Origin of the sequence: Peribacillus frigoritolerans (assembly GCF_004358755.1) — a bacterium.
GTDB lineage: Bacteria > Bacillota > Bacilli > Bacillales > Bacillaceae > Bacillus_P.
This window is the reverse complement of sequence record NZ_SMZY01000006.1, coordinates 1-57671: the sequence shown is the minus strand read 5'-3', so window position 1 is coordinate 57671 and position 57671 is coordinate 1. Positions and strand designations below refer to the sequence as shown.

Below are 57671 nucleotides of genomic sequence, written 5' to 3'. Positions count from 1 at the left end.
AGGTTGAATGTCACCCCAAGTGAATATCGAAAAAAAAAGACTGCGCTGTAATTTTGGAGAGGGCATGGATGGAAGGCTGTCAATTGTATTCTTGTCGTAAATAGGAAAATCAGAAGAAGTTGTCACCAATTTAAAGGAATGCCTCCTCTCGCATGCCGATGATGATGGGAAGAAAAAAGTGAAGTAGCGTAGATGGTTAAAATAAGATTTCACCAATAGGACCTTTAAGAGGTCCTTTTTTTTTCTGAGGTTAAGTATGTGAAACAATGTACTAATTGAAGAGAAATTTAAACCTTAATAAGAGTAATGCCACCTATTGAATGCGTTTACAATCCTTTAATATGAAACTATGAAAACGCTTTATACGAATTGAGGGGGAAAAAAATGAAAAAAAATCTATTGGTTTTGAGCACTGCGGCCATGCTGGCTGTTGGATCGTTAGCGGCTTGCAGCAACAAGGAGTCAAGTGGTTCCGCCGATGGCGAAACGAAGTTGACACTCTGGCATCCTGAGGGTGATAAGTCTGTAGCATACGATGAAATCATCAAAGATTTCAATAAGGAACATGATGGAGAAATTGAAGCGAAAATTGAATACATTCCTCGAGGTAATAAATATGCGTACGAGGATAAAGTCTCGGCAGCTGCCACCAGCAACACTTTGCCCGACTTGTTGGCGATGGATGGACCGAACGTGGCTAATTACGCAGATGCCGGCATTATTCAGCCAATTGACGATCTTATAAAAGAGAAGGACAAATTTGTTGATTCGGCTATTAAGCAGGGAACGTTCAAAGATAAATTATACGCGATAGGGGCGACTGAATCGACTGTAGCACTCTTCTACAATAAGAAAATGCTTGCTGATGCTGGCATCACTCCTCCAACAAAGTTGGAAGACGCATGGACTTGGGATGAGTTTTATGAGGCAGCGAAAAAGTTGACCAGCAAAGAAAAAGGCATTTACGGAGTTAACTGGACACTTGACTACGGTGAATGGATCATCTACTTCACAGGACCAGCGGTCTGGAGCAACGGCGGAAGTTTTATAGCGGAAGACGGTTCCACAGCTGAAGGCTATATGAATGGTCCAAAAACCGTGGAAGCTCTGAAATTTTTACAGAAATTCACCAAGGAAGGGCTCGTGAATCTTCAGCCGACTCCTACAGAATTTGAAGATGGAAAAGCAGCCATGATGCTCATGGGTTCATGGGAATGGACGAAACTGCAAGACTATCCTGATACAGAGTGGGGCATCACCTACTATCCGAAGAGCCCGAATGGCGAGCAGGTTTCTCCATCAGGGGACTGGACATGGGGAATTTCCACAAGTACAAAAGACAAGGAAGCAGCCGCTGAACTATTGAACTTCATGAATACAAAAGAAAATGTATCTAAGATTGCAGCAGTTGAAAACACCCCGCCATCTCGTTCGGATTCCATGGAAGAATTAACGGAATGGGACAAAGAACCTCTTAATGTCCTGAAAGACCAAGTCTTAAATACGGCCCATGCGCGTCCTGCGACAACTTCTTATCCGGTATTGTCCACGAAATATGGTCAAGCCGTTCAAAACATCTTCCTTGGAGGCGATGTTCAGAAAGAGCTTGATAAAGTCACTAAAGAAGTGGAGACAGACATAGCTCGTAAATAATAAAATCCTGAACAGGTAATCATCAAACATGATTACCTGTTTTCTAAAAAAAGGTGGTTTGAATGGAATTAGAAACAGTTATTCCTGTCCGAGAAAAAAAATCTTTGACCTATGAAATGCAAAAACGGTTGCTAGGTGTTGTCTTTTCCCTTCCAGCTTTGGTTTTATTGTTTACATTTTTGATTTTGCCAGTAATCTTGGCCTTCGTGTACAGTTTCATGAATTACAACATGCTCAATCCCGATGGGAAAGAGTTCACAGGATTGGATAACTACATCCGTCTTTTCAAGGATGCCATCTTTCTCACAGCCCTAAAAAACACTCTTTATTTTACTGTCCTTGTGGTTCCGATTCAATGTGCGGTTGCCTTGGGACTCGCCCTTCTCGTCAACAAAAAAGTAAAAGTGGCAGGACTGGGCCGTGTGTTCTTCTTCAGTCCGGTTGTCACGTCGATGGTAGTCGTGGCGATACTATGGACATTTTTGTACAACGTGGATAACGGAATCATTAATCATGTTCTCAATTTCTTTGGAATTGAAAATCAACCATTCCTCCTGAGCCCTAACCAGGCCATGAATTCTATCATTTTCATGAGTGTTTGGCAGGCCGCCGGTTTCCAGATGATGATTTTCCTTGCCGGTCTCAAAGATGTGCCTGAAGAGCTGTATGAAGCGGCAGAAATGGACGGAGCGAATGTATGGCAGAAATTCCGAAATGTGACGATGCCCTGCATCTCACATGTGACCGGTTTTGTCCTAATTATCACGACGATTCAAGCATTCCGTCTATTTGTTCAGCCGTTTGTAATGACAAATGGGGGGCCAAGCGATTCGACGAAAACACTGGTTTTTATGCTGTACGAAAACGGATTCCAGTTTCGAGATGTCGGGTATTCCTCCGCAATTGCTGTGGTCTTCTTCATCATCGTTCTGATATCATCCCTGATCTTAAAGAAAGTATTAAAGCAGTAAGGAGGGTCTTCATTGCGCTATCAAACAAAAAGGAAAACTGAAAACTTGATCGTCACATTAGCGATTTTAGTATTGGGCTTTTTATTTATCGCCCCACTTCTCTGGATGATTGTATCCTCCCTGAAACCGGAAACCGGAATCTTTAAGGATATGGGATTTACTTCCTTCATTCCCAAGGAAGTAACCTTTGACAATTATATGGCCATCCTTTTTTCCGACCGGGTGAATTTCTTACATTACATGTGGAACAGTGTACTTACCGTCACACTGATTGTTTTCTTTGGCCTGATTGTCAATTCTATTTGTGCGTATGCACTCGTGAAATTAAAATTCCCAGGTAGCGATATAATACTGCTCGTCATCATTGCCCTATACGTGGTTCCATTCGAAAGCATGTTGATTCCGTTGTATATCGTCGTCAACTCTTTTGGATGGATCAATACGTATCCGGCTTTAATTGTTCCATTTGTGGCTTCCGCCTTTAATATATTCCTGTTTCGTCAATTCTTTCTGGGGTTCCCGAAAGAGCTCGAAGAAGCGGCGATGCTCGACGGTGCAAGCCCATGGCAGACATTCTGGAGAGTGGTTGCCCCGAATTCCAAACCTGTTTTTGCGACAGCTGCGATCCTGACATTCGTCAGCCAATGGAGCGATTTCATGTGGCCGCTCATTGTGGCAACGGATAAACAGATCCAGACCATTCAAGTCGGGATTCAATACCTATTTGCCGACCGGACCATTGAATATGGTCAAATTATGGCAGCTTTGACTCTTACGACCATTCCGGTCATCCTGATTTTTATCTTTTTCCAGCGTTATTATGTGCAAGGCATTACCTCGAGTGGAGTGAAAGGATGATAATAAATGACAAAAAAGACAAGTATGGAAAGATATCGCCCGGCTTTGCACTTTAGCGCGGACAAACATTGGATTAATGACCCAAACGGGTTGGTATTTTATAAAGGGGAATATCATCTGTTTTATCAATACCATCCCCACAGCACTATCTGGGGACCGATGCACTGGGGGCATGCGATTTCTAAGAATCTCGTGACGTGGGAGGAACTTCCGATTGCACTTTATCCAGACGAGCTTGGAGCCATTTTCTCAGGCAGCGCGGTGGTAGACTGGAACAACACCAGCGGATTACAGACTGGAGAAGAAGCTGTCATGGTGGCGATTTTTACCCATCACGGGGAGGACAATGAAAAACAAAGCATTGCTTATTCCAACGACCGGGGCCGAACATGGGTGAAGTATGAAGGGAACCCAGTGGTTTCTAACCCTGATTTGAAAGATTTCCGGGATCCTAAAGTCTTTTGGCACGAGGAAACCTCCAAGTGGATTATGAGCCTTGCTTGTGGTGATCATATCCGCTTTTATAGATCCCATAATTTAAAAGACTGGGAATATCTATCCTCCTTCGGCGAAAAATACGGAAATCATGGCGGTGTATGGGAGTGCCCGGATCTAATCAATTTGGAGGTAGAAGGGGAGCAACTGAAAAAATGGGTTTTGATTGTTTCCGTGAATCCCGGAGGACCTAATGATGGATCAGCAATTCAGTATTTCACAGGTGATTTTGATGGAAGAATGTTCGTTACAGATCAATGTGAGAGCGAAGAAAAGTGGGCGGACTGGGGTCGCGATTTTTATGCCGCGGTCACATGGAGCGGAACAGAACAGCCAATTTGGATTGGATGGATGAACAATTGGCAGTACGCAAACCAGACACCAACCGCCGAGTTCAGAGGATCTATGTCAATCCCAAGGTCACTTTCTCTCGAGAACAAGGAAGGTGTTCATACTCTGATCCAGACACCGATTCTCTCGGACGAAATGAGAAGCAATACGATTTTCGATCGTCAAAATGGAAGTTTTGAAAGTCTGACAGTGAAAGTACCTGAGCAACCTTTTATGGTGGAATTGAAACTAAACAACCTTTCATCCTTCGACATTTTGTTAAAAGGAGAAGGCGGAAATTTGAGGGTTGAGTTCGATGGAGCTTCTCAAGAAGTGAGAGTGGATCGGACCAAAAGTGGACTGGTTGAGTTTTCTGAACATTTCGCAAGCGTAGATGCCATGCCGCTTAAGTCCTTTCAAGATGCTTTACTCCTAGTGGATAAGGCATCGGTTGAATTATTCGTGAACGGTGGACGTTCGGTCATGACGGAATCTTTTTATCCGACTGGTTCCATCAACACTTTGGAATTCAAAAGTTCCCTAAACGAACCAGTGGAATATAAGCAGATTGGAGTACAAAGCTTTTCACTGTAAACAAGAAAGGATGAACGAAATGAAATTTTCGAATGGAAAAAGTGCAGAATGGTTCCGGCAAATAGCTAATTTTATGATTTTAACGGGCTTTTGGATTCTGGGGTGTATGCCGATTATAACCATTGGCCCTTCAACCGCGGCGGCTTTCGCAGTCATCCGAGAGTGGCAGCTCAAACAAAATGATAGTGTGTTTCGGAGCTTTTTCCAGTTTTTCCGGATTCATTTCAAACAAGGGTTTTGGATCGGGAATGGATGGATCCTTGCCGGGTTTATTCTTTCGGCCGATCTGTATGTGGTCCTCCACCTTGAGTCTTCCTGGAAAGTTATGTTCATCTCCCTGATTGGGACTGTCTGCTTGCTGTGGCTTCTAGTGGGAACCGCTTTGTTTCCGTGCCTAATCCATTACAGGAAAACAGGTTGGTCCTTGGTGAAAGCCTCCTTTGTCTTGACATTCAGTGATATCCAAACGTCGATTGGAATAGTGCTGTTTTGGTGTGCGGGACTCTTATTGTATTGGTACTTGCCGATCTTGATGTTGGTCTGCACTATCTTGATTTTTTACGTTACCTTTCGCTTTTCAATGCACTCTTTTGAAAAATTGGAGAGACTCGGACAGCTCACGTTTCTGCAATCGTAAAACACAGGATTGAACCTTGGAGTCATGCGGGGCACATTTGGGGTGGAACTTTCTCAACCATGGAAAAGACCTGTCCATTTAAGTGGAAGGTCTTTTCTTGAATATTTAGAGCCTGAACATTTTTTAGGAGGTAGAATGAATGGGGAAATTATATTGTATTGGGGAAGCACTCATAGACTTCATCGAAAACATTCTTGGTCCGTAGATACACTTGATTGGAGTGGAAAATCAGCGGAAGAAATTTTAACGATTGTGAATAGGGATAAATCACCAGGCGGGATTGTCCTGCAGCACAACTTCCAAAATACCAAATTACAAGGCACAGTCGATGCGCTGCCGCAGATGATTGACCAATTAAGAGCTGAAGGCTATGAATTTGTAACAATTGACAGCTTATTAGCAAAATAATAGATTAAGATTTTTATATTAAATATAAATATGTTGTATGGTTTGCTCCTACGTCTAAAGATGCCCGATAAAAGATGTTCTATGGTAATTCCAACCCTCGTTGACTTGAAATAAAGTCCGAGGGTTTTTCTATTTGTGCATTGTGTAATTTCAAAGAATTAGGATTTGGGTTTGTAATACTTTTTTACCAAAAAATCTCTGTTAAATTAGGAATCTCTACTGCTCAGCTTAAAGAAGCAAACCCGCAAATAAAAGATCCAAATAAAATTAATTCAGGTCAAATTTTAATTGTTCCAGAAAAACCCTATACCGGAATGATTTATATGGGTCCGAGCAGCAAAAAAGTAATCGCCCTTACTTTTGATGACGGTCCAGAGAACATTTATACTCCACAAATTTTAGACATCTTAAAAGCCAAGAATGTCAAGGCAACCTTTTTTGTTATGGGGCAGCAAGTAAAAGCATGCCCTGATTTGCTAAAACAGATTCATTCACAAGGTCATACTATTGGTAACCATACATGGTATCATCCTAATGTGACAACTTTAACGGATTCAAAATTTATTTAAACTGTGCAGTCTACAACTGACGAAATAGAAAAAGTTACGGGTGTGAAGACAAATTTATTCAGGCCTCCATATGGGGCGATTAAAGACAATCAGATTGAAACCCTTAATAAGTTAGGATATCGTTCCATTTCATGGACAATTGATTCATATGATTGGAATGGATCTTCAGCAAATGTAATTTTATCCAGAGTTAACATAAGAGCAGTGCCAGGCGGAATTGTTTTATTGCATAATTTCAAAGATGAACGTAAATTAGATGGAATGATAGAAGCACTTCCTAAAATGATTGACAACCTACGTGCACAGGGATATGAATTTGTTACAATACCTGAGCAATTAGGGAAATAGATATAAAAAGGTGTCTGAAAATTCAGGCGCCTTTTTATCGATTTTTTAGAAGTAATTATTCACGAAAATATCAAGAAATATCGAAATCATTTATTTATAAAATTATTCAACTGGTTTTAATCCAAAAAGCTTGAAGAATCTTCGTATTCACAGATGACAAAATTTCCAAACTAAATTCTCATCCATCATAATTAGATGCTTTTATAGAGTATCTCCCTTTTTTATAATATGAAAGATAAATATGTTTATGTTTTGAAAAATTACCATAATTTGCTCAATATCCACTATCTGATAATTAAAGTATAATTTTCTAGACTATCCAGATAGTACATAGATTGAGAGGAAGAAATTATTATATGTCATCAACGTTTAAGACCTTTTATCGGTATGTTGCAATGCTATTATCAATTTGTCTTATTATTAGTGTAGTAGGACCAAGTTTTACAGAAGCTGCATCAGGTGCGGCAAAAAGGACTCCTAAAAAGGAAAACTTAACAGCAGATATTGGAGAGTTGCCAAATAAACCTCCAAAAGAAAAAATGGAGTTAACGAATAAACGGACTCCATTTTCAAAACGATACTTAAATCCAGATGGAAGCTTCACCGAAGAAATTTTCATGGAACAACAATTTTATCATGATCCATCGGATAAAAAGTGGAAGAAAATCGATAACAAATTAAAGAATAGCTCTAAAAAACCAGGCAAGTTCGAGAACACCGCAAATAATACAAACACCGTGTTTGCGCAGCAATCAGGAAACGTAGAACTTGTATCGGTTGAAAAAGGTGGAAAAAATGTAAGTTTTATACCTATAAAAGCCAATAAAGTACAGGGTGCTTTGAAAGATAATGAAATTACGTATAAAGAAATTTTACATGATGTAGATTACCGTTATAGTGTACATGGCAGTGCTGTAAAAGAAGATATTGTAATTAATCAATATCAAAATCAAAATACATTCAGTTTTGAGCTGAAGATGAAGGGTGTCACACCTCATAAAGAGAAAAATGGCACGATTGTTTTCAAAGATTCAAAGGGAAATAAACTTTGGTTCTTTGAAAACCCTTATATGACCGATGCAAAAGGCAAATATTCTGAAAAAGTTTCGCTGGACCTTCGTGAAGAGAACGGGAAAACGTTTGTTGACGTAGTTGCTGATCAAGCTTTCTTGAAAGATCAGGGGACACAATATCCTGTCACGATTGACCCTACGATCGACAGTTGGGATGTCTTGCGGGATAACTTTGTGGCAAGCAGTTTCCCGGATTCTGTTTATTCTAGCAATACGTATATGCACACCGGGTTCAACAGCTATTTTGGCACTACCCGTTCATTCGTTCAATTTTCTTTACCAAATTTACCAAGTGACAGCAGTATTACCAGCGCTACTTTCAACGCCTATCAGACAAAAGTAGATGCGACCAATTCTTCTATCGATTTATTTAGAATTAACAGCAGTTGGACCTCGACAGCAACATGGGATTCACAACCAACGGTTGGTGCCAGTGCGGAAACAACAACAACCAATAATGCATCAAATGCTTATTGGCAGTGGACGATTACCCAATTGGTCAAAGATTGGTACAACGGTGTTCAGCCTAACTACGGTTTTATGCTGAAGCAACAAAATGAAACCACGTCTCCTTACAGAACTTTTACTTCTGTAAACAATGGAAATAATACACCTCGTTTAACCATTAACTATACGGTTGATTCCATTGGAGTAGAGAAATATTGGGGTTTAACGAAAGACAGCGTGAATCCAGCCAATGGTAACCTTGTTCTACAAGATACAGATCTTTCTATTCCTGGACGAGGTATACCAGTAAGTATTAAACGGACCTACAACAGTCGTAAATCTTTTGCCGGTATGTTTGGATTTGGATGGACCAGTAATTATGAGGCAAGATTAGTGGATGCAGGTAGCGGTCCAATCACTCTAATTGATGAAGATAATACTCGTCACATTTTTGGAGAAAAAGTTGGTGGGGGATATATATCAAATGGAGGTGTATATCTAGCGCTGGTTAAGAATGGGGATGGGACCTATACCATCACTCAAGTAGATGGAACGAAGATTAATTTCAATACCAGTGGAAAAGTCAGCTCCCTGGTAGATATGAATGGAAATACAACAACCCTTACGTATAACACCAATGGGAAGCTAAGCACCATTAAAGATGCAACAACAGCTACACCACGTACAACGACTATCACTTACGGTGCAAATGGTTATGTATCAAGTATAACTGATCCGGCAAACCGGACCATCAGCTATGGATATGATGCTTCTGGCAATCTGACTACAGTAACAGATGCTGAAAACAAGGTTACCACTCTCACATACGATGGAACTCACAATGTAACATCGATTAAAGATGCACGAAACATTACAACAACCATTGCGTACGATGCATCGGATCGTGTGAAAACTATGAGCCTCCCAATAACGATCGATGGTGTTCAGCAAACAAGTGCTACCACTTATTCTTACGATCCGACTAATTTGGTTACTTCTGTTACCGATGGTGAAGGTCGTAAAGTGAATTACACATATAATGCGAATGGTAATATTGTACAAGTAACGGAAAACCCATTAGACTCCGCTAATAAAGCTGTCACTACGTTTACGTATGATAACAACAATAATTTGACTCAGGTAAAGGATGCCAATACCAATAAGGTAAACGGAACAGCAGCATGGGTCTACACTTATGATGCGAATGGTAACATTACTAGTGTGAAGCTTCCGGAAAACCAAACGGCCTCTTACACTTACGATAGTCAAAGCAACTTGATAAAGGAACAGGACTTTAACAGTAACATTAGTACGTCCGATTACGATACGAAAAACAATCAAACGGAATCAACAGACGCGAACGTACAGACTTCTGCGAGTAGATATGCAGCAAATGGAAATGTAGAATATGATACACATCCAATGTCTGCTGCTGATAATCAGATAACAAACTCAAGTATTGAGATTGATAACAATACGGATAACTGGGCGGATAACTGGACACAGGCCATAGAACCTGGAAAAACAGCTACCTTTGATTGGTCGAATACAGCGAAATATGGAACGAAAGCAATCAGTATTTCAAATCCGACAGGATGGGCGATCGCTAAATCAGATAAGTTGGTCCCTTACGTTGCAGGAAATAAATATATTGTCAGCGGATATGTGAAAACAACAAGTACGACCAATACTGCAGTTGTAAAGGTAGAATTTTTAGATTCGACTGGCACATGGATTAGTGAAAAACCGGCTTATCAATTAAAAGGAACTCATGATTGGACTCGTATTCAGGCTGTTGTCGATAATGTACCAGCGAATACGGCTAACATTCGAGTATCTGTTGGTCTTAATGCTGGAACCGGTACTGCTTATTTCGACGGCATCCAGTTAGAAAAAGGCACGGTTCTCAGTGCATACAACCACGTGGAAAATTCTAGCTTTGAACGGAATACCGGGGCTGGTGAAAAGGTTCCTTTCGGCTGGAAAAACAGCGGCAACCTGTCTGCCAACGATGGAATTTATCAAAATGGAACAGGCGAAGATAATGTGTATGTAGGAACATACTCATTTAAACTTACTGGTGAAAAGGCGAAAAACAAGTTTATTAAGCAACGCATTAATCTTTCTGGAGATGCGAACACTCCATTGACAATGTCTGGTTGGTCTAAACAAGCAGGGGCTGACGCTAATGGAGGAAGTTATGTTCTTCAAGTTCAAATTAATTATACCGATGGGACTGTAGGGACTTTTGCTAATGATTTCAGCAAAACATCAGCAGACTGGCAGCATGTGGCTGCACAAGTAAAACCGATCAAAGCTTTCAATTCCGTTGATGCACTTTATCTCTACGATGATCAGCTAGGAACGGCTTGGTTTGATTCCATGCGCTTAGAAATAGGGAGTTCTTTTACTTTTAACACATACGATACTGGTGGAAACTATCTCACGAATGTTGATAGTTCAGCAGGTAGTATTTCTTATACCTATGATGGTGTCGGAAATCAAACAAGTATGACGGATGGTAAAGGAAAGAAAACTTCCTTTGCATACGATGCGTTAAATCGATTAACGAAAGTAACCGACGCGAACCTGGGAAATACTTTCTATGGTTATGACGGAGTAGGGAATCAAACTTCGGTCACGGATGCCAACAATCATGTGACTAACTATACTTATAACGAGTGGAATTTGATTTCTAGTATCAAAAACCCGTTAAATCAAGTCATTCAATTTGGGTATGACAAGAATGGTAATATGACAAAGTTAATCTACCCTAAAGGAGATTCCGTTTCTTATACCTATAATGGATTAAATCTCAAGGATAGCATTTCCTACAATGGAGTGAAGAAATGGGATTTAGGGTATGATGCGAATGGGAATGAAACTTCTGTAACCAATACACCAACTGGAAAGACGACGACCTACACCTATGATAAAAACAACCGCCTCACAAAAGAGGAAGAAGGAACTTCAAACAGCATTAGTTATGGTTACGACGCCAATAGTAACCTGAACTCATTAACAGTAACGACTGGTGCTACCAGCATAACAAATGAGTACAGCTATAACTCGTTGGATCAGGTTACGGCTCTTACTCGAAATGGTGTAAACCAAGCAAAGTTCATTTATGATGAGAGTGGAAATACCATCTCCACTTCGAAGAGTAATGGTACCTATGCTTCATTCGACTATGATGAGGCGAACCGCTTAAAGTCAGTGAAAAATTACAATGCCGCTGGGGCATTACTCGATTCATACACGTACACTTATGATGCAAATGGTAACCATACCAGAGTTGTAACTAGTTCTGGAACGATATCTTATCAATACGATGCGTTGAACCAGCTGACTAATGAAACATTAGCAGATGGAACTACGATTTCTTACGAGTATGATAAAGTGGGTAATCGTACGAAGAAGATTGTAACTCAAGGTGGAACTACAACGACAACCAATTACACTTATGACGCTGCCAACCAACTTACCGCTGTCAACGGTCAAGCGTATACGTATGATATGAATGGAAACTTGAAAGATAACGGAGCCAAAACCTATATCTATGACGTAGAAAACCGTCTGATTGAAGTAAAGAATTCTGCTGGAACATCATTAGCAAGCTTTACCTATGATAAAGATGGCAAACGTTTAAGTATGACTACTGCAAGTGGAACAACCAATTTCCACTACAGTGGGGATAAAGTGATTTATGAGACGGATGCTAATAACAATATTGTAGCTTCCTACACATGGGATGCCCAAGGTAATCCGGTTAGTATGACCAAAAACGGTAAAACGTATTATTACCATGTAAATGGACATGGTGATGTTACGGCACTAACTGATGCAAATGGTGCAACTGTAGCACAGTACAAATATGATGCTTGGGGAAACATTATTTCTAAAACAGGTACAATGGCGGATTCAAATCCTTACCGCTATGCTGGTTATCGTTTTGATAATGAAACTGGATTGTACTATCTCATGGCTCGATATTACGATTCTAATGTGGGGAGATTTATTACAAGAGATACTTTCCAAGGCTTTGCAAATGATCCACAAAGTTTGAATTTATATGCTTATGTAAATAATAACCCTGTTATAAATGTGGATCCAAGTGGACATTTTAAAGTAATATCTGTATCTTGGGCAGCTACTCTTATCGATGTTTCTCTTGGTGCTCTAGCAGGTGGAGGAGTTGGTGCGATTGCAGCCTATATTAGAAAAAAAGGAAAAAAAGAAGCAGCAAGAATGTTTACTAAAACTATTAAAAGTCGTCTCATTGCATGGGGTGCACCTAAATTAGCTTACGCTGTAGCTGGAGCAGTGGCCATAGCAATGGACAGATTAGAAATAGGTACAGCAGTTGCAAAATATTTAGATAAAAAAGATAAAAAGCCAGGGAATGGATGGTTAGACGTCTAATGAAGAGTTGGTTGAAAAACATAGTTGTATTTTTATGGATGGTACTTTTTATTTACCTTGCCAATTTCTTTGGAATACCCAAAAACAATTACTACTTATTAATAGGTACTCCTTTATTAATTGGAAGTATATTTTTGATTCTTTTTGTTTTTGAAAAATGGGATAAAGATAAAAATAAAAAATGATTTATCTTATTTAAGTATAAAAACAATGAGAATCATAGTAATCAAATTTAATAGTAAAGGTCGTGAAAGTTAGACCAATTTTACTTGTTGTTTTGCTAAATTGCTTCAAATAAAAATAATCAAATAAATGTAGGTAGATTCTCTTCATTTTTATGTGAAAGGAATTTACCTATATAAAAAATGAAGAAAACAATTTAAATACCCGTTCGGAAAAGTACACTTTTTCGAACGGGTTATTTTTTTATTATTTCATTTCTTTTTTTCGTTCGTTTAAGTATAAAATCATTATTTGAACGTTCCTTATTTTACATACACTTTTTCGAACGTATTTGATAGAATTAGAGAAAGAAAAGGGAAGAGGAGTAAAAAAATGGATGTTAGAAAATTTGGATACATACGAGTAAGCAGTAAAGATCAAAATGAAGGACGCCAACTTCAAGCCATGCTAGAAAATGGTCTCAACGAACGCGATATCTTTTTGGATAAACAAAGTGGGAAAAATTTCAATCGAGATCAATATCAGCTGCTAAAAAGAATGATCCGAAAAGGCGATGTTCTTTACATTCATTCTTTAGATCGTTTTGGGCGGAACAAAGAAGAGATTCTTCAGGAATGGAATGACATTACTAAAAATATTCAAGCAGATATTGTAGTGATGGATATGCCGTTACTTGACACTACTCAATATAAAGATAGCCTTGGTACATTTATTGCTGACTTGGTTTTACAGATACTTTCTTGGATGGCTCAGGAAGAACGAGATAGAATTCGCAAACGGCAGCGTGAGGGAATAGACGTAGCTTTAAAGAATGGTGTAACGTTTGGACGACCCAAAATACAGGCTACAGAAGACTTTAATGAAATCTATACCAGATGGAGGGCCGGAGAGATTACAGCTGTAAAAGCTATGGAAGAATTAGGTGTTAAAAAAACGACTTTTTATAAGTTGGTTAATGAACATGAAAAATGCTTTAAAAAGTTCACTATATAGTAGTAGAAACTCGTCAAAATAAATTTCAAATATCCATTGTTGAATTAATCTGCACCGATTACTGATTTATGAAAATTTCTCGTTAGATATGGGTATATTAAACGATTTATTCAGTGGGTAGTAATGAGTGAATTATTAAAATGTCTTAAGTGCAGTGTCGGTATGAGTGTAAGTAGTTTAGTGTCCAAAAAAAAATCCGTATAGGGCTTATAATTGAAACAACTTATTTCTTTGATATTACTTGTATTGAAATCCCTCCCACACTTTAAGGTTAAATCATTTTTAAAGGGGATTTTCGAAAAATTGTTTCAGCAAGTGATCTTTAATTGATATTTTTCCTCAAATTATAAAATAAGTAAATTGTTATTAATTTGCTTATTTTCAATCTCTCTTTAAAACCATAATTATGAAATTATGGTATGATATATGTAATTAAATATTAAAGGAGATCATCGATGATAGAAAGTATTGCATTAAAAAATTTTAAAAGTTTTCTAGATACAGGTATATTACAATTTGCACCAATCACTTTGATTTCTGGACAAAATAGTAGCGGTAAAAGTAGCATTTTACAGTCAATACTTTTGCTAAAGCAAACCCTAGAAAGTCCGGTTTCTGACGAACCGATCTTAATTAATGGATCTTATGTTTCTTTAGGAGAATTTGCTGACATTGTTAATAATCATTCTCATGAAAATGATACAGTTGATTTTGAAATAAATTTCACTTCAAATAAAAATAATTTACTAAAAGATGAAAGATATTATTATCTAGATCTAATTAGAGAAAAGTTTAATGAAATAGGATTAAAAATTGAAATACTTCCAACAAAAAAAGATGATTTCAATTCTTCAAATGTACCAATTCTTTCTGGGGTGAATTTCAAAAATATAAAAGATGGAAAATCAAATTATGATATGACTTTTCAATATGATGAAAATTTAAAAAATAATTTAGCAGAGCAATTTGATTTAAAGAACAAATTCTTTGGTGATGAGGAACTTCTGTTAAAGCCAATTAAATTAAGAAAATCAAATGTCGAAGCAGTTCTTTTTAATACTTTTTTACCCGAATCGGTTTTGGTTCCTCATAATGAACAACTAGAAGATGAACAAGAAACCACAATGCAATTTATTATAAATACAATTATAGATAATTTAGGACTAAATAAAAGATATCTTGATACAGAAAAATTAACCCCATTTATTAATTATCTAAATAGAGTTAAGACAACACATAGAGTTCAACTTCTTGACAAGAACGGAAAAGAAGAGGATGTAAACGTTTTATTCAAAAACTTTGAAGAGATTTTTGTGGATCAACCTGAATTTAAAAATGTTGATGTAATAAAAACCTTAGAATTTTACTTAGTAAGACTTGATTTAATGGCATTTGAAATATTAACGGAATACATAAATAACCAATTAGAATTAGTAAGAAAATTAAAGAATAATAAAAAAACCCTTGTTCAAAAAATGTCTAGGTTTAATGAAAATGATAAAATAGAAATTTACGATTTACAATATTTTATAAGGAATACTTTTAACAAAATTCAGTATTTAGGACCACTTAGAGAAGAACCTAGACAATTTTATGGAAAATTCGGATCGCAAAATCCTCTATACGTTGGGCAAAAAGGAGAAAATGTTGCATTTGTATTAAAATATTATTCTAATCGAAAAATTAAGGCTATAATTCCCCCATCTAAAAATGAAGATTTCAAACCTTCTGTATCAGACATTCAAACAGTTAACTTAGGTTATGCAGTACAGAAGTGGTTAGAATATCTTGGAATAGCCAAAGAAATTAAAGTTGATAAAATGGGGAAAGTCGGACTGACTTTGCAAGCTAATATACATGGAGATATTGATGCTGATTTAACAAACGTAGGTGTAGGAGTAAGTCAAGTTTTGCCATTGGTGGTACTTGGATTATCTGCCTCTTCTTCTGAATCTGTTATTCTGTTGGAACAGCCTGAACTACATTTGCATCCATATGTGCAATCCCGATTGGCAGACTTCTTCATCTCACTGAACATGCTGGGTAAACAAATAATTGCCGAAACGCATAGTGAGCATTTAGTGAATAGACTAAGATACCATATAGCCAAAGGCAACATTTCCTATAATAAAGATGCTGCGATTTATTTTTGCTCTCGAGAAGAGGGAATGTTAGAATCTGAAGTTAGGAAGGTAGATATTGATAAATTTGGGGCTGTTGATTTTTATCCAAATGGATTTTTCGATGAAACAGAAAAACAATTAGAATCTATTCTAATGGCTGCAATCGAAAGAGGAATAGAATAATATGATTCCTGTCCTAATAGAACCTTCTAATTTTATATATAAAATTAATAATTCATTTTCATTAAGTAATTCTAAAGTTGACATCGAAGAATTTAGTAAGTTTGTCTTGGAAGTTAAGTCATTATTAGACTTATTGGATAAATATAATTACAAAATAGCTACAACACAAGAATTATCTGCCAAGTTTATTGAATCTGTACCTATTCCAGTATATCAAACTAATGCTCATCCAATCTATAAATTAGCTAGGCAAGTTGTATTTTCAAAATTATCACGTTTGTTGAAAATAGTTCATGAATATGGTGATCATGAGCTTAATTATGATTTTGATTTTTGCAGCATTGACACAACTTTAAAAATTCATAATCATGAATCTTACTTACATTGGAAAGATTTATTGGGTTTAATTATTCTCAATAAATTGCCACCTGTTGTTTTAAAATCAAATAACATTACTATATTTAACAATACATTTTTCAATTTGAAAGATAATTTACAAATTACTCCAGTAGACGTTGTAAATAATTTAACTCAACTATCACTTCACAAAGAAATTTCAACAATTTTACTCTGTGACTCAATTAACAAAATAAGGTCAAATGGAAACATTCAATGCTCCGGAACTGGTACACATAGTTCAATGTGGGGATATACTATACGGAATATAAACGATATACCTCCTTTTGAAAGAACTTTATTTACTAAGCTCGTAGAGACCGGATTGATTAATAGAATAAAATTTTTAGATTTTAATAATCAATATCCCTCTGCTGCAAAGCCTTATATTGAGATCAAGGAAATAAAATGTATGGAGAATAGTGACCAAATTATTGGCGTTTTAAGAGGTAAAGGTACAAAACAAAATGGTCAAAGAATAATTCTAGAGGTAAATCCAGGGATAGGTGCAGTAATAAACCGCTCCTTTAATTCCGAAATTACTCTTGAAAATCTAGAATTCATTTTTAATTTAGCTGCAAGCTCCAAGGAAATCTAATAAAAGACCTTAAAGGTCTTTTTTTTAGACAAAACAAGTTCCCTTTTCTCTAATTCGCCCTCAAAGTCAACTAGAATAATTTGGATGAGATAGAATTTACGAAGTGGTCGTTTCGGATTTAACCCGTTTATCGAGATCAACGAAAGATCTCATTGAAATTACCGAAAAGATTTCAAACAAAGATGCTCATCTAAAAAGTTTAAAGGAATCTTGGCTAGACACAACGAGTGCACATGGAAAGATGCTGTTTACTATGCTAAAAAAAGCTAAAAAGCATTTCTATAATGATGGTAACTTCAAGGCTATTAGGCACTTTGCTTGCTCAATTCTTGTTTATATTGGGAGCAAAGTATATTGCTTGGTTTACAAAGTTCATTGTATAAGCGTTATTCAATTACGGGCGCAATTCTTTAAAAAGGATTGCGTAATTTCATATTTAACACAAGATTTGAAAAAAAGGAGAAATGAAAAATGGAGTGCCAATTTTGTGGTAATAAAACAAACGAGTATGATCCTTATCCTACGGTTTGCGAAAGTTGCTATGATGAAATAAATCTTGAAAATCCTTCTGGAGAATGGATAAATTACGAGTAATCTTATGTCGCAATACGCACATGTTATGTAGTAGCTTATTCAGCAATCGGGCGCAAATAAAGAGCAACTTAATACGCATGGTAGCTTTTGTTTTCTAGCATAATCATGGTAGACTCTGCAGAACTGACGATAGCTATATGGAATCTCCTCGTTTGATCGACAGCTGAGGGAATATTCCTCCCACAAAAGTGTTAAATTAACGCCCGGTTTCTCTGATTCTTTATGAATAAATTCACAGTATGGCTTCATTGGCTATATTCACCAAGGTATCCTTTTTGAAAATTCACTATTAAACCTCTCTAATAAAAGGATCAATTTATTTATCATATTAACCAAGAATTCGATCTAAAATCGGTCAAATTCTTCCAGTTAGAAGCTTTTGCTGCTGTTCTTTGAAAAGTCCTTGTACGGCATCAGTATCCCAACCAAACCTTTCAAATAGCTCATTTGAGGCTTTGATTGCCAAGTTCTCACTTTCTGAAATTAGCCTCTCAATGTCTACTTCTACCTCTATTTTAGCCTCGTCTTCGATGTTGGAAACATAATCTCGGAAAAGTGTCCTAGCTGGATCATAAAAGAATAATTTACGTCCTTTAAGATCAAAGCCTTCAATAAGAACAGTTACCTTATCTCCCATGTCCTCCTGCTGGAAGAGTCGTGAAGCAAACTCAAATATCTCAGTGAATAATAGAAGTGTGCTTAATATTTCTAACCCTTTTCCATTTACTTTTTGCTTATAAGAGGCATCCATATGCTCTTCATACATTGCTTTATAATAAATAAATTGACCACTCTTAAAGAATCTAAATAACTCTTTAAATTGAGCAAAATCTTCAGATGACTGTATGTATCCATTTCCACTCTCTAAATCTCGGAAATGTGGGAAATCCCATCCCCTTAGACTTAACTTACTATGGTACAATCTCTCTTTACACTTTGATAAAGATTCTATTCTGTTTTCTTTGTAATGTGTTGGTTTGACAACGATTCTCCAGTATCCCCCTCGTTTGATGGAGTCAAATATATTTTGGTTCTCAATTTCATCTAATTCAACTGCATACTTATCTGAAGAATTATCATCTGCTATTTGCAATCCAGAATCTCTGACTCTAGTATAGAATTCTTTGATTCCTTTATTTATAGCCATATCAATCAATTCTCTCATCTCAGACTGAGATCTAATAATTGCAGATTCTGGCTTTGACTTAGATCGAGAGTAAACTGCTCCTTCTTTTAACCCTTGTTCACCACTTTTTTTACAAAGTATTGGCAATTCTTCAAATTCTGGTATACGAAATAAGACAAAACTTTTTTCATTCTCTTCAATCATATACATCTGAAATGAAATAGGAGGATCAGCAAACTTATTAACTTCTACCACGATATGGTCATAATTTATTTTTTGATAATGCTCTAAATCCATTCCACAAAGTTTTTCTAATCCTTGTTTGTCATCGTCAATACCCAATAAGAGATAACCGCCATCTTTGGTGTTGCTCATAGCAAGAATACATTTTACTATCTTGGCTTTGTGTTGAGGATTTCCCCAATCGTAACTCTTTTTAAATTCAATATTTCTTGTTTCTCCACCTGCATCCAAGAGTTCTAATATCTTTTCATACATGATTTCATCTCCAAAAAATTTTATAATATAATCTTACAGCAAATTGTAAAAATATTCTATAAATTACTTGATTAGATTTTCTTAAACAGTAAAGTTATCAATTCTCTATTTTCCATTCTCAATTCTTTCTGTTCATCGGTATACTCCTTACACTTGTCTATTGATTGAGTAAATTCAATTTGGTATTCGGATACTCCATTTCAACCTTCAGTCTACCAATCATATATTCAAGGTGACAGAACAAACCTTGTTCCATTATAAGGAGCTTTTCTGGAAGACCTGTTTAGCCTTTACCTTAATCAACAATCTTCAGCAATCGGGCGCTATTCTTCGATAAGACAACATAAATGATCTTCAACAATCGGGGGCTGATTGCTTAACAAATTTTCGCCTCTTCTTATTGAAGTAAATAGCGCAATAATGGAAAACAACAAAGAGAACTCCAATAAAGGGATTCCATTTTTTATATGATTTGCTAAATTCTATCGGAAGATGAATAGAAAAGAGTAGTGTAGCTTTGTCGCAAAAACGGTCATTTTTGTTACAATCAGATATACTTTCTAATTGCAGTTCTATAGTCTAGTAAATCGTGTAACAAAAATATGTAACAATATAAAATGTAACTTTTTGAAACTCTGAACATTTTTGATACAATAGAAATAAAAAAGGAGAAACGTCTGGTGAAATTTGGATATATGCGTGTTTCTACATTGGATCAGAATCTAGATAGACAAAAAAGTCAATTAGAAGAATTTGGATGTGAGAGAATCTTCTTCGAAAAAATCACTGGCACTAAACGGGAAAGACCCGAATTGAATCGAATGCTGGAATTTCTGAGAATAGGTGATGAAGTGGTCGTTTCGGATTTAACCCGTTTATCGAGATCAACGAAGGACCTCATTGAAATTACCGAAAAGATTTCAAATAAAGGTGCTCATCTAAAAAGTCTAAAGGAATCTTGGCTAGACACAACGACTGCACATGGAAAAATGCTTTTTACTATTTTTGCAGGTATTGCCCAATTTGAAAGAGACTTAACATCAGAGCGGACAAAAGAAGGAATTCTTGCAGCCAGAAGACGTGGTAAGTACCCTGGTAGACCAAAAGCAGATAATGAGAAAATACAATACGCATTATATCTTATTGATCAGGGTCACACCCAAACAGATGCTGCAGAAAAAGCAGGCATTTCGCGTATGACCCTGTACAGAAAAATTCAGGAAGAACATCAAAAAAATCGTATATTATAATAGTAGAAACTCGTCACTAATTTAGATTTCTCGCCAATGACATTAATTAAAAATTTTGTATTATAAGCTTTATGAGCGAGTTTATAATATTCAGTAAAGAGCAGTGAAGCTGCTCTTTTTATGGTTGAAGATCTGAATTTGCTGAAGTTTAAAATCACGTTTATAGATAAAAAGCAATAATGTGTAGTAAAGAAGGAATTTAAGGTTTCCTATTGAAATTGTAAGTTATTCCAGAGAAGGGCAGCAATCCTGTAATGAAGAAAAATGAGATTTGAACAAAAAAATAACCTCTTGATATGATATGAGTGTCCTGAAGCTGGCCAGCGAAAAGGACAAAACATATTTACCAGGAGGCCTTCAATATGAATTATAACCAAAATGAAAAGATTGCTCAAATTACTTCTGAAACACTGATTATAGGTGTAGATATTGCGAAGTTCAAGCATGTAGCTCGTGCTCAAGACTTTAGAGGACTAGAGTTTGGTGCACCTTGTCACTTTGAAAATACAAAACCACATTTTGATCTTTTTTTAAGCTGGATAAAGCAATTGATGGAACAACACGGCATGCATAAGGTGATTATAGGAATGGAGCCGACGGGACATTATTGGCTCAACCTTGCTCACTTTCTTAAAGAAGAGGAGATTAAGTTTGTCGTTGTAAATCCTATGCATGTGAAGAAATCTAAAGAATTAGATGATAATTCTCCAACCAAAAATGACGTAAAGGACGCAAGAGTTATTGCACAGCTAGTCAAAGATGGAAGATATGCCGAACCTAATATTCCACAGGGGGTTTATGCAGAACTTCGTGTGGCAAGGAAAATCCGCGATCTCTTATTTGTTGACTTACAAGCAGTGCAGGGGCAAATTCATAACTGGTTAGATCGATGTTTTCCTGAATTCCTTACAGTGTTTAAGGATTGGGAAGGAAAAGCAGCATTACAAATATTAAAGTTAAACGTATTACCACATGAGTTAGAGATAGTTGAGGAACAAGAAATCCTCATTCACCTCAGAAAAGCAGTAAAGCGTGCGGTTGGACTCAGTAAAATTCAAGAACTTAAACGAGTAGCCAAAGACTCTATTGGTATTCGTGAAGATTCAAGGATGGCTAAATTAGAGCTTCGCACTTTACTAGACAAGTATGAATTAATAAATGAAAAGTTCGAAGAACTAGAATCTGATATGGATGGACTCCTTGAACGGATACCAGGTGTTCAACAAATGTTGGCCATCACAGGAATCGGTAAGGACACTGTAGCTGGCTTCTTTTCAGAAGTAGGGAATTTAAGTTACTATTCTCACCCTCGACAAATCATCAAGTTAGCTGGGTTGAGTTTAAAGGAGAACACCTCTGGAAAGCACAAAGGGCATACGAAGATTACAAAGAGAGGCAGGAAGACACTAATGGCTCTCCTCTGCTACATTTTTTGTTATGCTAACGGGCAGGTTAGTTCAACCATTGTGAAGTATTGCACTTAAACTATCGGGTAGCAAGAGTTAAAGATGGGGATCGCTGCGGCGGTCTTTTTTCTGTTTTGCTAACGGGTGAGTTTTGTTGAAGGAGGTATGTTGATTGTTGATTGACAGTATAGAATAAAAGTAAAAAACGTATTCAGGGAGTGGGGTACATAATGATTAAGGCTGTCATATTTGATTTAGATGGAACTTTGTTAAATAGAGACGAATCAGTAAAGAAATTTATTGATAACCAATATGAACGATTGAATAAATGGGTAAATCATACACCTAAAGAGAAATATATTACACGATTTATAGAACTCGATAACCGAGGATACGTTTGGAAAGATAAAGTATATCAACAACTTACGGAGGAGCTTGAAATTACAGGGGTAACTTGGGAGGACTTACTTCAAGATTACATAAGCCAGTTTAAGAATAATTGCATCCCCTTTCGAAAGCTTTTTGAAATGTTGGAGGAATTGAGGAATAAGAACTTTATCCTGGGGATGATTACAAATGGAATTGGGCAATTTCAAATGGATAATATAAAGGCTTTAGGTATTGAAAAGTATTTTCAAACTATCTTAGTATCGGAATGGGAGGGACTAAAAAAACCAGACCCCAATATCTTTTTGAGAGCTTTAAAACAACTCGATGTTTCGCCGAATCAAAGTGTTTATGTTGGCGATCATCCCGAAAATGATGTAAAAGCTGCCCAAAACGTAGGGATGAAAGGAATTTGGAAAAAAGATATTCAATGGAACAATTTCGCAACAGATTTAATGATTGATGATTTAGGGAAACTGCCTTCAATTATCTCTAATTTAAGTAAAAATAATAAAGTATCTTGTTAAGCTAATGGGCCATTTAGTTGAATAAGAATTATAGTATTCATAGTCTTTTTGGAAGCTATCATCTGGAATATTATGCTAAACTGGTAAAGGATATTTGAAAGGACTGATTCAATTAATGAATATTCGAAAACCTACCGATGCGGAACTTAAAAAGGTTTTTAAACTTTCTCCAGAAGCAGTTTTTGATGGCACATTAGGTGAAGTGAAACCTACTAATGAAAAAATCGAACAACTAGTTAAACCACTTTTGAATAAGGGGAGTTATTACTTAATAGCAGCAGAAGGCGATAAAATAATGGGCTGGATTCTTTTAGGGGAAAGTAAAGACCAGTTTACTGATAAATTGAATGGATTTATTTATGAACTATTTGTTATAGAAGAATTTAGGGGATATGGAATTTCTAAACGTTTAATGAAAACAGCGATTGACCATTTAAAGCAAGATGGACACTCTGAAGTGCGTCTAAGTGCTTTTGTGGGGAACAAAGCCATTAAGTTGTACGAAAAAATGGGCTTTAATGTAAGAACAGTTACTATGAGTTTGCCGTTGTAAAGAAAACCCTTAATTTTATAATCTTCAACTAAAGGGAGCTATTCTTCGATAAGACAACATAAATGATATTCAACAATCGGGGGCGTTAATCAAAAAGGATTAATGCTTTTGGGAGAACTAACTTACGATAATTATTGAGGAGTTATAATATGCGAGTGAAAAAAGTTCGTGGTATTAATCGAAAAGCTAAATATATGGTTAAACAAATTGAACAGAACACTATCGAGTTTCCTTCGGAATTTTATAATGATTATTGGCATATGCACTTACCAGTTGCTCAAGATTTTATAAAATCCAATAAAACACCTACTAAAGTTAAGCGACTCTGTATTCAAACACTATTGGACAGATCTGAACATCTAATCCGATTGAAACCAAATGGTAAAGAGAAGTTTCGAGTGGTGGTTGCAGTTGATATGCCTGATTTGTGGGATTCACAAATAATTGTATTTAAAGGAGACTCCTACTTTAAAGAATTTTTTAATAGGAATAACGAATATCAAAAATGGATTCATATATCAAATGAAAGAAGCATTAAGACAGAATGGGGATTATCCATTTCTAATGAAATGCAAATATCAGGATATAATGAAGTGATTACTGATGATGATGGATCCCAATATGAAAGAGAAATCTGGTTTATAGGTGAATTAATGTAATTTTTCTTATTCAACAATCGGGGCGATTGCTGTAAAGTGAGATCGCTTTATCCTATTGAGGAATTCAGGAAGATTGTTGAAGAACGTATTTTAAGTAAAGATCAAATAACAGTATGAAGGGAGGGCCTGTGAATGAATGACGTTATTGACTTAATCGATTCAAGAAAACCTGGTGTTACCGAATTAGATATAAGCATAGCAGAGGAAGCAATGGATGTAGCCTTCCCAAATCAATACAAGGAGCTTTTTAAACTATCTAATAATGCTCAAATTGGTGAATGGACGCTTTTTCCTATTAAAGACCCTAAAAACTTAAAGAGGACTTGGGATGACATAGTAAGGCAAAATAAAGATGTAAAAGATGAAGAGTTACCCAATGAGCTAATTACTATTGGTGAGGATGGAACTGGGGACAAGTTATGTTTTCGAATTGTTAATAGGGTAATTGATAGCAAAGTTTATATTTGGTATCACGAAACGAGAGAATTTGAAGAATTGGCTTCAAACCTAAAAGAGTTTATTATTTCGTATTCCGAAGAATTAGATGAGGATGTTTAAAATAAGTACTTATCTTGTTCCAGAAAAGGGGGCAAGAGTTTAAGACCATAATGAGTTGCGGTTGCAACTCATTTTCTTGTTGTGCTAACGAAGCAGGTTAGTTGAACAAGGAACGAGTTACCAATGTATAAGTTCTGATATTTTGAGATAATCAAAAGGCATCAAGACTTTGAAGGTAAGAGGTAAAAGATGAAGAAATATATTTCGTTAAACTTAATTTTGTTTATTGTATTTTTGGCAGGAACCATACTTACGATATTTATAATATATAAGGATATTGAGACTTCGCTTTCTCTTAAATTTATAATAGGATATGTAATTTATCTTCTTCTATATGGTTTGTTCTCCATCTCTCTAGTTATTGCGAATACAAGGAAGTTAAATTGGATTCAAATAAGAAAAAGACTTTTTACGTTTATTATTTGGTTTATTTCTTTAAGTGCCTTGCACTATCTTCTTTATTATTTTTTTAGACGTTCGGAAATGGATGTTTGGGATTTAGGAATTCCTTTGGGTGTATCATTTGGATTGGCATTTTCTGATTTAATGTCCTGGAAAAAGAAAGAATAAAGCATTGAAGTTTTGCTAAGAATTAATGCTTTTTTTCTTTCACTAACGGTGCTTTACTTGATTACCAGGAGCTGTCTTTAAGGCAGCTTTTTCTTTATGCAACTATCGGGGCAGGATAGTTCATTAGTTAGTATGGTAAACAAAAATTTGTGATAGGGTTGATTGGAAGGAGGAATTATTAATGCAGAATACAATTCGTGTATTGTCAGAAAAAGATTTAGAAGAAGAATCAAAGATTTTCACCAATATTTTTAGCTCTAATCCTTGGAACGAACCTTGGAGTTTACAAACATCTTACAAACGATTGTTAGATATAAGTAAGACTCCTGGCTATATTGGAATAGGTTATTTTAATTCTAATAATCAAATGATTGGCTTTTTAGTCGGAAATGAAGAGCAATGGGCTGATAGCAAGCACTTTTACATAAATGAAATCTGTGTTCTAAATAATACTCAACAAAACGGCGTTGGTACGAGCTTACTAAAATATTTAGGGAATATCCTTACACAGAGAAAAGTCGATGCCGCATATTTATCAACCGAGAGAGGCAAAGGTAAACCGGAGTTGTTTTTCAGAAAGAACGGCTTTGTGACAAACGAGTCTCGAATATTAATGACAATGAGCGTTTCTTAAATTAAATACCTAAAAACTTTAATTCTTCTTCAACTAACGGGGGCGATTGCAGCAAAGTGGATCGCCTTTAATTGGGTACTGTATTTGAATAAGCTAAAATGTATAAATTAGTGCTATTACGGGAGGATGCAAATGTCATTTATACAAAGAGATGGATGTGCTTTTGATATAAATACAATGTGTGATAGTTGTGAAGAGCCGAAATTATGTGCACCATTTGACGATAAAAACCAAAAAGAGAATACAATTAATTTATGTGAAGGATGCGTTTTCGGTATGACTATATTGGGATTTGCACCTCTAGAATAAATAAAAACTTCTTGTTTATATAGATTTATTATTCGATAATAGTGGTCTTTAGATGAGGGAATATGCATTTATTAAAGGAAAAGAATCCGAAATTAAGAAGATTAAAGTTTTTGAAACAACTGAAGGAATCTCAGTTTCTCTCTATAATACAGTAGCTAATGTTCCCTTGATTTGCTGACGAGGTTACCAGAAGGACATTATATTTTAGTGATAAGAATTGCTCAACAATCGGGGGCTTATCTGGTAAAAGGTAAGTCTAATTTTATGGATATTGTTATTCCTTACTGCTGTTTAAAATAGTCTCTAGAGAGGGAAGAAAATTTGGCCGGACTAAATTAAAAAAGGGTGGTGAGTAGTGTGAATACAATAGTTCAAGCAATTCTAGGTTCTGTTTTTGCACTCATTATTCATTAATATTATGCTTGAGAAGCCATATCCCTAATTTTGATTTGTATTTAAACAGAATTTAAAGTTGTGTTATTCTCACCCTGGAATGGGAGGAACCGGAATCCTTATATCGGGTTCATCATTTATAAATGTAATATTTACAGACCCCATTATTTCTTTGTCTTTATTAGCCTCAACAAGATTTTCGGGAAAATCTTTAGCTATTTTAATACTTTCATCAAATAAACTAATACCATTACTATTAAGTAAACTTAATAAATCCTTTACTCCTTTAACTTCTATCTCAAAATTAATAACAATTATTTTATTGGAATACATAGTATGATTTGTAACCCACCCTGAACAATTAGAAATACTCCTAACTGTATAATCTATCATTTCATGTCTATTTTCTTTTGTGAAACCTTTTAATCTTATCGTTCTTGGTATCATTTAATCACCTATCTAAGTAAATATTTAAGATGCTTTTTATAGTGATTATAACTCGACTTGTATGCGAAATATATAATCAACCATACTAAAGTCAAATTTTAGAGCGATTATGTTATTCAGCTAACGGGGGCTTTAATGAAAGATTAATGGGTTGCTTAGGCAGCCTTTTTCCATTTAGCTAGAGGGCAAGTAGAAATAGCTAATTCCAGAAAGAATCCTATATACATATACAATGAAACAGATACCCAACAAAAAGAGAATGTTCAAATTCTCTTTTTGTATCTTTGGAACTAATAATAAACCTTATTTTTACATTAAACATATAATTTTAATTATATAGATGGTAAAATATACTTATTATCTTACATGAGGAGGGTATCTCATTGAATATAAGTAAAATGTTAAATAACACTTTTGAACAAATTTATTCAGATATAGACAAACTCATATATATTTCACGGAACACTTCTGTTTATAACGATAACGAAGTTATTGTTACAAAAAGGCGCCTGCTTGAAAATATTAAAGCCATAGAATTGCTAACAATTCAAAAAGAAGATCATACTTAATTTTATTTGTTATATTTTAAATTTAATGTCTAACGTTAGGGGTGCAGTTCATGGCAGCTCCTTTTTTGCTATGAGTATTATGCCTAATAAATTTGATAGTTAGTTTTATTTGATTTAATATTTAAAGAAATAACTATATAGTAGTTTTTATGAATCACGCTTAAGTATGTTAGGAGTTTTACATTGGAAAGCATCATAAGTAATCTAGCAGAATTTGTGTTTTGGTACCCTTTAATTATGTCATTATTTTGGATAGCAGGATCCTTGTTGTTTTATAAATACCGAGAAAAAGAGCAAAAGATAGACTTTGAGAACATTGAATGGCCGATGATCAGTATACTTGTTCCTTGTTATAACGAAGAAGGAACCATTGAAGAAACCATCCGCAATCTTGCAGCATTACCGTATCCGAATAAAGAGATTATTGCTGTTAACGACGGTAGTTCAGATAACACCATTACTATCCTTAGAAAATTGGTCGATCACTATCCTCAACTTAAAGTGGTTGACTTTAAGGAGAATAAAGGAAAAGCAAATGCATTACATATCGCTTGTCATGCTTCTAAAGCTGAATACCTTGTTTGTGTTGATTCGGATGCTCTTTTGGATCCCTATGCAGCACATTATCTGATTTATCATTTTCTTAATAAAGGTGAGAGACTTGGTGCAGTTACGGGGAATCCAAGAATACGAAATAGGGATACGCTGCTTAGTCGTCTGCAGCTTGTAGAATATGCTTCAATTATCGGCGCGATTAAAAGAACACAAAGAATCCTAGGAAAGATCATGACTGTATCAGGAGTAATAGTTGCGTTCCGAAAGAAAGCGTTAGTAGATGTGGGATTGTGGGACCGTGATATGATCACGGAAGATATATCGGTGTCGTGGAAATTGCAGCAGCGTTTTTGGGATATTCGATATGAACCGCGTGCATTATGCTGGATGCTTGTTCCAGAAACCATAACAGGGATTTGGAAACAAAGAATCCGCTGGGCGCAGGGCGGTCAGGAAGTGATTATGAGAAACTGGCGTATCTTACTTGACTGGCGTCATAGAAGAATCTGGCCAATCTATTTCGAACAGTGGATTAGCCTGTTTTGGTCTATGGCATGGGGGATAGTCACTATATATTATTTTGTTACCGCAACTTCCGTTCAGCAGTTATTGATCTGGATTACATTTTCTTCTTTTGCACTGGTCTTTTTAAGCTTAATTCAATTATGGATTTCAGTTAAAGTGGATTCAGCATATGACAATATCACCAAGTATTATTTTTGGGCTGCCTGGTACCCAGTCATCTACTGGATTTTAAATGCCTTAATTGTTATGTTTGCACTTCCGAAAGCGATAAAATCCAGATGGAAAGGCGGTTATGCTACATGGTCAAGTCCAGACAGAGGAAACAGGAAAATGAACTGATAATTCGATCTGAAATTAAGTGGATGAGAGAAATAACAATTTTCTTTTTTTCTTTAATCATGTGGATTTATTGCGCTGCAGTGATATTCTACTTTGTCAGTGCTTTATTGAACTTCAATGATTCTTATATCAGTCAGTTGAAAACATCATTTAAAATGACCAACATGGATATTCAGTCCTTTATGCTGCTCGCCTTAATCATGTGGCTCGCTTTTTATGTAGGGTTATGGATCTGGAAATTTTATAATCAAAAAAGATTTGGATCATTAGACAGGCGAACGTATCCTTTGCCTACTACCAAAGAGGATTTGTTAAACCTGCAGTTAATTAATGAAAAAGATTATGATACATTACAGCAATCAAAAATGATTGTTTTTGAAAGAAACCCAATCAGAGATATAAAGAAATAGGGGAAATCAATGAAATATTTTTTTATGATGGGGGGCATTCTCTTTGTCTTGTATGGAGGATATAACTTATTCACTAATTTAGATACCTCTAAGGTAGCCATGGAATTTCCAGAACGGTTAGACAAAAACGGATGCCTTGGATTAACGTATCACCGGATCCTGGATGATAATACAGTTAATAAAACAATTGAATTTTTAACAGCATCAGATGAATTAACGAAATACAATGTATATAAAAATGACTTCATCTTTCAAATAGATACATTGGAGAGGAAAGGGGCAAATTTCTTAAATCCCGACGAAGTCTTAAAAGCCCAGAAAACAGGAATTTTTCCTGAGAACTGTGTCTGGATTTCTTTTGATGACGTTGATACTTCAGTGTATCTAAATGCGTTTCCGATTTTAGAGAAGAAGGAAATACCCTTCACTCTGTTTATTATTGCAGGACAGGTTGGAAAAAACTTTAACAATTTAAGACTTGCTTCTTGGGGAGATTTAAAGGAAATGAAGGAAAGTGGTTTAGCCACTATAGGTTCTCACACCTTCAATATGCATGAGCTAGAAAACAATGAGCCAATATTTTTCCAAAACAAAAGAATTAAAGAGTTTGAAGAAGACCTGATTCTAAGCAAAAGCACCATTAAAAGAAATTTATCAATGAATGTAAAACACTTTGCCTATCCCTATGGGAATGGCAAAGTGGAGACCGCAGCTGTCATTCAAGAGGAAGGTTTCAAGAGTGCATCCATACTTGCCCCTAGATCTATTACATCTGAGAATGACCCTTATTGGTTAAATAGGATACTAGTAGATCAAGAGGTATTTGATGATATTGTAAATTCATGGATAGAGTAATTGGATAAATAGGTGGATTTTCTTGTTTTAACTGCAAGTGGACAATAATGTATTTTTTCTTTGAAAAAAACTTAAGTATAAGATGAGGAATTAAAGGGCCTAATTTCTTTATATAATTCACAAAAAAGAAGCTGCGAATGCAGCATTTTTTGTACCATTATTTAGTCTATTTAGTGCAAGAACCTACCAAATAGAAAATGAATGAATTAAATTTAATAATGCTAAGTCATTACTCAATTTGAAATTTATATCCAATCTGAGGTAGAACTATGGAGAGCTCAATTTACTTATATATATTCTAAAGTGTAAGTGAGCTGCTAAACAGCTCACTTTGCCTATGACGGTAAATAATAATTTACTCAAATAAATCAATTACGCCTATATCGAAATAAGTGCAAATTTTTCTGATTTGATTTGGCTCTAATGATTTTTTATTCCTTTCAATGCTTAGTAAAACTCTGAACGAAATGTTTAAATGTTGTGCTAATAATCCAATAGGTACTCCACGCTGCTCTCTGATCTGTCTAAGTCTTGTTATTTTATTCAACTTTTACTCAGTCCTTTTTACACCTTCTATTAAGATTAAATATGTATAATATGTAATACGAATTATTTTAGAAATTGTTTCGTTTTTAATTAAATTAGTATTAATTTATGTGTTATATACATTTTATAATATAAATATGTCGTTAAAGTTAAAAACAATATATATGTTGTTGTATATGTTGTTTATTCCGTTTGAATAGATTCTTATTATAAGAGACCGTTTAAATAGTCACATGATCAACAATGGGTCTCATTTTTGTTAGTGCTTACTCCATCGATGTCCGCCGATTCAAATACACTTTGTATTCTTTCTAAAGATGGAAAAGCTTTTAACAAAATTGAGAAATCTTAAATCATGAAGAATGGTTTCAATGGGACCTATTCATTTTTTAGCAATATTAGTGGGGGAATAAGGGAAGCAATTAGAAATAAGCAATTAAAGGTTTTCAACCTACCTCTTCATACATCTGAGGTTTACACTCCTCAAAGTTTTGTGGATCGAGATTTAACATGGCTCGATGAACCTCATATTATTACGTCAAGTTCAGTAGAAAGTGATTGTGTCGATGTTAAACAAAGACCATTACAAGCATTATATAAAATCAATCTCAAGACTAACAATCAAAAAAAACTAACATTTCCCCCAACAAAGGACGGAGACTTCCGTTCCCAATACATAGACTCGGACAGATAGACAAATAGCCAATGTATGGTTGCAAATTCTGAAGGTTCCAACCAAATAAAATGGATTTCTAATATCAATTTAGGGAATTGGTATTATGTAAAGTGGGACTGGGATGAGGTATTTAGTTTATATATGAATAAGCTTAAATAAATGAAAAAAACATTTAAGCTTGAGTACATAATTACTTCGTTAGTTAAGAAAAAGTAGTTATCTTCAGTATCATTATTCCACTAAAGGGCCATATTCTTGAATAAGTAAAGGGAATAATAGAAAATAAAAAGAAGCTCTAAATTACTCAATTAATTGCCATGCTAATTAAGGTCAATGCTGATAAGGCATCCCACCAAAAACAGCGAGGTTTTTTGAAGCGTTCAACTGCGTATAGTTTAATCAATAGATTATAAATTAAGTTAATGCAACTTTATATAGGAGTGGAGTAGATGAAACGTATTTCGATTTTAATAGCTGATGATGAGGAGGAGATTGCTGATTTGATTGCCATCCATTTAGAAAAAGAAGGATACCATGTCATTAAAGTATCTGATGGACAAGAAGCCATTCATGCTATCCAGACTCAATCGATTGATTTGCTAATTCTAGATATTATGATGCCGAAAATCGATGGATATGAAGTAACGCGCCTAATTCGCGAACAATATAATTTGCCTATCATTTTTTTAAGTGCTAGAACATCTGACTTCGATAAAGTCCACGGACTGGTGATTGGAGCCGATGATTATATGACAAAACCATTTACCCCCATTGAATTGGTGGCCCGTGTAAATGCGCAGCTTCGGCGCTTTATGAAGTTAAATCAACCCAAGATAGATACTAAATCGAGTTTGGAGTTTGGCGGATTTATGATATCCCCTGAGGAGCGGACCGTTGTTTTATACGGTAAAACCATCGAGCTTACGCCGAAAGAGTTTGACATTTTGTATTTACTTGCGAGTCATCCAAAGAAGGTTTATAGCGTGGAAAATATTTTTCAACATGTGTGGGGAGAAGCATACTTTGAAAGTGGCAATACTGTCATGGTACATATTCGTACGTTGCGGAAAAAACTTGAAGAAGGCAAACAGAACCACAAATGGATTAAGACCGTGTGGGGAGTGGGGTATTCCTTCAATGGTTAAAATGGTACACAGCTTTCGTTCAAAGATGGTGCTATTATTTGGTTTAAGTATGATTTGTTCTGGAATTATAACGTTTATAGTCTTTAAATCACTCCAATTCTATTATCACTCGAATGTCCAGTATGGTGACCGACTGGAATATTATCGGAAAAGTATGAAACAAATTGGCGACATTAACGTATTTTTACTACTATTTATCCCGCTTTCGTTTATGTTCTTTTACTTACTCACGAAGCGATATTCTGGCTATTTTAACGAGATTTCAACCGGAATCCATTATCTTTCTCGGGGAGACTTTTCACATCAAATTCAAATCAAGTCAAATGATGAATTTCGAGATATTGCCCATGATATTAATTTGGCAAGTGAAAAATTGAAACAAGCTGTAGAAAGAGGAGATTTTTCGGAAAGCAGCAAGGATCAGTTGGTCGTCAATTTGGCACATGATTTACGGACACCGCTTACCTCTGTTTTAGGCTATTTGGATTTGGTACTAAAAGAAGAGAATTTGAAGCAAGAACAGGTTAAACATTTTTTAACGATTGCGTTTACCAAATCTCAGCGTTTAGAACGACTTATAGATGAATTATTCGAAATAACGAGAATGAACTATGGAAAGCTCCCCGTGAATAAAAAGCGAATCAATATATCTGACCTACTCCATCAATTAACGGAAGAGTTGTACCCGCTTTTCGAGAAAAACCATTTGATGGCCCGAATGGACATTCCTCCTCATTTACCTTTTGTTGGTGACGGAGAGTTGTTGGCACGAGTGTTTGAAAATCTTCTGACGAATGCCAATCGCTATGGATATGATGGCCAGTTCGTGGATATTAAAGGATCTATAGATGCTGATGAAGTCGTCATACAAGTGGTGAATTACGGCGATCAAATTCCCCAAAATGAACTGCCGCATCTTTTTGATATGTTTTATACCGGTGACAAAGCCCGAACTCAACAAGAAGATAGCACAGGTCTTGGCTTGTTCATTGCGAAGAATATTGTGGAGCAACATAATGGAACGATTACTGCAGAAAGTAGTTTAATACGTACGATATTTGAGGTTCGTTTACCGCAGGACAGTGAACCAAATAATTAAATTTAATACCCAAGTAAATGATTTAAGAAATATTTAATATTTACCCTACTCTTTTTTTAAGTAGTTTCTCCTATTATATAAACAAGTAAGATCAAGGAGGAAACTGAAAATGAAGACGTGGGGATTTTTATTGTTATTAATATTATGTTTGGGATTTGGTATCGCTAATATAACACCGTTGTTTCAAGATAAAGTAGAGTTTCAAAAAAATGTTCAAAATCATCAAGATAATATAAATTACCTAGGAACTTCTGAACGTATCCAAAACAATGAGATTGCAAAAGATCAGATCTATCAAGGAAATCTACTCTTGGTCAACAAGGAATATCCTGTTCACCAAGAGAGTATAAAATCAGATGTCGTAAATTTATTTAAGCATAAAGAATTGATAAAGGGATACGAGTTACTGAATAGTGATATTAAATTATCAGAGGATGTCGCACGTAAATTTTCAGAGATGACAGCTGCTGCTGAAAAAGAAGGAGTTCTTCATTTTTTAATTAGTAGTGGCTTTCGAGGATTTGATGAGCAAAGTGTTCTTTACCAAGAAATGGGCTCTGATTATGCCTTGCCACCAGGCTATAGCGAACACAATTTGGGTTTATCGCTTGATGTAGGATCTACTCAAATGAAGATGAGTGAAGCACCAGAAGGAAAGTGGATAGAAGAAAACGCTTGGAAATACGGCTTTATTTTACGCTATCCAAAGGATAAAACTGATGTCACAGGAATTCAATATGAACCGTGGCATATCCGCTATGTTGGCCTGCCTCACAGCGTGATTATGAAGGATAAGAATTTTGCTATGGAAGAATATTTGGATTATCTAAAAGAAGAAAAGAACATTTCTGCTAGTGTTGATGAGAAAAAATATACTGTTTCTTATTACTCCATTTCTCATAGCAGTCAAATTAAAGTACCAGAGGATCTCTATTATGAGATTTCAGGCAACAATATGGATGGAGTAATTGTGACAGTGCACGAATAATAAATGGATAAAAAAGGAACCAAAAAATTCTGATGAACTAATACTATCATTTCAATAAATCATTATTTCTTGACTTAGTAAGATATGATTATTTGGTGGCTCATTTCTCACTTTGCAATCCTATTGCCGACACATATTTAAACTTCAAGATAGTAATTTTTGAACAAAGTGATATTATCCTATGTTGTTTATAATTTCCATCTCTGTTATTCCGTTAAAGGGGCGTTATTCTTCGATAGTGACGCTTTTTAGGTGCCTCAAGTTATGGATAACTAAGTCAACAGTAATACTAAGTAGCCGATATATGCGACTACTTTATTTGTGTGTAATTATTACCAAATAATGATGAAGAACAAGAGGGCTTTAAGGTTATTTAAAATTTGATAATCAATTATGAATAAATGGATGAGAGGTTCATAGAAGAAATAATTTTTTTCTTTGTTAGTGGAAAAAAGTGCTATTGTTAACATTTCAGAATACTGTTACTATTGTGTCTAGTATAGTAGATTATAAATGTCATAGTCTGTTGGAAGACTAATGCACGTTGTTGTACATATTTTATCGACGTCGGGCTTGCCGTTTACCGATCGCACACTATGAAAGGGGTGAGGCTGACCAGAAAATGTGGACGCAGAATTGCAAAATTTGTTAGGAAAGTAAACTGTAAATTTAAATAAAACTTACTTACTAGTAGGTAAATAAGTTAAAGAGGAGAATATACAATTATGTCAGAAGTTTTGGATGTACTAGGACCGCGTTTACAGCACTTAACGGAGTTATCGGAAGATATGAACTACTGCATGATGAAGGGCGAGGTCGGGCCTGGCGTTATTGTGCCCATTCATAGCCATGAGGATCGTGAAACCTTCACTGTTTTCTCCGGGGAGGTTGAAGCCTGGACGGAAGGCGAAGGCTGGTCCGTATTGCGGGTCGGCGATACTGTTGATATTCCAGGAAACCAAAAGCACGCTTGGAGAAATGTCTCGGGTGAAACAGCAATACTCGTGATAACATCGACGGTGAAAATGGGGCAATTTTTTAATGAAATTGGACGCCCGGTCGATTCCGTGCCACCGGGTCCTCCTCAGCCGGAAGTTATGCAACATTTTATTAAAGTGGCTATATCATATGGCTATTGGCTCGGAACACCCGACGACAATGCAGCTATCGGTCTTTCGATGGACTAATACCAGCGCAGCAACAATTTCTTGCTATCTAGATATAAGAAAAACAAAATTTTTATGGTGGTGATGACCTTGTTCTGGCATAAAAATCACCTTCGTGATTATATGGTGTGAGGTCATGGGATAAACTAACAGGAATATTAAGGAATTACTAATAAATTTGTAATGTCGTTATTCAACAAACGGGTGCATATCTGTAAATGATATGTGCTCTTTTTATGAATAGCCGATTGTTGAAGAAGGTAAGGAAAAAAGTTAGGAAAGAGAAATTGTAAAGGAGGCCAGTTTCTATGCATAAGATCATGATCGTGGAAGACGATCTCAAAATAGCCGAGCTCCTTAAATCTCATATTGATAAGTATGGAGATGAGAGCATTCTGGTGAAAGATTTCGAGAATGTTCTGGATCTGTTCAAGCAATTTGATCCCCATCTTGTTCTCATTGACATTAATCTCCCCAGTTATGACGGCTATTATTGGTGCAGACAGATCCGTTCCGTCTCCGTATGCCCCATCATCTGCATTTCCGCGAGAAGCGGTACCATGGATCAGATAATGGCCCTCGAACACGGGGCAGATGATTACATCACCAAACCATTTTCTTACGAAATGGTCATTGCCAAGATTCGCAGCCAACTGCGGCGGGTCTATGGAGACTATGCGACCAAGACGGATGAGCGGCAGGTGAAGCTGGAGGGGCTTGTACTGTATCCGGAGCGGTTGGAGCTGAGACTGGACACCCTAAGCGTGACGCTGACCAAAAAAGAGGCCGTTTTGCTCGAATTGCTGCTTGTCCGCAGTCCGCGCCTGGTGAGCAGAGAAATTATTTTGGAGAAGCTGTGGGAGGATCAGACCTATGTGGATGAGAATACACTCAGCGTCAATATTACCCGCACACGCAAGAAGCTGCAAGAGCTGGGCATCGCAGATGCGCTGGAGACTGTTCGGCGCGCAGGCTACCGACTGTTGCCGATATGGAAGGAGGAGTCTATATGAAGCTGTTTCTGCGAACGCACCTAATGCTCATCGGATTCATACTTGTACAATTGGCAGTGGTCCTGATGGTGTTCTGGTTTGACGGCTACGATCATCCGCGCATCGCCTTGTATGCCGCCTTTCTAGGCATCTTGATTATGTCTGTCTATCTGACCGTTCAGTATTTCACGCTTCGTGAATTCTATAGACGATTGTCAGAGCCGAGCGCGGATATCTTCGAAACGCCGGGACAGCCCGGTTCCGCAGCCTTATCCCGTGCACTGGACGAACTGATGGATCACCACTACCGAAAGTCCCGGCAGCAGTTGAGGAACTGGGAACGCGAGCAGGCAGAACGCCTAGAATTTATGAATCAATGGGTTCACCAGATGAAGACTCCTCTGTCTGTTATTGAGCTGCTGACCCAGGAGTCTGACAATGAGAAAATAGATAGTATATCTGAAGAGGCCGAACGGATAAGGAAAGGTCTGGAGATGGTCCTGTATATGTCCCGGCTGGAGACGTTTGAACAGGATTTCCACGTGGAAAAAGTGGAGCTTCACAAGATGGTGGACGAAGTGGTGACAGATTATAAACGTCTGTTTATCCGCAGTCAGGTTTATCCGGAAAACCTTGTGGACGCCGGCTTAACCGTGGTAACAGACGCCAAATGGCTCCGCTTTATCCTGCAGCAGCTGTTGTCCAATGCCATTAAGTTTTCTGCGGGCAGTTACCAAACAGTGAGGATTTCGGCCTTCCAGTCTGACCAATCCATCGTTCTCGAGATAAAAGACAGCGGGGTGGGAATTCCGAAACAGGATATCGGCCGGGTATTTCGGCCCTTTTTTACCGGTGAGAACGGCAGAAGCTTTATGGAATCAACCGGAATGGGCCTCTATCTGGTCCAAAAGGTTGTGCAAAAGCTGAATCACCAAATTCATATGGAATCGGAAGTGGGAACGGGCACTACGATACATCTTACCCTCCCGTATGCATTGGGCTAGCGGATGAATACGATAAAAGTATTCATCTTTTTGTTATCTTACAAAAATGTAAGTTTAGTGAAAGGATTATCGATACTTTGCAAGAGCACACTGATATAGACTTAAGACACAACGAGGAAGGAGAATGCTTTTATGGACGTGCTTCATGTGAAGGAGCTCAGCAAGATTTATAAGGGAAAAGTAAGCCACGAGGCTCTTACGGATATTGATCTGACGATAGGTAAGGGAGAAATTGTAGGGGTGATGGGGCCTTCAGGCAGCGGAAAGACGACGCTCTTAAACGTCATCTCGACCATTGATTCTCCAACTACGGGAAGTGTATGGATTGAAGGAGAGCAGCCGCATCTACTGGATGCGGAGCAACTGGCGCTGTTCCGCCGCCGAAAGCTCGGCTTTGTCTTTCAGTTCTTTAACCTCCTGAATACCTTGTCTGTCGCGGAGAACATGGCGTTGCCTCTTGCCCTCGACGGTGTTAATCCCGATGAAATTGGAGAGCGGGTCGAACAGATGGCGGAGAGGCTGGGAATTCAGGCCATCTTAAACAAACGCACCTACGAAATCTCGGGCGGACAGGCACAGCGGACTGCGGTCGGCCGTGCGCTGATCCACAGGCCGGCGCTGATTCTGGCCGACGAACCAACGGGCAACCTGGATTCCAAGGCAGCCCGGGATGTTATGGATTTGCTGACCGAACTGAACAAAAAACAAGGCACGACCATGATGCTCGTCACCCATGACGCCAAGGCGGCAAGCTATTGTGATCGAGTCATTTTCATTAAAGACGGCAAGCTCTATAACGAAATTCATGCAGGAGACAAAAGAACCGTATTTTATCAGAATATTATCAATGTGCTGTCGCTGTTGGGAGGACACCGGTATGACCTTTCGTAGGATCGCCTTCCATAATGTTTTTCGCAACAAACGTTTGTATATCGGCCATTTTTTGAGCAGTGCGTTTTCGGTCATGATTTTCTTTACCTTTGCCCTGCTCTTGTTTCATCCTCAGCTTCAAGGGGAACTGGCTTCAACTAGTCCAGCGATCAGCGCCTTGAGCAAGAAGGGATTAGCAATCTCTCAGATACTCATTTTTGTATTCTCGTTTCTGTTTCTGCTCTATTCGGTCGGCTCGTTTCTAAAGATGCGCAATAAGGAAATCGGCATTCTGATGATCCATGGGCTTTCTCCCAAACAGCAAATCCGGATGGTCTTTATGGAAAATATCGTGATCGGGATTATCTCAATCGCCGCGGGTATCGCGGTCGGCCTTGTGTTCTCCAAGCTAATCCTGTTGCTCAGCGCTACCATGCTGGCCATTGAGAAGGGCCTAGACTTCTATTTCCCGCTGAAAGCGATTGCTCTGACCGCACTTGTATTTATGTTGCTGTTTCTGCTCATTTCCTGGTTCTCTTCCCACTTGGTCAAAACTAAAGAGCTGGTGGAGCAGTTGAAGGGGGAGGACAAGCCGAAGCCGGAACCGAGAGCGTCCAAATGGTTGTCCGTGCTGGCAGCCTTGCTAATAGCATCCGGTTACGGGCTTGCTTTTTACTTTGTCATCGAGCGCAAATTTGAATTTCCTGTGCTTTTTCTGATTATCGCCTTATCGGTTACGGGCACTTATTTTCTGTTCTCCCAGCTCAGCGTGTATTGGATTGGGGCCTTGAAGGAGAAGCGCAGGTTCTTTTTCAAAAAGACGAATATTATCACACTGTCCGAGATGGCGTACCGAATGAAAGACAATGCGACGACGTTTTTTATGGTGGCGGTCATCTCGGCAGTCGCGTTTACGGGAATGGGGATCACGTCAGTTCTTCGTGATCCGGGCCTGACGGAGCAGACCAACCCGTTCGCATTTCGCTACTATTCCAATCCTGGCGACGAACGGAAGGAAGAACACCTTAACCTCATTGAGGCAGAGCTGACCCAGGCTGGCTACTCTTACCGGGCCGGCAGCTATTCCACTAAATATACCGAGAACGGCCTGACCGTGATTCGCCTGAGCGATTACAACAGTCTACTCAAGACGTTCGGTTATCCCGTTGAAACCTTGGACAGTGATAAGCAGGCGATCGCCATCCCAACAACTTATGTGCAGAAAAGAGATTTTGAAGAAAAAAAAGGCCTGCCTACCGAGATCGATGTGCTGGCTGGGGAAGTGGATGAAAGGCTGCAAATCGTAAAAAACGTGCCGCATTTGGTGGCGAGCGATTTAGGAAGAGCCGCTATCGTGATGACCGACGCACTGTATGACCGTCTTCCTCTTCAGGACGGGGAGGGAGGAGAGGTACGGGCATTCGTCTTTCTAGTAGACAATTGGCCGGAGACAAAGGAGGTCGCGAAAAAGCTGAAAGAAGCGATTCCGTTGCAGAATGGCGCTCCATTTTCCTTTGCGGAGCCACTCGTTCTGGAATGGTTCAAATCCAAGCAGCAGAACGGCCTTATTTTGATCATCAGCGTGCTGGTGGGAATCGTGTTTTTCACCTTTGCCGCAAGCTTTCTTTATCTGCGCCTCTATACAGATCTGGAGCGTGACCGGGCTCAGTATAAGATGATCGCCAAGGTTGGCCTGAGCCGCAAAGAACTGGGCAGGATTGTCACCCTCCAGCTGTCATTTATGTTTTTCGTACCGCTGCTAATGGCCCTCATTCATAGTACGGTGGCATTTATCGCGCTGCAGCAGCTGGTGGAGTATTCCGTCTTCAAGGGGGGAGCTGCCATTTTCATATCGTTCACACTAGTGCAGATCGTGTATTTTCTGGTGGCCCGCTGGCGTTATATGAATCATATGGTGAATGGGCAGCTGGAGAAATAGTTGCCATTTATAAGAAAGGGGAGAAAATAGTTATGAAAAAAGGGATTATACTATTGTTCGCGTTAATAAGCATTGTGCTTCTCGGCGCTTGTTCTAGGTCCGACAAAATGGATGCTCCGAGAAACGGTATACTGCTGGTGGGGGAGAAACAGGAGCTTCGATCTGTGGTCCAGGAGCATAGGAACGAGATCAAGATGGTATATACGTACACCGTTAAAGAGACAAAAGTTAAGCAAGGCGAATATGAAGTGGGGACACTGATTCTGAACCAGACAACTGCTGAAGAAATGGTGAGCCTGGGGCTGTTCAGAGAAGCGCGCAATACGGACGACATTGCGGTTTCCGATCCGCTGCCGACGCTGCCGAAAATGGAGAAAGGAAAGGGAACGCTCTCCGCTATCAGCAAGTTCAAGGACTTATCCAGTGTCGATTTCGGAGGGCAGACGTTCCCAGTACACTACGAAACCAACAGCTGGCTTGGTTATATCCGTTTTTCAGAGCACAGATTTATTATTATCGTAGATGATGAGACTTTCGGGCAGATTACGACAGCTCGGGATAAAACTATGACGATCGTACGGTTTAAGAAGGCTTATGGTCAACTTACGGATATTAATGGTAATGGCACCGAAGCCGTCCAGAACAATACAGATTTTCTCAGACTAACTAAAAAGATGGAAAAACGTGTTCAGTATTTGGGACCGGTATCCTTCACGGAAGTTAAGAAGGATAAGTAGTATAGAAAATTTAGAATTCGATTAGGTAGTAGAATTAAATAGGAGCTGTACTAAACATAATTAAAAAAACAATTAGTGAAGTAACGGAACAGATTAGATGGAATGCGGCTAGTTATAGTGTCGAAAATAAAGACAAGATAACTTTTAATTTAATGGTAAAGGATTTTTTCGTCTTATTTTTCATTGTGGGGCTATGGTAATGAAGTTGTTATTAAAGATCAACTGGTTATTTGATTGGGTGTCACAAGATAGAGAAATAATAGAGTTTATTAATAAATAATGATGTAATCAGAAACGAATAGAAGCTTAGAGAAATAATATCTAAGTTGCTTCAGGTAACAGTAATTGAATAAAAGGAGAGAAGATATTAGTCATACTAATATCTTCTCTCCTTTTATTTTTTTGATTTTTATAATTTAGGCAAGATGATAATAAAGATAGTATCTATGATCGTGTCAATCAAATTAGTAAGTTGTTGAAAGAACTCAATGATGAGCAATTCCGTTTCAGAATATTAGGAAGCATATTAGCATTTCAAGTGAAAAAAATGAATATGTGAAGATTTCAAAAAAGTGTTTGAAAAAAGGTTATTTAAAGGCAATAAAGGTGCTCATGGATCAAGAGTTAGTGTCTGATGAAGATATTATTAAAGTTTATAGACTTACGCCTAGTGATTTGAGAAAATTAAAAGAACAAAACTAATTTATTTACGACCAAAATTCTTGGTCTTTTCTGATTATGGAAAAAGTAATATGACATAAAAAAATCAAAGAAATCTCATTATATTATTTATAGGAAAATAATTTGGAGCAGACAGTGTTAGGTATGCTCATCCGAGTTATAAAAGCAGCATAGAGGTGGGAGATTAGCAGTAAGTTAACTTCGTGTATAATACTAATTTTACGAAGATTTTATTATAGAAAACAAAACAAACGTTTGCTATAATACAGGTATCCAATATATGGCGGTATTTCCATTGGATCCAAGCTCCGACATTAATCCATATGAGATTTCATCCTTGTACAACAGTTTTAGAAAAAATATATATAGTTGTAGATTTTGTGAATTTAAAGAAAGCTGTTTTCCGGGCCGTTTTGCTTTTACATTTCAAGCGAATGCAGATAGAATCCCATTTTTTATTGGCCAAAAAATAAAACCAATGGAACGTTACCATCCATAATTACTAGGAAGTAAACTTGGATTAACTTCATGGAATATACCAAAACTATCCTTTCTACTAAGTAAATAAACAATAAAACTATTATGTAAACAAATGTGTGTAAAAATTGTATTATACACACAATATTTTTTAAGAGGTGTATTCATGGCTACATCCAGGCAGCATATTACTCATAAACAAAAATATGAAGACATTCTTAAGCTAATGCCAGATTATGTCCAGGAATATGTATTAGCAATGGAGGAAAATGACAGGTCCCCCTCCACCCTGCTTAATTATCTTTTGGATTATGAGGATTTCTTTAATTGGTTACTTACAGAGGGATTTTCTTCTTCACAAACAATCTCTAACATTGCTCTATCAGATTTGGCTACTTTACCCCTTGATGCGGCTAGAGCTTACTTTAACAAAGTTACCAATGAAGAAATTGTTGTATCTAAACATGAGAAAAAAACACGTGAAAAGACATCAGTTAATCGTAAAAAATCAGCCTTAAGATCTCTTTTTAAATACTTAACAACCCAAACGGAACGCGTTGAAGACGGAGAACCCTATTTTCATCGTAATGTCATGCAAAAAATAAGTGTAAGCAAGCCAAAAGAAACTCTGAATGAACGCAGTAGAAAATTGACAGATACTATTTTTGTAGACAATGATGATATCTTTTTTCTCTATTATTTAAAGAATGAATATGAAAAATGTCTATCGGATAGACAAAGATCTTATTTTCTAAGAGATAAGGAAAGAGATTATGCAATCTTTTCTCTTTTTTTGGCTAGTGGAATTAGGGTTAATGAGCTTGCCGATATTAGATTGAGAGACTTAAATTTTAAAAAGAATAGAATATCTATTATTAGAAAGGGTAATAAATTGGATAGTATTCAAGTGATACCTGACGCTATGAATGATTTGAAGGAGTATTTACAGGTTCGAAATGAACGGTATGGAGGATCAAATGAAGAATTTGAATATGTATTCTTGTCTAAATACAAAGGTAAGAGTTCTCCCCTTTCAGTTCGTGCAATACAAGACCTAGTTCGTAAGTATACGAAATCCTACGATAAAGGAATGTCTCCTCATAAACTAAGACATACATATGCAACAACCTTAATGGACGAAACCAATGACATTACTCTAGTTATGGACCAACTAGGACATACTTCCACTTCTACTTCGGTCCTATATGTTCATAATTCACAAGAAAAGGCAAAAATGGCTGCTGAAGCAATGGGGTTGCGAAGGAAAAAATTAATTGAATAAAAACCATATCAAAATATTTCATTCTTTAAACTGTCATGGTCATCTTCTAGTACTAACATTCTTGAAGTTGCATTTTCATTGAAGAATCTGCATGATTTAATAATATAAAAGAGTTATCCATAGCCATATGGATAACTCTTTTGATTAAGTAACACGTTGTTTATGCTCCAAAACATAGCTATCCTAGTGATTTACCTGCATACAGTCCGCTCTCAACTGTAGAAGAAGCGTTAGGATGTGCTGAAATACACCAACACTCACCTGTTGTGTCCGTAGGAATATCATAACTGAATTCCTCTCTAAGTTTTGTCCCACCTCAAATTCGATCTTTATATGCAGGTTTCAAAAAAATTGGTTCACGCTACATAAACTAACATTCATTCCGAAATTGTGTTTAAATATTAATCGCCCCGTCTTTTAAGGTATCTTCTAATGTGACTACTCTATTCACTACACTAAAAACAGCGTCAATACCATGGTCAAACACAGCCTCATAACCTTCTCTTATACTACCAGAAATGGCTATGACTGGAACACTACCAGCCAACTTAGCACGTTTTGGAACACCAACCGGAGCTTTCCCGTGAACAGTTTGCGAATCAATTCTGCCTTCACCTGTTATTATTAGATCTGCACCTTGTAAAACATTTTCAAATTTAATTACATCAAGTACTAAATCAATGCCACTTTGCAGCTTCCCATTTAAAAAGGCAACTACTTCAGCACCTAAGCTACCTGCTGCCCCGGCACCCGGCAATGTGTCAACAGTCATACCTAAAGTCTTTTTCTATCACTTCCGCATATTGTTTCCTGCTTTAATGGTTTCTCACCAATTCTTCTATTACAAAAAAAGTAATAGTAAAATCCAGATGTTTGATTTGAAATCAAGTTTATTATTAATAAGTTTGATATTTTACTTTTAAAGATGTAAGTCACATCAGATTAAGTCTGCATTTTTTACTACTTCATGGTCCTATTAAAGCTTATCAATTATCCAAAGGCTATTTAATAAGTTGAGGGAACGAAGTCCAAATCCCACCAAAAGATTAATCCTTTTTATAGGATGGACAATTACTTTTAAAGTTTAAAAATACGCATATCTACTTGGGTGTATATTATCATTTTGATCAATAAACCAACGGGTAGGTGTACCACAATCAATTTCATTAGACACACGTTAGAATGGCACTTCTATTTCTGGAAAACCAATTGCTGCTATAAGATATTGATTCGCGAATTCTACCCATTCTCTCCGGTATATCTTTAAGTGAAAGAACATTATCGAGAAAATTATTTTTATTCTGTGGGGTAGTATGTCATTAAATAAATTAAACTATATATTAATATTATTAATAAAACAGTTATTGATACTATTATTAACATATACGTTAACATATATATTATTATATACATAAAATCCTTCATTATATGGATTTTTTTGTTCGAAAGACTTCTAACGTCAGTAGCATCCACTTTGAATAGACCTGTTTTCATTGTATAATGAATATAGAAGGAGTTTGATTATGAAAAGACTAAAACCCTTAAATGATATTATTTTTAAGAAGCTGTTTGGTGAAAATCAGGATAAAGAATTGCTGATTGGATTCTTAAATGCTGTTTTAGAAAATGATGTTGAAGATTTATATATAATAGAGGAAAAGCTAACTAAAGAAAAAATAGATGATAAACAGGGAATCCTTGATATTAAGGCTATATGTTATACCGGAGAAAAAATCAACATAGAGGTTCAATTAGCAAATGAATACAATATGAAAGAAAGAACCCTTTTTTACTGGTCAAAGCTTTTCACGGAAAACTTCAAAGCAGCGGAAAAATATTCTGATCTAAATAAAACAATCACAATCAATATACTAGGATTTAATTACCTGACTGACATTGAGTCTTATCACTCAAGCTATAAGATTTATGAGGATAAATCCAAACAACTTCTTACTGATTTGCTTGAAATTCATTTTATTGAAATGCCAAAATTCAATGAAACAGATGTTGATTTGCATAATCCTCTTCATAGATGGTTATTATTTCTAAGAGGAGATACGGTTAAGCAGCCAAATTTAGAGGAGGTGTTTATCTTGGATCAGTTGGTAGCAAAAGCAGAAGATAAACTACGCCGTTTAAGTGCTGACGAGGAAACCATTCGAATGTATCAGCTTCGAGAGAAATTTATTGCTGATCAAAAAACACAAATTGAAGGTGCTAAAAACGATGGTATGAATGCAAAAGCCGCAGAAATTGCTAAAAGCTTACTTAAAATACCTAGTATGTCTATTCAAGATGTAGCAAATCATACCGGTTTACCATTGAATAAAGTGAAAGATTTAGAAAAAGAAGTCCGTTAAATACCTTGAGTGCCTTTTGGTACTCTTTTTTAGTTATAAGGAAATAAATATAATGAAATTACAAAGGTGAATGCTTAACCGAAGCTTCATCATCAATTCTTCCCGCAAGAGGCAACAGGTTTAATTCATTGCCACCAGTACCATGAAGCAATAATAAAGTTGGTTTTGTTGAATCTTGTCCTTTATTAAAAATATGTTTCATTATTCATCCCCTTCCAGAACACGTACCTTCACAAGAGGTAAGGTTTCTTCTAATTCTTCTCTTTGTGACTCTAACCAAGCTGGCAGCATGAGTTTTTTTCCAAATTCATCGGTAGGTTCATCAACCGAAAAGCCTGGTGGGTCGGTAGCTATTTCGAAGAGAATACCACCTGCCTCATGAAAATACACTGCTTTAAAGTAGTTACGATCACGAATTTCAGTTGGATAATAACCTTTATCTTGCAGAAGTGAATTCCATTTGAGAAGATCTTCTTTATCCTTGGCCCTCCATGCTATATGGTGAACCGTTCCTGCCCCCATTAGTCCTCGGACTGTAGGATTTAAGTGAATATCAATAATGTTTCCAACATTTCCTTCAGATTTAAATCTTAGAAATTCATTTTCTTGACCAATACAATCTAACCCTAAAATGTTTTCTAGAACATCCGTTGTCTTATGTGGCTGTGCAGAATACAAAACAGCACCGCCAAATCCTTTAATCGCATTTTCTGTGTGAACTCCACCGAAGTTCCAAGAATTCGTTGGTCCTTCATTTCGCTCCGTCAGCTCAAGTTGGAGTCCATCTGGATCGTTAAATTTTAAATATTTTTCACCGAAGCGAATGGTTGAAGTAAACTCAATTCCAAATTTTCGCAACCTATTCTCCCAAAATGGAACCGAACCCTTCGGTATAACATAACTAGTCACGGCAACCTGACCTTGCCCAATACGCCCTTTTAACTGTTTAGCCCAAGGAAAAAAAGTAATGACCGTACCTGGTAGCCCCGTTTCATTCCCAAAATATAGATGGTACACTTCAGGACGGTCGAAATTTATTGTTTTTTTAACAAGCCGTAGTCCAAGTACACCAGCATAAAAGTCGATATTCCTTTGAGCATCGTTAACCATGGCAGTTATATGATGTATACCTGCTGTTTTTTGCAATGTTTCTCTCCCTTTCATAAATAAGATTATTTAGGTCTTTCTATCTCGAAAATTTCACCAACTTTTGCGTAATTATTGCCAGCCAAACGACTAACTGCTGCTAAGCCCCTTGGATCGATTCTTCCATTTTCATAAATGTCGCTTTCGATATGAAATTGAACAACTTTCCCTATAATAAAATCGCACCCAGTGGCGTCCGAATCTCCTAATTCCAAGGAAACCTCCAATGAACATTCCATTCTGATTTTCGCTTCCTTCACTCCAGGAACTGAAACTTTCACACTTTTCACTGGAGTTAAGTTAGCCAACTCAATCTCACTTTGATCAGGAGGTAGGTTTGCCGCTGTTTTATTTATTTTTTCAACATTATGTTCATCAATGATATGAACTACAAATTGCTTGGACTCAATTATGTTTCTCGTTGTATCCTTTTGTTTCCCCGCAGACCGTTGAATAGATAATGATATCATCGGAGGATTGGATGACACGATATTAAAATAACTAAATGGTGCACCATTAATAACACCGTCTTTTGAAATTGTTGTAACGAAGGCAATTGGTCTAGGTATGATGCTTCCTATAAGGAATTTATAATTTTCCCTTTCAGACAAAGATGCTGGATCGATTGAAAGCAAAGAAATCATTCCCTTTCATAAACTTAGTCTAGTTCTCTTACTTCAAACGGCAGCAATGCTCGTTCAATTTGTGCTCTATGAGATTCATACTGTTCAGGTAGCTTCAAATTTTCACCCATTGTTTCATGTGTTTCATCATGGGCGAACCCTGGAGGATCAGTTGCAATTTCAAATAGTATTTCCCCATGCTCTTTAAAATAAATAGCATTAAAGTAATTTCTGTCCTTTACAGGAGTGACACCATACCCTTTGGATGCCACGTATTTTTGCCAATCCAATTGATCTTGGTCATCAATCGCCCGCCATGCAATGTGGTGAACTGTACCCGATCCCATCCGTCCACGTCCAATTGGATTTAATTTAAGATCTATAATATTTCCAATATCAGCAGTGGAACGATAACGAGCAAAATCTCCTTCTTTACCGACTAATTCAAGTCCCATTACTTGTTCTAACAATTCAGCCGTCTTGTTAGGATGTGTTGATAAAAGAGTTGCTCCACCAAATCCTTTAATAGCAACCTCAGGTTTTACCTCACCGAAAGTCCATGTATTGATTTCCCCTTCTGCTCTTTCAACAATTTCCAAGTGCAGACCATGTGGATCATCAAATTCCAAATACTGCTCTCCAAAGCGTTCCGTTATTGTATAAGGAACGTTGAATTTTTCTAGTCTTTTATTCCAAAATTCCATAGATCCCTTAGGAACAACGTAAGAAGTGACACCTACTTGACCGTCACCAATGGTGCCTTGTTGTTCACCTGACCATGGAAAGAAAGTGATTATGGTTCCTGGTTTTCCGCCTTCATTACCAAAATAAAGGTGATAGGTACCTGGATCATCAAAATTAACAGTTTGCTTGACTAAACGTAAACCCAAAACTCCTGCGTAGAAATCTACATTTTCTTGTGGATGACCTACGATTGCTGTGATATGGTGAATGCCCATTGTTTTCTTACTCATTTTTTTACACTCCTTTATAATGTAAAATCCGATTATTTCAAAGAACTTGATACCTTATTTTGTTCCTACTTTATTAATTAAACTCATTTAGATTTTTCTTTAATTCTAGAATCTCTAATCCGAGATATTTTAGAATAAAAATGCATCTAAAGTATATTTTCCAGGTCTGATTAATGCTACCTCTATCACTACTGCAACAAATGTTAGGTTATATTCATATCCATTGGTGCCCATAATCCGTTTGGTGCATGCACCTTTTTCCAGTCGCCTACTGGCTGATAACGTTCAATTTCTTCAAAATCAATGCGTATAAAATACATCTTGCAGGATGTAACCCCCTATCTTCTTTTCACTTCTTTGTTAATAATCCAATAATAATCAACAGATAATTCCCAACTCATTCCACCAATAAGACCAATAACCTTCATGTTATATCCCCACCATATTTTTTTATTCTTCCCTTTAGTTTAGCATCAAGCAAGTTTTCTTGTTCAAATAAGTGTCATATCATCTTTTTATAAACTTCGATTTACTAAAATATAACCCCTTCTCTTATTCCGTAAAATGACCTGATTGTTTAATACTAATTATTTCAAAATTAGGTGATTAACTCATCTTTTTTCCATTAAAAAGGGCACTTTCCTTATTACAGATAAGTACCCGATTGTCGATTGTTCAGTATCAATAACAAAATTTAAAGAGTTTCTAATGCTACCTAGCTTACATCGGTACCATCGAACATAATTCTGTAGAGCAATCGCCAATCGACGGTTCTACAAGCTGAGGGCCGAGCCGTTCTAAGAGATTTATACCTGGTTGGAATCTTACCGCCACGTCTGGAACGCGAGATTCGACCGCTTAGACGATTACCTGCAGGGCCTGCAAAGTAAGGAAGTGAACCATGACGACAAGCAGTAGTCCTGCCAAAGTGTTTTATATAAACAAAATAGGAGGAATAAAATCTTTAACCTTCCAACTGAATGCTTTTTCTATTTGCTCTACTAGCTCTTATTAAGAAAATTGTTGTTAATAGTATTAATAATAAAAACAATAACAACGTCAACATATATATTAATATATATGTTGACGTTGCACACGCTGAATTTATAAATATATTTTTTAAGACATATCTTATAAATGGTTGTAATGAGTCATTAAAAATTATTAAATCTATATGTATATTAATTTGATAAAAAGGATAAACTGTTAATACCCCCTAATTATTAAATAAATGATTTACACAAGTCCTTCTTTCAGAAGGATTTTTTTGTCCTCTATCCGACTTCTATTTAAAAATATAAATCCTCATTCCTATGTATAAATCAATCTCTTTTGGTCAATAGTGATACCATACACTATGAATCAAGGGGAATGAGAATCATGGAATGCAGAAAATGTGAAAAGAACCTGAGAGTCAGAGACCGGTCTCAATACAATAAACGCAATGGCCTTTGCAAAAGCTGCCATGATACTGAAATAAAATGGATCCAGCAAGGACTGAAGTTCGCCATCCCTCCAAAAAGAAAAGCAAAATAAAGAAGCCACCCGGATGGATGGTTTAGTAAACGACTTGCTGTTTTCCTCCTACACTTATGATTGTGGGATAAACCTTGTATTTTTCATGAACATTGTATCTTTCCTGCAGGGCATAGACAAAGTCAGGTGAGTTGACACATGCCTGCAGAAGGTAGTCTGCGAGCTCTGAGCGAGAAAAGCCGGTACTGACTGCAAGGGCATCTAATTTTTTTTCAGTATCATTGCTCACTGAAATTGAAAACCTGCAACACCGTTTTCCGCCTAATCCTTTTGTCTTTGCACTTTTTGATTTATTTGGAACTTTAACTTTTGCCATTGATATCAACCTCCAAAAGTGAATGAGTGGTGCAGTGATGTTATAAGATATGTAGACTTTTCACGGAAAAGAACCGGTCTTATAGATTTAACAAGAATCGTTTTCTACGTAATGAAGTCTTTGGTAAATAACAAGTTTTGATTTTGTTAATGACTGTATCGATACTTAGAAGAAATTTGCATTTAATCAGTAAATAAACTTCAATCTTCTCTCGTGTCGAAAAAGTGAAGGTGTGAGAAAGAAAAATTTGGATACACGTTATTTGATTTTTTACAGTAAATCTCTTCCACGGACAATGTCAATGTTCGTGTTTTTGGTCTGCCTGGATGTTAGGAAGGAAGCATGGACAGGCTTGTTAAATCTTTTTTTCTATAAATCAACGACTCTGGCGGACTTTAAATTACGTTAAGAGGCCCCCCTCCCCTCTTTTCTATATTCAGATAGGCTGGGTTTTTCTTAGACTTCATGAATATCAAAAGTGGTTCAGTGCATCAAAGATGCTGCTGCATCATGAAAGGGAGGAGGGAGGTTATTTTCAATGTTCGTTTCATATGATAGTGAGGAGCTAGCAAATACACTATCTTACAAGCTAGCTCCTTGTAAAAAAGATTCATAGAAAATAACGAACATTCTCGACAATTTAAATGAATGAGACTTGAAGGGATGAGTCATAACGTTAACGGAGTTTGAATATCTTTTACCAATATGCCTGAAATGAGGGGATCCTATGAGAATAATGGTCGAGATGCCAAATGACTTTGTCATTTCTTTTGACGAAGAGGAATTTGTGGGGTTATCTGAAAGAGAAATAGATCAGTTAATCCAAGCTGCTTTGAAAGAAATTGTGTTTGAGCAAGTAACCTGGATTGAATTACAGGAAAAGGTGGCTATATAATAATTTGTGAACCCTAGAGATTCCGTTCTCTGGGGTTTTATATTTAGGCTCTGTTAAATTTAATTGTTGATTTTTGAGCAAAACAAAAAGGGTCATTATGACCCTTTTGATTACTCCTTGTTAAACTAAAGCCCCCGTTAGTTTAGTAAGGAAACAGAAAAAAGGCTGCCGAAACAACCATACTTGATGAACCTATTTACAATTCCTTTAATAATGCTCTAAGTTCTTCTGTCATTTGTTCCACTAATTCAGGTCTTCCGTGAAACTGTGCAGGAGTATTTTGGAATAATTGAATACGCCAATTTCCTTCTTTTTTTACAACAATAAGAGTGTGATGCGTGTTTACATTTGGGTTAATGTCGTTTGATTGAGGCGGTAACATTCCAGCAAATGCTCGTAAAATTACTATGTCAGAACTTAGAAAATGTACATCTTTTACTTTGCTAACAAATCGAGCGGTTTGATGGTGCTCAAAAATTGGATTAAGGTGCGAAAATATTTCCTCACTGCCGACTGATTGGCTTCCATCAAATCCAATGCTTTCCCCATCTTCAGTAAATAAATCTGCCATTCCACGAGCATTGCGATTATTCCAAGCATCTAATAGTTGTTTATAGACTGCTTGTACATCTTTTAAAGAATTGCTCTCCATATTATTCACTACTCCTTAAATACCAACATATTTACTAATCATTCTAATATAGATAAAATCTTTGTTCTTCAATATTAGGCCTTGTTTACCTTCTTATTCAACTAAACTGTTCCTTTAGTATAACAAGAAATCAACATTGTCCTTTAACAGAGCTTATATTTAAAACAGTTTAAATTTTAACTGGATATAAATAATGCATTACTTCTAAAATATATACTGTGAAATATAATAATATATTATTGTTAATGTTATTTATAACATATATGGTGTTGTTAATAATAAAATTGATTATATTTTAATTATAAAAACAATTTTGTTAAGTTTGTCTATGATGTTGTTAATATATATCTTATTGTTAATAACAGTATGAACAGCTAAACATGAAGTATTATAAACATGATGGATGGGAACATTTAAAAGTGTAAAAAGAACAGCTTATGATCTTGAGTGAAATAAAAAATATAATTTTAATAAAGTAAACAATCAGTTAGAAATTAAGTTTGCAGACTAAATGATAAGAATATAGACAATGATTATAAATAGCCATTTTCATCAAAAAAGTGCAATCCCCAAAGGGAAATTGCACTTTTATCATTTGTTACTTATGAATATCTAAACATCACTTTTGAATAACGCCATATTCTTCTAACAATTTTCTAATTGCTGCATTAATGAGTTTTGATTTGTCTCCCTTTTCTCCTCTAGATGCAATTTTATCAACTTCACCAGCTAGGTCAGGATCCATATAAAAAGAGGTGAAAACCTTTTTAGCTTTTTTCTTCGTTACCTTTTTTCCAGAGACTAAATTACGAAGATAATCATCATCGTCGTTATCATTAATGTTAATACTATCATTACTTTCATCATTAACAACGTCAACATTATTATTACTATTCTTGTTGTTATTATTCTTGTCGCTGCTAGTGTTTACGTTTTTGTTGTTAAGATTGTCATTAACTTTGTTATCTGATTCATCTGGCGTTGTTTTATCAGTATCATATGAATTGAAAAAAGCTTGAGTAGCATTTGGTTTTTTAATTTTATCTTTGAGGCTGTTTTTGGTTGACACGGTCTTTCAGCTCCTTAACAAATGGTATGTAGTATTCTAATGCATTTTTTAATTCTGAATTACCATCAAAACCTGAAATGGCTAATCTTCTCGTAGATGCTTTTCTCCTAATGATTGAATTAAACATTAGTCCAGGGTAATCTTCTTGAATGGCTTCTTCCATTACTTCATTTTCTTTCGCTCTAGCATCTATTAGAGAGAATAGGACACCGGCAGTTTTTAATGCTGGATTATATCGTTCTTTTGCACCTTCAATAATCTCTAAGAATTTAGGGATGGCATAGTATGCAAACATTGATCCATCAAACATGACAACAGCATAGCTTCCGGCTTCTGAATATGTACTTAATGGCATGACTGTCTGTTCAGATAACGCTGGAGGTGTGTCGATTATGATCCAATCATAATCCTCCATCACGGGCTGAAGTGCTTTTTGCAAGGCATCTAATTTTAATCCTTTTTCAAACATTCTTCTTGGCAATGTTGCCAGGAAATCGTTAGATGGAATTAAGTCTAAGTTATCTTGGATTTTTATGATATATGAACGTGCGTCCTCTGCTAAAATAGCTTCTAAAATCGTTTTCTCTTCGAAAACATTGCAAATATCATATTCGCCAGTTAAGAAGCTTGTCAGATTCCCTTGTCCGTCCATATCAATTGCTAAAACCTTTTCTTCCTTACTTAATAGATAGGATGTAATTCCACTGCTGGTAGACTTTGAACAGCCACCTTTGCTAATACCAAATGTTACTATTTTTGCTGCCAAAATGAACACCTCTTTTTCTTTTTCAATCCAATAAGTTATTTGATAATGTCATATTAAAACATATGTTATTGTATATGTTATTTTATAAATTATCACATATTTCTTTGCTGAATTCAATGCTTTTCATACGTATTTTCAACTTCTTAAATACATCAGTTTAAATTGATCTTTGAATATTTTACTTATAATTGTTTATTATAATTAGAATTATTATTGGTATTAATTATATCTTTGAAAATGTAGTTAAATATGTCATTAACATTAAAATATATTTTCATTATAAAATTACTGTATATGTTGTTGTATATGTTATAAACAGTGATAAAATTAATTTCAAATGATAAGTTATTATTATCTTTAATATAAATAATAATGATAATAACGTATTTTATAATATTGTTGCTTTTATTATTGAGAATATTAACTAAATATCATTATATTATTTTATATATAACTAATAAAAAATTAACAATATTAACAATTTCAAAACTACTATTAATTTCAATATATAAAATAACAATATTATTACCGACATATTTAACATATATTATAACAACGTTATTAACACTAAATATAATATATAAATCAGAAATATTATTAAAATTAAAGTTAAGACAGTAATTAACGTTAATAAGAAATAACAATAATAACTTATACATAAAATTTATAGTTATTATTGTTATTGACATTGATATATATGTTGTTATATATTTTATTATTTTGTTAGTTTATTTTCTAGACATTACAAAGGGGAGTGGATACATAAGTGATTTTCCAATATGAGGGGTGGGATTCTGAATTTGATTTAAGGTACTTATAAAGAGGGGAGAAAGATAGAAATTAATATAATTAATTGAAATTGACTTCGTAATTAAAAGTCGTATCTGATTAGATGATAAGTTAACTATATAGGTTCCCTAATAAAAATATTATCCAAGTCAACTATTCCTTCTTCATTTGACCGTGGTCTAGATGTTCAATATATTCCATTTCCTATGGTGAATTTACATCTTCCTTCATTAGAAACATTTCCACTCTTAATAAGCTTCCGTAGTCTCCAAGCATCGCTACCTATTTGTTATCTATCCTACCTATTATCCTTTCCTTCTGCTTACAGGGTTTAATAGGCAATTAAAAGGTTTCAAATTGATTAGATTTTCAAGAAGTGACATCGTTTATAAACAAATCAATAACGTTAATAAAAATAATGTATATATTGATACATATGTTAACTTTAACATCATTGTTCATTCAGCCTAAATTACTCATCAAATTAAATCTTTTTAAATTTATGACATATTTACCATGGTGATATAATCTATCACATTTATTGAGAGATTCGGTTTGGAGAAAACATCAGCATACTAAATGGTATGTTCAAGTGCCATTACTCTAACGAGATGGTACAAAGGGGAATCCCTTGCCATGGATGAAATTTTAACAGGAGGGGTTCGCACCTATTCTGCTGAATCGGCGTTGGCAACAGGGAATAAATCAAATGATAAATTTGTTGTCGTCCTTCCGGCAGAAGTGACTTCCCCAGGTGTGGATCAGTCACTTGCAGACCGAGCCTATAAACCCGTAGCCACTCAATTAGATAAATCAAAAAGCTTCTAGTTCAAGTTCCTAATTTATTGCATATAAGAATAATAAATAAAACTCTAACCAGTAAATCGATTAGAGTTTTATTAATGTTTCTTTTTCTTTAAGTCAGTTTAGCATTTTTTGCATGGCTTCTTGGGAATGCGTGGAGGTAATTGCTCAATAGCTAGCAGAGTATTAGTCTTATATGCAGGGAAAGTACTTGATGGCTGTCCTAAAGAAGTCTTCTTTCAAAACTATCAAAAGCTTCATTCACTAAAATTAAATACACCCATCATTTCTCAGTGTTCAGCAGAATTATTAGAATATTGATACCCTCAAGTATTTAATTGTCACATGTTTAATGAAAAAGTGGTAAATTATAATCAAGATATTAAGATTGTTTAAAGTATTTGATGAAACACTAACCAATTATTACTATTAGCACCGTACAGAAAGGTATGCATTTCAATAGATTTAAACTGGTTTTTCTATATTATAATATACAATATTATATATGTTTATTTTGTTGTTGTTATATATTTCAATAAATACATTGATGTATATAGTGAATTGTATTATTTATTGTATCTATTTTCAGATTCCCAGTTAAATGTGTAAATTAACAGTGAAAATCTTCAAAAATGTCTTTCATATTATTCCATAATACGAAGGGCCAGATTGTTTAGTAAAACTCACTTAAATGGATAGCTATGTTAATTGTATAGGGATATTGTAAATGATTGGATTTAAAGGAACGATAGCATTTATAATCTATTTTTGAACGAATATATAAACTTACAAAGTATCAAAAGTGATGGTTTTTAGGTGCCTCAAGTTATTTATAACAAAGTTAACAGTAATACTAAGTAGCCGATAAATTCGACTACTTTTTTTGTGTGTATTTATTACCTAATGGTAGAGAACACGGAGGTTTTAAGTTTTATCTAAATCCCACTAACAAAGTAAAAAGATTTTTTCTTCTATAGACTGAACATCCATTATTATCCATTTAAATAATCAATCGATTCAATCGGAAATCCTGTATTGTGAATATTTCGGAATACTCATACCATTATGAATAGTATTTAATAAATTCAAAAGGAGGAGATTTATCCTAATTGAAGTAAAACCATGCAATATTATTGGATTAATCATATTAAAAATTGAGAGAAGTTCACAGTATCTTAGATACTGGCTTTCTCTCTTCAAAATTTCCTTATGCTATTTTGTTAATGGGGAGGAACAGGTTGATTATGAGAATAAAAGATATTAGTATATGCAGCGATGTTTTACAAATTAGGAATTGATTTATTCAGCAATATTTGAACTAAGAAGCCGTTTATTTTCTATTAAAACAGATATTTCTAGACAAATAACTATCTATTATAAAAAAATGCTGGTTGGCTAAAAAAAGAAGAAAGTGAATGGTTCGTATTTTCATAATTTATAGTAATTTTGAATGATGTGTTTAAAACGTTTATACAAGGAGGATTCAAATGATAGGGTTAAAAAGGAGAAAACGGAATTTAGTAGCTATTTTGATGATTTTTCTTTTATTAGGAACCATCTTTCCTGAAAAAGGCGGTGCGGTTCAAAACGGAGGATCGAATCCAACCCCAATGGAAGGGAAGATGGACCCGAAGGTCATACAGGCCTTTGAAAAAAACAAGTACACGAATGTGATTGTCGAGTTAAAAAAACAA

The 57671-nt window shown here is 36.0% G+C and carries 48 protein-coding genes and 8 pseudogenes (1 of these 56 running past the window's edge); 42 read left to right on the top strand and 14 right to left on the bottom strand.

Translation table 11 applies throughout. From position 1 onward, the window contains the following. From E2R53_RS20650 to E2R53_RS20580, 14 genes and pseudogenes are all read left to right on the top strand, one after another. Positions 1-51, top strand: partial view of a response regulator transcription factor gene (locus tag E2R53_RS20650; protein WP_133313618.1) — the 3' end only. It extends 1074 nt beyond the left edge of the window; the window shows 51 of its 1125 coding nt (coding positions 1075-1125); the start codon falls outside the window, past its left edge; the stop codon is at positions 49-51. Between the two features lie 333 nt (positions 52-384). Then, on the top strand, positions 385-1653 hold the full coding sequence (locus E2R53_RS20645; RefSeq protein ID WP_133313617.1) for a sugar ABC transporter substrate-binding protein: 1269 nt from the start codon (positions 385-387) through the stop codon (positions 1651-1653). 62 nt (positions 1654-1715) lie between these two features. Beyond that, positions 1716-2624 (top strand): carbohydrate ABC transporter permease, encoded by a 909-nt coding sequence (locus E2R53_RS20640; protein WP_133313616.1) that lies wholly within the window; start codon positions 1716-1718, stop codon positions 2622-2624. Positions 2625-2636: 12 nt separating this feature from the next. Then, positions 2637-3482 carry a carbohydrate ABC transporter permease gene (locus E2R53_RS20635; RefSeq protein ID WP_286166343.1) on the top strand — a complete coding sequence of 282 codons (846 nt, stop codon included), beginning with the start codon at positions 2637-2639 and terminating at the stop codon, positions 3480-3482. Between the two features lie 6 nt (positions 3483-3488). Beyond that, positions 3489-4901 carry a glycoside hydrolase family 32 protein gene (locus tag E2R53_RS20630; protein ID WP_133313615.1) on the top strand — a complete coding sequence of 471 codons (1413 nt, stop codon included), beginning with the start codon at positions 3489-3491 and terminating at the stop codon, positions 4899-4901. 10 nt (positions 4902-4911) lie between these two features. Next, positions 4912-5538, top strand: coding sequence for a YesL family protein (locus E2R53_RS23815; RefSeq protein WP_353653494.1), 627 nt, complete (start codon positions 4912-4914; stop codon positions 5536-5538). Between the two features lie 135 nt (positions 5539-5673). Next, on the top strand, positions 5674-5946 hold the full coding sequence (locus tag E2R53_RS20620) for a hypothetical protein (protein WP_133313613.1): 273 nt from the start codon (positions 5674-5676) through the stop codon (positions 5944-5946). Between the two features lie 314 nt (positions 5947-6260). Further along, positions 6261-6863: pseudogene (locus tag E2R53_RS23685) on the top strand (polysaccharide deacetylase family protein). Positions 6864-7219: 356 nt separating this feature from the next. Then, positions 7220-12805: a DNRLRE domain-containing protein gene (locus E2R53_RS20605; RefSeq protein WP_133313610.1), complete on the top strand. Its 5586-nt coding sequence runs from the start codon at positions 7220-7222 to the stop codon at positions 12803-12805. A gap of 555 nt (positions 12806-13360) precedes the next feature. Beyond that, positions 13361-13981, top strand: coding sequence for a recombinase family protein (locus E2R53_RS20600; RefSeq protein ID WP_133313609.1), 621 nt, complete (start codon positions 13361-13363; stop codon positions 13979-13981). Between the two features lie 455 nt (positions 13982-14436). Beyond that, positions 14437-16287: an AAA family ATPase gene (locus E2R53_RS20595; protein WP_133313608.1), complete on the top strand. Its 1851-nt coding sequence runs from the start codon at positions 14437-14439 to the stop codon at positions 16285-16287. Between the two features lies 1 nt (position 16288). After that, positions 16289-17281: a hypothetical protein gene (locus E2R53_RS20590; protein ID WP_133313607.1), complete on the top strand. Its 993-nt coding sequence runs from the start codon at positions 16289-16291 to the stop codon at positions 17279-17281. 103 nt (positions 17282-17384) lie between these two features. Continuing rightward, a pseudogene (locus E2R53_RS20585) lies at positions 17385-17537 on the top strand (recombinase family protein); the annotation flags it as partial. A 10-nt stretch (positions 17538-17547) separates the two neighbouring features. Then, positions 17548-17664: pseudogene (locus E2R53_RS20580) on the top strand (lipid II flippase family protein); the annotation flags it as partial. A 566-nt stretch (positions 17665-18230) separates the two neighbouring features. Here the strand turns inward: E2R53_RS20580 and E2R53_RS20570 are convergent. After that, positions 18231-19499 carry an AlbA family DNA-binding domain-containing protein gene (locus E2R53_RS20570; RefSeq protein WP_133313606.1) on the bottom strand — a complete coding sequence of 423 codons (1269 nt, stop codon included), beginning with the start codon at positions 19497-19499 and terminating at the stop codon, positions 18231-18233. Positions 19500-20179: 680 nt separating this feature from the next. On the opposite strand from E2R53_RS20570, the gene E2R53_RS20565 reads away from it, so the two are divergent. From E2R53_RS20565 to E2R53_RS23410, 9 genes and pseudogenes are all read left to right on the top strand, one after another. Next, a complete protein-coding gene (locus tag E2R53_RS20565; RefSeq protein ID WP_133313605.1) occupies positions 20180-20749 on the top strand; it encodes a recombinase family protein in 570 nt (189 codons plus the stop codon). Between the two features lie 362 nt (positions 20750-21111). Further along, positions 21112-22170, top strand: a pseudogene (locus E2R53_RS20560) (IS110 family transposase); the annotation flags it as partial. A 215-nt stretch (positions 22171-22385) separates the two neighbouring features. Continuing rightward, positions 22386-23069 (top strand): HAD family hydrolase, encoded by a 684-nt coding sequence (locus E2R53_RS20555; protein WP_133313604.1) that lies wholly within the window; start codon positions 22386-22388, stop codon positions 23067-23069. A gap of 115 nt (positions 23070-23184) precedes the next feature. Then, positions 23185-23622, top strand: coding sequence for a GNAT family N-acetyltransferase (locus E2R53_RS20550; RefSeq protein ID WP_133313603.1), 438 nt, complete (start codon positions 23185-23187; stop codon positions 23620-23622). A 149-nt stretch (positions 23623-23771) separates the two neighbouring features. Further along, complete coding sequence (locus E2R53_RS20545; protein ID WP_133313602.1) at positions 23772-24281, top strand: DUF3916 domain-containing protein; 510 nt, start codon at positions 23772-23774, stop codon at positions 24279-24281. A gap of 132 nt (positions 24282-24413) precedes the next feature. Beyond that, on the top strand, positions 24414-24839 hold the full coding sequence (locus E2R53_RS20540; protein WP_133313601.1) for an SMI1/KNR4 family protein: 426 nt from the start codon (positions 24414-24416) through the stop codon (positions 24837-24839). A 189-nt stretch (positions 24840-25028) separates the two neighbouring features. Continuing rightward, positions 25029-25409 carry a hypothetical protein gene (locus tag E2R53_RS20535; RefSeq protein ID WP_133313600.1) on the top strand — a complete coding sequence of 127 codons (381 nt, stop codon included), beginning with the start codon at positions 25029-25031 and terminating at the stop codon, positions 25407-25409. A 181-nt stretch (positions 25410-25590) separates the two neighbouring features. Further along, on the top strand, positions 25591-26043 hold the full coding sequence (locus E2R53_RS20530; RefSeq protein WP_133313599.1) for a GNAT family N-acetyltransferase: 453 nt from the start codon (positions 25591-25593) through the stop codon (positions 26041-26043). A gap of 132 nt (positions 26044-26175) precedes the next feature. Further along, positions 26176-26352: a hypothetical protein gene (locus E2R53_RS23410; protein ID WP_165971058.1), complete on the top strand. Its 177-nt coding sequence runs from the start codon at positions 26176-26178 to the stop codon at positions 26350-26352. A gap of 483 nt (positions 26353-26835) precedes the next feature. Here E2R53_RS23410 and E2R53_RS20525 read toward each other — a convergent pair whose 3' ends face one another. Beyond that, positions 26836-27192, bottom strand: a complete 357-nt coding sequence (locus E2R53_RS20525; protein ID WP_133313598.1) for a hypothetical protein — start codon at positions 27190-27192, stop codon at positions 26836-26838. A 383-nt stretch (positions 27193-27575) separates the two neighbouring features. Here E2R53_RS20525 and E2R53_RS20520 point away from each other — a divergent pair, with 383 nt between their 5' ends. From E2R53_RS20520 to E2R53_RS20505, 4 genes are all read left to right on the top strand, one after another. Then, positions 27576-27761, top strand: a complete 186-nt coding sequence (locus tag E2R53_RS20520; RefSeq protein ID WP_133313597.1) for a hypothetical protein — start codon at positions 27576-27578, stop codon at positions 27759-27761. Positions 27762-28028: 267 nt separating this feature from the next. Beyond that, complete coding sequence (gene pgaC / locus E2R53_RS20515; protein ID WP_286166340.1) at positions 28029-29180, top strand: poly-beta-1,6-N-acetyl-D-glucosamine synthase; 1152 nt, start codon at positions 28029-28031, stop codon at positions 29178-29180. After that, positions 29141-29590: a hypothetical protein gene (locus E2R53_RS20510; RefSeq protein WP_133313595.1), complete on the top strand. Its 450-nt coding sequence runs from the start codon at positions 29141-29143 to the stop codon at positions 29588-29590. Before pgaC ends, E2R53_RS20510 begins: the two co-directional genes overlap by 40 nt. Before the next feature lie 9 nt (positions 29591-29599). After that, positions 29600-30445 (top strand): polysaccharide deacetylase family protein, encoded by an 846-nt coding sequence (locus E2R53_RS20505; RefSeq protein ID WP_133313594.1) that lies wholly within the window; start codon positions 29600-29602, stop codon positions 30443-30445. A gap of 355 nt (positions 30446-30800) precedes the next feature. Here the strand turns inward: E2R53_RS20505 and E2R53_RS23810 are convergent, their stop codons facing one another. Further along, a complete protein-coding gene (locus E2R53_RS23810) occupies positions 30801-30992 on the bottom strand; it encodes a helix-turn-helix domain-containing protein (RefSeq protein WP_133313593.1) in 192 nt (63 codons plus the stop codon). A gap of 1124 nt (positions 30993-32116) precedes the next feature. Here E2R53_RS23810 and vanR point away from each other — a divergent pair. From vanR to xerS, 10 genes are all read left to right on the top strand, one after another. Continuing rightward, on the top strand, positions 32117-32812 hold the full coding sequence (gene vanR / locus E2R53_RS20495; RefSeq protein ID WP_133313592.1) for a vancomycin resistance response regulator transcription factor, VanR-F/VanR-M family: 696 nt from the start codon (positions 32117-32119) through the stop codon (positions 32810-32812). Next, positions 32805-33911 (top strand): sensor histidine kinase, encoded by a 1107-nt coding sequence (locus tag E2R53_RS20490; RefSeq protein WP_133313591.1) that lies wholly within the window; start codon positions 32805-32807, stop codon positions 33909-33911. Before vanR ends, E2R53_RS20490 begins: the two co-directional genes overlap by 8 nt. 109 nt (positions 33912-34020) lie before the next feature. Continuing rightward, entirely contained in the window at positions 34021-34899 is an 879-nt protein-coding gene (gene vanY / locus E2R53_RS20485; RefSeq protein WP_133313590.1) for a VanY-A/VanY-F/VanY-M family D-Ala-D-Ala carboxypeptidase, read from the top strand. 725 nt (positions 34900-35624) lie between these two features. Further along, complete coding sequence (locus E2R53_RS20480; RefSeq protein WP_133313589.1) at positions 35625-36086, top strand: cupin domain-containing protein; 462 nt, start codon at positions 35625-35627, stop codon at positions 36084-36086. Between the two features lie 287 nt (positions 36087-36373). Next, positions 36374-37078, top strand: coding sequence for a response regulator transcription factor (locus E2R53_RS20475; protein ID WP_133313588.1), 705 nt, complete (start codon positions 36374-36376; stop codon positions 37076-37078). After that, the gene (locus E2R53_RS20470) at positions 37075-38061 is read left to right on the top strand and encodes a sensor histidine kinase (RefSeq protein ID WP_133313587.1); all 987 of its coding nucleotides are present in this window, start codon (positions 37075-37077) and stop codon (positions 38059-38061) included. The genes E2R53_RS20475 and E2R53_RS20470 overlap by 4 nt, the downstream gene beginning before the upstream one ends. Positions 38062-38193: 132 nt before the next feature. Next, positions 38194-38952 (top strand): ABC transporter ATP-binding protein, encoded by a 759-nt coding sequence (locus E2R53_RS20465; RefSeq protein ID WP_133313586.1) that lies wholly within the window; start codon positions 38194-38196, stop codon positions 38950-38952. Next, positions 38939-40870, top strand: coding sequence for an ABC transporter permease (locus tag E2R53_RS20460; RefSeq protein ID WP_133313585.1), 1932 nt, complete (start codon positions 38939-38941; stop codon positions 40868-40870). Before E2R53_RS20465 ends, E2R53_RS20460 begins: the two co-directional genes overlap by 14 nt. A gap of 32 nt (positions 40871-40902) precedes the next feature. Next, positions 40903-41607 carry a lipoprotein BA_5634 family protein gene (locus E2R53_RS20455; protein ID WP_133313584.1) on the top strand — a complete coding sequence of 235 codons (705 nt, stop codon included), beginning with the start codon at positions 40903-40905 and terminating at the stop codon, positions 41605-41607. 1324 nt (positions 41608-42931) lie between these two features. Further along, entirely contained in the window at positions 42932-44047 is a 1116-nt protein-coding gene (gene xerS, locus E2R53_RS20450) for a tyrosine recombinase XerS (RefSeq protein WP_133313583.1), read from the top strand. Positions 44048-44225: 178 nt separating this feature from the next. Here the strand turns inward: xerS and E2R53_RS20445 are convergent. Both E2R53_RS20445 and E2R53_RS20440 read right to left on the bottom strand, forming a co-directional pair. Then, a pseudogene (locus E2R53_RS20445) lies at positions 44226-44345 on the bottom strand (mannose-6-phosphate isomerase); the annotation flags it as partial. A 96-nt stretch (positions 44346-44441) separates the two neighbouring features. After that, complete coding sequence (locus E2R53_RS20440) at positions 44442-44819, bottom strand: glycerate kinase (RefSeq protein WP_133313582.1); 378 nt, start codon at positions 44817-44819, stop codon at positions 44442-44444. Positions 44820-45570: 751 nt separating this feature from the next. Here E2R53_RS20440 and E2R53_RS20435 point away from each other — a divergent pair. Continuing rightward, a complete protein-coding gene (locus E2R53_RS20435; protein ID WP_286166338.1) occupies positions 45571-46407 on the top strand; it encodes an Rpn family recombination-promoting nuclease/putative transposase in 837 nt (278 codons plus the stop codon). 76 nt (positions 46408-46483) lie between these two features. Here E2R53_RS20435 and E2R53_RS20430 read toward each other — a convergent pair. From E2R53_RS20430 to E2R53_RS23680, 5 genes and pseudogenes are all read right to left on the bottom strand, one after another. Further along, positions 46484-46609, bottom strand: a pseudogene (locus tag E2R53_RS20430) (carboxylesterase); the annotation flags it as partial. Continuing rightward, complete coding sequence (locus E2R53_RS20425) at positions 46609-47553, bottom strand: ring-cleaving dioxygenase (protein WP_133313581.1); 945 nt, start codon at positions 47551-47553, stop codon at positions 46609-46611. The gene E2R53_RS20425 and the pseudogene E2R53_RS20430, both read right to left, overlap by 1 nt. A 26-nt stretch (positions 47554-47579) precedes the next feature. Further along, a complete protein-coding gene (locus tag E2R53_RS20420) occupies positions 47580-48188 on the bottom strand; it encodes a flavin reductase family protein (RefSeq protein WP_133313580.1) in 609 nt (202 codons plus the stop codon). Positions 48189-48211: 23 nt separating this feature from the next. Then, positions 48212-49150 carry a ring-cleaving dioxygenase gene (locus E2R53_RS20415; protein ID WP_133313579.1) on the bottom strand — a complete coding sequence of 313 codons (939 nt, stop codon included), beginning with the start codon at positions 49148-49150 and terminating at the stop codon, positions 48212-48214. A 254-nt stretch (positions 49151-49404) separates the two neighbouring features. Next, positions 49405-49578, bottom strand: a pseudogene (locus tag E2R53_RS23680) (aspartate racemase); the annotation flags it as partial. A gap of 952 nt (positions 49579-50530) precedes the next feature. Here E2R53_RS23680 and E2R53_RS23405 point away from each other — a divergent pair. Then, positions 50531-50686, top strand: coding sequence for a hypothetical protein (locus E2R53_RS23405; protein ID WP_165971057.1), 156 nt, complete (start codon positions 50531-50533; stop codon positions 50684-50686). Positions 50687-50708: 22 nt separating this feature from the next. Here E2R53_RS23405 and E2R53_RS20400 read toward each other — a convergent pair whose 3' ends face one another. Then, the gene (locus E2R53_RS20400) at positions 50709-51002 is read right to left on the bottom strand and encodes a ribbon-helix-helix domain-containing protein (protein WP_070874609.1); all 294 of its coding nucleotides are present in this window, start codon (positions 51000-51002) and stop codon (positions 50709-50711) included. 727 nt (positions 51003-51729) lie between these two features. On the opposite strand from E2R53_RS20400, the gene E2R53_RS23400 reads away from it, so the two are divergent. Then, a complete protein-coding gene (locus E2R53_RS23400; protein ID WP_165971056.1) occupies positions 51730-51897 on the top strand; it encodes a hypothetical protein in 168 nt (55 codons plus the stop codon). Positions 51898-52093: 196 nt separating this feature from the next. Here E2R53_RS23400 and E2R53_RS20395 read toward each other — a convergent pair whose 3' ends face one another. The 3 genes from E2R53_RS20395 to E2R53_RS20385 all read right to left on the bottom strand — a co-directional run bounded on the left by E2R53_RS20395 (position 52094) and on the right by E2R53_RS20385 (position 54384). Further along, the gene (locus E2R53_RS20395; protein ID WP_133313578.1) at positions 52094-52549 is read right to left on the bottom strand and encodes an SgcJ/EcaC family oxidoreductase; all 456 of its coding nucleotides are present in this window, start codon (positions 52547-52549) and stop codon (positions 52094-52096) included. A gap of 619 nt (positions 52550-53168) precedes the next feature. Next, complete coding sequence (locus E2R53_RS20390) at positions 53169-53618, bottom strand: ribbon-helix-helix domain-containing protein (protein ID WP_133313577.1); 450 nt, start codon at positions 53616-53618, stop codon at positions 53169-53171. Further along, positions 53590-54384: a ParA family protein gene (locus E2R53_RS20385; protein ID WP_165971055.1), complete on the bottom strand. Its 795-nt coding sequence runs from the start codon at positions 54382-54384 to the stop codon at positions 53590-53592. Before E2R53_RS20385 ends, E2R53_RS20390 begins: the two co-directional genes overlap by 29 nt. 1377 nt (positions 54385-55761) lie before the next feature. On the opposite strand from E2R53_RS20385, the pseudogene E2R53_RS20380 reads away from it, so the two are divergent. Together E2R53_RS20380 and E2R53_RS20375 are read left to right on the top strand one after the other, a co-directional pair. After that, positions 55762-55992, top strand: a pseudogene (locus E2R53_RS20380) (alkaline phosphatase); the annotation flags it as partial. Between the two features lie 1472 nt (positions 55993-57464). Next, positions 57465-57671: hypothetical protein (locus E2R53_RS20375; RefSeq protein ID WP_133313574.1), on the top strand; the 207-nt coding region annotated here is incomplete at its 3' end.

What these genes read in the sequence shown, in the direction of transcription:
- E2R53_RS20645 (WP_133313617.1), top strand. Translation starts at nt 385, where the DNA reads ATGAAAAAAAATCTATTGGTTTTGAGCACTGCGGCCATGCTGGCTGTT.
- E2R53_RS20640 (WP_133313616.1), top strand. Translation starts at nt 1,716, where the DNA reads ATGGAATTAGAAACAGTTATTCCTGTCCGAGAAAAAAAATCTTTGACC.
- E2R53_RS20630 (WP_133313615.1), top strand. Translation starts at nt 3,489, where the DNA reads ATGACAAAAAAGACAAGTATGGAAAGATATCGCCCGGCTTTGCACTTT.
- E2R53_RS23815 (WP_353653494.1), top strand. Translation starts at nt 4,912, where the DNA reads ATGAACGAAATGAAATTTTCGAATGGAAAAAGTGCAGAATGGTTCCGG.
- E2R53_RS20620 (WP_133313613.1), top strand. Translation starts at nt 5,674, where the DNA reads ATGAATGGGGAAATTATATTGTATTGGGGAAGCACTCATAGACTTCAT.
- E2R53_RS20605 (WP_133313610.1), top strand. Translation starts at nt 7,220, where the DNA reads ATGTCATCAACGTTTAAGACCTTTTATCGGTATGTTGCAATGCTATTA.
- E2R53_RS20600 (WP_133313609.1), top strand. Translation starts at nt 13,361, where the DNA reads ATGGATGTTAGAAAATTTGGATACATACGAGTAAGCAGTAAAGATCAA.
- E2R53_RS20595 (WP_133313608.1), top strand. Translation starts at nt 14,437, where the DNA reads ATGATAGAAAGTATTGCATTAAAAAATTTTAAAAGTTTTCTAGATACA.
- E2R53_RS20590 (WP_133313607.1), top strand. Translation starts at nt 16,289, where the DNA reads ATGATTCCTGTCCTAATAGAACCTTCTAATTTTATATATAAAATTAAT.
- E2R53_RS20570 (WP_133313606.1), bottom strand. Translation starts at nt 19,499, where the DNA reads ATGTATGAAAAGATATTAGAACTCTTGGATGCAGGTGGAGAAACAAGA.
- E2R53_RS20555 (WP_133313604.1), top strand. Translation starts at nt 22,386, where the DNA reads ATGATTAAGGCTGTCATATTTGATTTAGATGGAACTTTGTTAAATAGA.
- E2R53_RS20550 (WP_133313603.1), top strand. Translation starts at nt 23,185, where the DNA reads ATGAATATTCGAAAACCTACCGATGCGGAACTTAAAAAGGTTTTTAAA.
- E2R53_RS20545 (WP_133313602.1), top strand. Translation starts at nt 23,772, where the DNA reads ATGCGAGTGAAAAAAGTTCGTGGTATTAATCGAAAAGCTAAATATATG.
- E2R53_RS20540 (WP_133313601.1), top strand. Translation starts at nt 24,414, where the DNA reads ATGAATGACGTTATTGACTTAATCGATTCAAGAAAACCTGGTGTTACC.
- E2R53_RS20535 (WP_133313600.1), top strand. Translation starts at nt 25,029, where the DNA reads ATGAAGAAATATATTTCGTTAAACTTAATTTTGTTTATTGTATTTTTG.
- E2R53_RS20530 (WP_133313599.1), top strand. Translation starts at nt 25,591, where the DNA reads ATGCAGAATACAATTCGTGTATTGTCAGAAAAAGATTTAGAAGAAGAA.
- E2R53_RS23410 (WP_165971058.1), top strand. Translation starts at nt 26,176, where the DNA reads ATGTCATTTATACAAAGAGATGGATGTGCTTTTGATATAAATACAATG.
- E2R53_RS20525 (WP_133313598.1), bottom strand. Translation starts at nt 27,192, where the DNA reads ATGATACCAAGAACGATAAGATTAAAAGGTTTCACAAAAGAAAATAGA.
- E2R53_RS20510 (WP_133313595.1), top strand. Translation starts at nt 29,141, where the DNA reads ATGGTCAAGTCCAGACAGAGGAAACAGGAAAATGAACTGATAATTCGA.
- E2R53_RS20505 (WP_133313594.1), top strand. Translation starts at nt 29,600, where the DNA reads ATGAAATATTTTTTTATGATGGGGGGCATTCTCTTTGTCTTGTATGGA.
- vanR (WP_133313592.1), top strand. Translation starts at nt 32,117, where the DNA reads ATGAAACGTATTTCGATTTTAATAGCTGATGATGAGGAGGAGATTGCT.
- E2R53_RS20490 (WP_133313591.1), top strand. Translation starts at nt 32,805, where the DNA reads ATGGTTAAAATGGTACACAGCTTTCGTTCAAAGATGGTGCTATTATTT.
- vanY (WP_133313590.1), top strand. Translation starts at nt 34,021, where the DNA reads ATGAAGACGTGGGGATTTTTATTGTTATTAATATTATGTTTGGGATTT.
- E2R53_RS20480 (WP_133313589.1), top strand. Translation starts at nt 35,625, where the DNA reads ATGTCAGAAGTTTTGGATGTACTAGGACCGCGTTTACAGCACTTAACG.
- E2R53_RS20475 (WP_133313588.1), top strand. Translation starts at nt 36,374, where the DNA reads ATGCATAAGATCATGATCGTGGAAGACGATCTCAAAATAGCCGAGCTC.
- E2R53_RS20470 (WP_133313587.1), top strand. Translation starts at nt 37,075, where the DNA reads ATGAAGCTGTTTCTGCGAACGCACCTAATGCTCATCGGATTCATACTT.
- E2R53_RS20465 (WP_133313586.1), top strand. Translation starts at nt 38,194, where the DNA reads ATGGACGTGCTTCATGTGAAGGAGCTCAGCAAGATTTATAAGGGAAAA.
- E2R53_RS20460 (WP_133313585.1), top strand. Translation starts at nt 38,939, where the DNA reads ATGACCTTTCGTAGGATCGCCTTCCATAATGTTTTTCGCAACAAACGT.
- E2R53_RS20455 (WP_133313584.1), top strand. Translation starts at nt 40,903, where the DNA reads ATGAAAAAAGGGATTATACTATTGTTCGCGTTAATAAGCATTGTGCTT.
- xerS (WP_133313583.1), top strand. Translation starts at nt 42,932, where the DNA reads ATGGCTACATCCAGGCAGCATATTACTCATAAACAAAAATATGAAGAC.
- E2R53_RS20440 (WP_133313582.1), bottom strand. Translation starts at nt 44,819, where the DNA reads ATGACTGTTGACACATTGCCGGGTGCCGGGGCAGCAGGTAGCTTAGGT.
- E2R53_RS20435 (WP_286166338.1), top strand. Translation starts at nt 45,571, where the DNA reads ATGAAAAGACTAAAACCCTTAAATGATATTATTTTTAAGAAGCTGTTT.
- E2R53_RS20415 (WP_133313579.1), bottom strand. Translation starts at nt 49,150, where the DNA reads ATGAGTAAGAAAACAATGGGCATTCACCATATCACAGCAATCGTAGGT.
- E2R53_RS23405 (WP_165971057.1), top strand. Translation starts at nt 50,531, where the DNA reads ATGGAATGCAGAAAATGTGAAAAGAACCTGAGAGTCAGAGACCGGTCT.
- E2R53_RS20400 (WP_070874609.1), bottom strand. Translation starts at nt 51,002, where the DNA reads ATGGCAAAAGTTAAAGTTCCAAATAAATCAAAAAGTGCAAAGACAAAA.
- E2R53_RS23400 (WP_165971056.1), top strand. Translation starts at nt 51,730, where the DNA reads ATGAGAATAATGGTCGAGATGCCAAATGACTTTGTCATTTCTTTTGAC.
- E2R53_RS20395 (WP_133313578.1), bottom strand. Translation starts at nt 52,549, where the DNA reads ATGGAGAGCAATTCTTTAAAAGATGTACAAGCAGTCTATAAACAACTA.